The organism is Klebsiella ornithinolytica (assembly GCF_030505655.1).
GTDB classification, from domain to species: domain Bacteria; phylum Pseudomonadota; class Gammaproteobacteria; order Enterobacterales; family Enterobacteriaceae; genus Klebsiella; species Klebsiella ornithinolytica.
Genome location: NZ_CP130153.1, coordinates 1,484,633 through 1,541,455 on the forward strand (window position 1 = coordinate 1,484,633; position 56,823 = coordinate 1,541,455).

55 protein-coding genes and 1 pseudogene (2 of these 56 only partly in view) are annotated in these 56,823 nt (G+C 56.7%); 43 read left to right on the plus strand and 13 right to left on the minus strand.

The annotated features are described in order from the left end of the window. The 13 genes from truA to hisP all read left to right on the plus strand — a co-directional run. Positions 1-484, plus strand: the 3' portion of a protein-coding gene (gene truA, locus Q1L34_RS07065; protein WP_015583768.1) for a tRNA pseudouridine(38-40) synthase TruA. The gene continues 329 nt to the left of window position 1, outside the view; 484 of the gene's 813 nt are visible here — the last part of the coding sequence; its start codon lies beyond the left edge, outside the window; its stop codon occupies positions 482-484. 149 nt (positions 485-633) lie between these two features. Further along, positions 634-1,293, plus strand: a complete 660-nt coding sequence (locus Q1L34_RS07070; protein WP_015583769.1) for a DedA family protein — start codon at positions 634-636, stop codon at positions 1,291-1,293. A 200-nt stretch (positions 1,294-1,493) separates the two neighbouring features. Continuing rightward, on the plus strand, positions 1,494-2,408 hold the full coding sequence (gene accD, locus Q1L34_RS07075) for an acetyl-CoA carboxylase, carboxyltransferase subunit beta (protein WP_015583770.1): 915 nt from the start codon (positions 1,494-1,496) through the stop codon (positions 2,406-2,408). Between the two features lie 189 nt (positions 2,409-2,597). Next, positions 2,598-3,866: a bifunctional tetrahydrofolate synthase/dihydrofolate synthase gene (gene folC, locus Q1L34_RS07080; RefSeq protein WP_069475757.1), complete on the plus strand. Its 1,269-nt coding sequence runs from the start codon at positions 2,598-2,600 to the stop codon at positions 3,864-3,866. Next, entirely contained in the window at positions 3,856-4,554 is a 699-nt protein-coding gene (gene dedD, locus Q1L34_RS07085; RefSeq protein ID WP_044350107.1) for a cell division protein DedD, read from the plus strand. Before folC ends, dedD begins: the two co-directional genes overlap by 11 nt. A 198-nt stretch (positions 4,555-4,752) precedes the next feature. Continuing rightward, positions 4,753-5,241 (plus strand): colicin V production protein, encoded by a 489-nt coding sequence (cvpA, locus tag Q1L34_RS07090; RefSeq protein ID WP_004865201.1) that lies wholly within the window; start codon positions 4,753-4,755, stop codon positions 5,239-5,241. A gap of 33 nt (positions 5,242-5,274) precedes the next feature. Beyond that, the gene (gene purF, locus Q1L34_RS07095) at positions 5,275-6,792 is read left to right on the plus strand and encodes an amidophosphoribosyltransferase (RefSeq protein ID WP_015583773.1); all 1,518 of its coding nucleotides are present in this window, start codon (positions 5,275-5,277) and stop codon (positions 6,790-6,792) included. Positions 6,793-6,926: 134 nt separating this feature from the next. Next, complete coding sequence (locus Q1L34_RS07100; protein WP_015583774.1) at positions 6,927-7,511, plus strand: UbiX family flavin prenyltransferase; 585 nt, start codon at positions 6,927-6,929, stop codon at positions 7,509-7,511. A gap of 273 nt (positions 7,512-7,784) precedes the next feature. Beyond that, entirely contained in the window at positions 7,785-8,567 is a 783-nt protein-coding gene (gene argT, locus Q1L34_RS07105) for a lysine/arginine/ornithine ABC transporter substrate-binding protein ArgT (protein WP_004865192.1), read from the plus strand. A 267-nt stretch (positions 8,568-8,834) separates the two neighbouring features. Beyond that, positions 8,835-9,617, plus strand: a complete 783-nt coding sequence (hisJ, locus tag Q1L34_RS07110) for a histidine ABC transporter substrate-binding protein HisJ (protein ID WP_015583775.1) — start codon at positions 8,835-8,837, stop codon at positions 9,615-9,617. A gap of 66 nt (positions 9,618-9,683) precedes the next feature. After that, positions 9,684-10,370, plus strand: coding sequence for a histidine ABC transporter permease HisQ (locus Q1L34_RS07115; RefSeq protein WP_015583776.1), 687 nt, complete (start codon positions 9,684-9,686; stop codon positions 10,368-10,370). Continuing rightward, the gene (hisM, locus tag Q1L34_RS07120; RefSeq protein ID WP_004865184.1) at positions 10,367-11,083 is read left to right on the plus strand and encodes a histidine ABC transporter permease HisM; all 717 of its coding nucleotides are present in this window, start codon (positions 10,367-10,369) and stop codon (positions 11,081-11,083) included. The genes Q1L34_RS07115 and hisM overlap by 4 nt, the downstream gene beginning before the upstream one ends. Before the next feature lie 7 nt (positions 11,084-11,090). Further along, the gene (gene hisP / locus Q1L34_RS07125) at positions 11,091-11,864 is read left to right on the plus strand and encodes a histidine ABC transporter ATP-binding protein HisP (protein WP_015583777.1); all 774 of its coding nucleotides are present in this window, start codon (positions 11,091-11,093) and stop codon (positions 11,862-11,864) included. A 42-nt stretch (positions 11,865-11,906) separates the two neighbouring features. Here the strand turns inward: hisP and Q1L34_RS07130 are convergent, their stop codons facing one another. The 7 genes and pseudogenes from Q1L34_RS07130 to Q1L34_RS07155 all read right to left on the minus strand — a co-directional run bounded on the left by Q1L34_RS07130 (position 11,907) and on the right by Q1L34_RS07155 (position 16,470). Beyond that, entirely contained in the window at positions 11,907-12,404 is a 498-nt protein-coding gene (locus Q1L34_RS07130; RefSeq protein WP_032718027.1) for a GNAT family N-acetyltransferase, read from the minus strand. 67 nt (positions 12,405-12,471) lie between these two features. After that, the gene (locus Q1L34_RS07135) at positions 12,472-13,038 is read right to left on the minus strand and encodes a hypothetical protein (RefSeq protein WP_032718026.1); all 567 of its coding nucleotides are present in this window, start codon (positions 13,036-13,038) and stop codon (positions 12,472-12,474) included. Between the two features lie 6 nt (positions 13,039-13,044). Next, positions 13,045-13,296: pseudogene (locus tag Q1L34_RS28380) on the minus strand (DNA-binding protein); the annotation flags it as partial. 217 nt (positions 13,297-13,513) lie between these two features. Beyond that, positions 13,514-14,407 carry a TIGR01777 family oxidoreductase gene (locus Q1L34_RS07140; RefSeq protein WP_015583780.1) on the minus strand — a complete coding sequence of 298 codons (894 nt, stop codon included), beginning with the start codon at positions 14,405-14,407 and terminating at the stop codon, positions 13,514-13,516. Positions 14,408-14,425: 18 nt separating this feature from the next. Then, the gene (folX, locus tag Q1L34_RS07145) at positions 14,426-14,788 is read right to left on the minus strand and encodes a dihydroneopterin triphosphate 2'-epimerase (RefSeq protein ID WP_015583781.1); all 363 of its coding nucleotides are present in this window, start codon (positions 14,786-14,788) and stop codon (positions 14,426-14,428) included. A gap of 66 nt (positions 14,789-14,854) precedes the next feature. Further along, positions 14,855-15,484 (minus strand): GSH-dependent disulfide bond oxidoreductase, encoded by a 630-nt coding sequence (gene yfcG, locus Q1L34_RS07150; RefSeq protein WP_015583782.1) that lies wholly within the window; start codon positions 15,482-15,484, stop codon positions 14,855-14,857. Between the two features lie 71 nt (positions 15,485-15,555). Further along, positions 15,556-16,470: a LysR family transcriptional regulator gene (locus tag Q1L34_RS07155; RefSeq protein ID WP_015583783.1), complete on the minus strand. Its 915-nt coding sequence runs from the start codon at positions 16,468-16,470 to the stop codon at positions 15,556-15,558. 103 nt (positions 16,471-16,573) lie between these two features. Here Q1L34_RS07155 and Q1L34_RS07160 point away from each other — a divergent pair, with 103 nt between their 5' ends. The 4 genes from Q1L34_RS07160 to yfcD all read left to right on the plus strand — a co-directional run bounded on the left by Q1L34_RS07160 (position 16,574) and on the right by yfcD (position 19,951). Beyond that, positions 16,574-17,992 carry an aldehyde dehydrogenase family protein gene (locus tag Q1L34_RS07160; protein WP_327204424.1) on the plus strand — a complete coding sequence of 473 codons (1,419 nt, stop codon included), beginning with the start codon at positions 16,574-16,576 and terminating at the stop codon, positions 17,990-17,992. Between the two features lie 96 nt (positions 17,993-18,088). Further along, positions 18,089-18,733, plus strand: coding sequence for a glutathione transferase (yfcF, locus tag Q1L34_RS07165; RefSeq protein ID WP_015583785.1), 645 nt, complete (start codon positions 18,089-18,091; stop codon positions 18,731-18,733). Positions 18,734-18,789: 56 nt separating this feature from the next. Beyond that, complete coding sequence (yfcE, locus tag Q1L34_RS07170) at positions 18,790-19,341, plus strand: phosphodiesterase (RefSeq protein WP_048023234.1); 552 nt, start codon at positions 18,790-18,792, stop codon at positions 19,339-19,341. A 58-nt stretch (positions 19,342-19,399) separates the two neighbouring features. Then, positions 19,400-19,951: an NUDIX hydrolase YfcD gene (yfcD, locus tag Q1L34_RS07175; protein WP_015583787.1), complete on the plus strand. Its 552-nt coding sequence runs from the start codon at positions 19,400-19,402 to the stop codon at positions 19,949-19,951. Between the two features lie 109 nt (positions 19,952-20,060). Here yfcD and pta read toward each other — a convergent pair whose 3' ends face one another. Together pta and ackA are read right to left on the minus strand one after the other, a co-directional pair. Further along, positions 20,061-22,205, minus strand: a complete 2,145-nt coding sequence (gene pta / locus Q1L34_RS07180; protein WP_015583788.1) for a phosphate acetyltransferase — start codon at positions 22,203-22,205, stop codon at positions 20,061-20,063. 199 nt (positions 22,206-22,404) lie between these two features. Beyond that, the gene (gene ackA / locus Q1L34_RS07185) at positions 22,405-23,607 is read right to left on the minus strand and encodes an acetate kinase (RefSeq protein WP_004865128.1); all 1,203 of its coding nucleotides are present in this window, start codon (positions 23,605-23,607) and stop codon (positions 22,405-22,407) included. A 337-nt stretch (positions 23,608-23,944) separates the two neighbouring features. Here ackA and yfbV point away from each other — a divergent pair, with 337 nt between their 5' ends. From yfbV to Q1L34_RS07205, 4 genes are all read left to right on the plus strand, one after another. Next, positions 23,945-24,400, plus strand: a complete 456-nt coding sequence (gene yfbV / locus Q1L34_RS07190) for a terminus macrodomain insulation protein YfbV (RefSeq protein WP_015583789.1) — start codon at positions 23,945-23,947, stop codon at positions 24,398-24,400. A gap of 86 nt (positions 24,401-24,486) precedes the next feature. Next, positions 24,487-24,981, plus strand: coding sequence for a YfbU family protein (locus Q1L34_RS07195; RefSeq protein WP_004865120.1), 495 nt, complete (start codon positions 24,487-24,489; stop codon positions 24,979-24,981). A gap of 11 nt (positions 24,982-24,992) precedes the next feature. Then, a complete protein-coding gene (locus tag Q1L34_RS07200; RefSeq protein ID WP_015583790.1) occupies positions 24,993-25,652 on the plus strand; it encodes a sugar phosphatase in 660 nt (219 codons plus the stop codon). Positions 25,653-25,728: 76 nt separating this feature from the next. Beyond that, complete coding sequence (locus Q1L34_RS07205; protein ID WP_015583791.1) at positions 25,729-27,561, plus strand: SLC13 family permease; 1,833 nt, start codon at positions 25,729-25,731, stop codon at positions 27,559-27,561. Positions 27,562-27,617: 56 nt separating this feature from the next. Here Q1L34_RS07205 and yfbR read toward each other — a convergent pair whose 3' ends face one another. After that, positions 27,618-28,217 carry a 5'-deoxynucleotidase gene (gene yfbR, locus Q1L34_RS07210; protein WP_004865109.1) on the minus strand — a complete coding sequence of 200 codons (600 nt, stop codon included), beginning with the start codon at positions 28,215-28,217 and terminating at the stop codon, positions 27,618-27,620. Between the two features lie 84 nt (positions 28,218-28,301). Continuing rightward, complete coding sequence (gene alaA, locus Q1L34_RS07215; RefSeq protein ID WP_004865108.1) at positions 28,302-29,522, minus strand: alanine transaminase AlaA; 1,221 nt, start codon at positions 29,520-29,522, stop codon at positions 28,302-28,304. A gap of 891 nt (positions 29,523-30,413) precedes the next feature. Between alaA and Q1L34_RS07220 the strand changes: the two genes are divergently transcribed. The 14 genes from Q1L34_RS07220 to nuoN all read left to right on the plus strand — a co-directional run bounded on the left by Q1L34_RS07220 (position 30,414) and on the right by nuoN (position 47,140). Further along, the gene (locus Q1L34_RS07220; RefSeq protein WP_015583792.1) at positions 30,414-31,340 is read left to right on the plus strand and encodes a LysR family transcriptional regulator; all 927 of its coding nucleotides are present in this window, start codon (positions 30,414-30,416) and stop codon (positions 31,338-31,340) included. 650 nt (positions 31,341-31,990) lie between these two features. Next, complete coding sequence (gene nuoA, locus Q1L34_RS07225) at positions 31,991-32,437, plus strand: NADH-quinone oxidoreductase subunit NuoA (protein ID WP_004865103.1); 447 nt, start codon at positions 31,991-31,993, stop codon at positions 32,435-32,437. Between the two features lie 15 nt (positions 32,438-32,452). Further along, entirely contained in the window at positions 32,453-33,127 is a 675-nt protein-coding gene (nuoB, locus tag Q1L34_RS07230) for an NADH-quinone oxidoreductase subunit NuoB (RefSeq protein ID WP_002913178.1), read from the plus strand. Between the two features lie 89 nt (positions 33,128-33,216). After that, on the plus strand, positions 33,217-35,025 hold the full coding sequence (nuoC, locus tag Q1L34_RS07235) for an NADH-quinone oxidoreductase subunit C/D (RefSeq protein WP_015583793.1): 1,809 nt from the start codon (positions 33,217-33,219) through the stop codon (positions 35,023-35,025). A gap of 2 nt (positions 35,026-35,027) precedes the next feature. After that, positions 35,028-35,528, plus strand: coding sequence for an NADH-quinone oxidoreductase subunit NuoE (nuoE, locus tag Q1L34_RS07240; RefSeq protein WP_004865099.1), 501 nt, complete (start codon positions 35,028-35,030; stop codon positions 35,526-35,528). Next, positions 35,525-36,862 (plus strand): NADH-quinone oxidoreductase subunit NuoF, encoded by a 1,338-nt coding sequence (gene nuoF / locus Q1L34_RS07245; protein WP_044348161.1) that lies wholly within the window; start codon positions 35,525-35,527, stop codon positions 36,860-36,862. Before nuoE ends, nuoF begins: the two co-directional genes overlap by 4 nt. Before the next feature lie 85 nt (positions 36,863-36,947). Then, positions 36,948-39,674 carry an NADH-quinone oxidoreductase subunit NuoG gene (gene nuoG / locus Q1L34_RS07250; RefSeq protein WP_327204425.1) on the plus strand — a complete coding sequence of 909 codons (2,727 nt, stop codon included), beginning with the start codon at positions 36,948-36,950 and terminating at the stop codon, positions 39,672-39,674. Next, a complete protein-coding gene (gene nuoH, locus Q1L34_RS07255; protein ID WP_004865093.1) occupies positions 39,671-40,648 on the plus strand; it encodes an NADH-quinone oxidoreductase subunit NuoH in 978 nt (325 codons plus the stop codon). The genes nuoG and nuoH overlap by 4 nt, the downstream gene beginning before the upstream one ends. A gap of 14 nt (positions 40,649-40,662) precedes the next feature. After that, the gene (gene nuoI, locus Q1L34_RS07260; protein WP_004865092.1) at positions 40,663-41,205 is read left to right on the plus strand and encodes an NADH-quinone oxidoreductase subunit NuoI; all 543 of its coding nucleotides are present in this window, start codon (positions 40,663-40,665) and stop codon (positions 41,203-41,205) included. Positions 41,206-41,215: 10 nt separating this feature from the next. Further along, on the plus strand, positions 41,216-41,770 hold the full coding sequence (nuoJ, locus tag Q1L34_RS07265) for an NADH-quinone oxidoreductase subunit J (RefSeq protein WP_325958388.1): 555 nt from the start codon (positions 41,216-41,218) through the stop codon (positions 41,768-41,770). After that, entirely contained in the window at positions 41,767-42,069 is a 303-nt protein-coding gene (gene nuoK, locus Q1L34_RS07270) for an NADH-quinone oxidoreductase subunit NuoK (RefSeq protein WP_004865088.1), read from the plus strand. Before nuoJ ends, nuoK begins: the two co-directional genes overlap by 4 nt. Further along, positions 42,066-43,907, plus strand: coding sequence for an NADH-quinone oxidoreductase subunit L (nuoL, locus tag Q1L34_RS07275; RefSeq protein ID WP_015583797.1), 1,842 nt, complete (start codon positions 42,066-42,068; stop codon positions 43,905-43,907). The genes nuoK and nuoL overlap by 4 nt, the downstream gene beginning before the upstream one ends. A gap of 239 nt (positions 43,908-44,146) precedes the next feature. Beyond that, positions 44,147-45,676 carry an NADH-quinone oxidoreductase subunit M gene (gene nuoM, locus Q1L34_RS07280; RefSeq protein WP_015583798.1) on the plus strand — a complete coding sequence of 510 codons (1,530 nt, stop codon included), beginning with the start codon at positions 44,147-44,149 and terminating at the stop codon, positions 45,674-45,676. A gap of 6 nt (positions 45,677-45,682) precedes the next feature. Beyond that, entirely contained in the window at positions 45,683-47,140 is a 1,458-nt protein-coding gene (gene nuoN, locus Q1L34_RS07285) for an NADH-quinone oxidoreductase subunit NuoN (protein WP_015583799.1), read from the plus strand. A gap of 109 nt (positions 47,141-47,249) precedes the next feature. Here nuoN and rnz read toward each other — a convergent pair whose 3' ends face one another. Beyond that, a complete protein-coding gene (gene rnz / locus Q1L34_RS07290) occupies positions 47,250-48,170 on the minus strand; it encodes a ribonuclease Z (RefSeq protein ID WP_327204426.1) in 921 nt (306 codons plus the stop codon). A 54-nt stretch (positions 48,171-48,224) separates the two neighbouring features. Here rnz and Q1L34_RS07295 point away from each other — a divergent pair, with 54 nt between their 5' ends. The 7 genes from Q1L34_RS07295 (at position 48,225) to menE (ending at position 55,854) form a co-directional block, all read left to right on the plus strand. Then, positions 48,225-48,686, plus strand: coding sequence for a GNAT family N-acetyltransferase (locus Q1L34_RS07295; protein WP_015583801.1), 462 nt, complete (start codon positions 48,225-48,227; stop codon positions 48,684-48,686). 160 nt (positions 48,687-48,846) lie between these two features. After that, on the plus strand, positions 48,847-50,142 hold the full coding sequence (gene menF, locus Q1L34_RS07300) for an isochorismate synthase MenF (RefSeq protein ID WP_032717988.1): 1,296 nt from the start codon (positions 48,847-48,849) through the stop codon (positions 50,140-50,142). Positions 50,143-50,218: 76 nt separating this feature from the next. After that, the gene (gene menD, locus Q1L34_RS07305) at positions 50,219-51,889 is read left to right on the plus strand and encodes a 2-succinyl-5-enolpyruvyl-6-hydroxy-3-cyclohexene-1-carboxylic-acid synthase (RefSeq protein WP_327204427.1); all 1,671 of its coding nucleotides are present in this window, start codon (positions 50,219-50,221) and stop codon (positions 51,887-51,889) included. Beyond that, entirely contained in the window at positions 51,886-52,644 is a 759-nt protein-coding gene (gene menH, locus Q1L34_RS07310) for a 2-succinyl-6-hydroxy-2,4-cyclohexadiene-1-carboxylate synthase (protein WP_192226385.1), read from the plus strand. Before menD ends, menH begins: the two co-directional genes overlap by 4 nt. A 14-nt stretch (positions 52,645-52,658) precedes the next feature. Then, entirely contained in the window at positions 52,659-53,516 is an 858-nt protein-coding gene (menB, locus tag Q1L34_RS07315; protein ID WP_032686654.1) for a 1,4-dihydroxy-2-naphthoyl-CoA synthase, read from the plus strand. After that, positions 53,516-54,481 carry an o-succinylbenzoate synthase gene (menC, locus tag Q1L34_RS07320; RefSeq protein ID WP_048756673.1) on the plus strand — a complete coding sequence of 322 codons (966 nt, stop codon included), beginning with the start codon at positions 53,516-53,518 and terminating at the stop codon, positions 54,479-54,481. The genes menB and menC overlap by 1 nt, the downstream gene beginning before the upstream one ends. Next, the gene (gene menE / locus Q1L34_RS07325) at positions 54,478-55,854 is read left to right on the plus strand and encodes an o-succinylbenzoate--CoA ligase (protein WP_134936227.1); all 1,377 of its coding nucleotides are present in this window, start codon (positions 54,478-54,480) and stop codon (positions 55,852-55,854) included. Before menC ends, menE begins: the two co-directional genes overlap by 4 nt. Positions 55,855-55,886: 32 nt before the next feature. Here menE and nudI read toward each other — a convergent pair whose 3' ends face one another. Next, positions 55,887-56,312, minus strand: coding sequence for a nucleoside triphosphatase NudI (nudI, locus tag Q1L34_RS07330; RefSeq protein WP_015583808.1), 426 nt, complete (start codon positions 56,310-56,312; stop codon positions 55,887-55,889). A 229-nt stretch (positions 56,313-56,541) separates the two neighbouring features. Here nudI and Q1L34_RS07335 point away from each other — a divergent pair, with 229 nt between their 5' ends. Then, positions 56,542-56,823, plus strand: partial view of a YfaZ family outer membrane protein gene (locus tag Q1L34_RS07335; protein ID WP_015583809.1) — the 5' portion only. 261 nt of this gene lie beyond the right edge of the window; only the first 282 of its 543 coding nucleotides appear in the window; its start codon is at positions 56,542-56,544; the stop codon falls past the right edge of the window.

Here is a 56,823-nt window from a genome sequence, read left to right on the forward strand (position 1 = left end):
CTTCAGCGCCACCGCGCGTCGCTACCGTTACGTCATCTATAATCACCGTCTGCGTCCGGCGGTGTTAAGCCAGGGCGTCACCCATTATCATCAGCCTCTGGATGCGGAGCGGATGCAGCGCGCCGCCCAGTGTTTGCTGGGTGAAAATGATTTCACCTCATTTCGCGCGGTGCAGTGTCAGTCGCGCACGCCGTGGCGAAATATTAACCATATTAGCGTCACGCGGTATGGCGCGTATGTGGTGGTGGATATCAAAGCGAATGCCTTTGTACATCATATGGTAAGGAACATTGTCGGCAGCCTGATGGAAGTAGGGGCCGGGAACCAGCCAGAGAGCTGGATAGCAGAACTTCTGGCGGCGAAAGACAGGAAGCTGGCCGCCGCGACGGCAAAAGCAGAAGGGTTGTATCTGGTGTCGGTAGATTATCCGGCCCGCTACGATCTGCCGGTGATGCCGATGGGCCCGCTGTTTCTGGCGGACTAACATTAACGCTTTATCCTTCAGGCTGCCCGCTTGTTGGCCGCATCTGAGCGTTCCGGTCGGGGAATTATTTCTGCGACCGGAAACGAGCGGTTTGTTGTCGCACGGCATCCTGGCCGATTTTGTGTCGTGTCATTAAGGACTCATACAATATGGACCTGATTCGCTTTTTAATTGATTTCATCCTGCATATTGATGTTCATCTGGCTGAGCTGGTTGCCAGTTATGGCGTCTGGGTATACGCCATTCTGTTTTTGATTCTGTTCTGTGAAACGGGTCTGGTGGTGACGCCATTCCTGCCCGGCGATTCGCTGCTGTTCGTGGCCGGCGCGCTGTCGGCGCTGCCGACGAACGATCTGAACGTGCATCTGATGGTGGCATTGATGGTCATTGCGGCCATTGTCGGCGATGCGCTGAACTACACTATCGGACGGCTGTTTGGCGAAAAGCTCTTCAGTAATCCTGATTCGAAGATTTTCCGACGTAGCTACCTGGATAAAACCCATTCGTTCTATGAGCGTCACGGCGGCAAAACGATTATTCTTGCGCGTTTTGTGCCGATCGTCAGAACCTTCGCACCGTTTGTGGCGGGAATGGGCCATATGTCCTATCGTCATTTTGCCGCGTATAACGTGGTTGGCGCGCTGCTGTGGGTTCTGCTGTTTACCTATGCAGGCTACCTGTTCGGCGATTTGCCGATCGTTCAGGAAAACCTGAAGCTGCTGATTGTCGCCATTATTGTTCTGTCGGTGCTGCCTGGGGTCATTGAAATTATTCGCCACAAGCGCGCGGCGGCGAAGCAGACGAAATAACCCTCCTGCTTTTATCTGCGTCGGGCAGCAGCCTGCTGCCCGAAGAGGGAAGTGTGAGCGGTACGACCACTTTTTTATCCCATGTTACGGGATGTTATGATTTAATGTGCAACATTCATGGTCTGTAAGGGTCAAAAATGGCATTATGCGCCCCTTACGACAAAACTGGCATCGACCAGGTTCAGGCAGAAAGGTTATCAATGAGCTGGATTGAACGAATTAAAAGCAATATCACTCCCACCCGCAAGGCAAGCATTCCTGAGGGTGTATGGACTAAGTGCGACAGCTGCGGGCAGGTTCTGTACCGCGCAGAGCTGGAGCGCAACCTGGAGGTTTGCCCTAAGTGCGATCACCACATGCGTATGTCGGCGCGTAATCGCCTGCATAGCCTGTTGGACGAAGGTTCCCTGGTGGAGCTGGGAAGCGAGCTCGAGCCGAAAGATGTGCTGAAGTTCCGCGATTCGAAAAAATACAAAGACCGTCTGGCGTCCGCTCAAAAAGAGACCGGTGAAAAAGATGCGCTGGTGGTCATGAAGGGCACTCTGCACGAGATGCCGGTTGTCGCAGCAGCATTCGAATTCTCCTTTATGGGCGGCTCGATGGGCTCGGTGGTTGGCGCTCGCTTCGTGCGCGCGGTAGAACAGGCGCTGGAAGATAATTGCCCGCTGATTTGCTTCTCCGCTTCCGGCGGCGCGCGTATGCAGGAAGCGCTGATGTCGCTGATGCAGATGGCGAAAACCTCAGCCGCGCTGGCGAAAATGCAGGAGCGCGGTTTACCGTATATCTCCGTACTGACCGACCCGACCATGGGCGGCGTATCGGCGAGCTTCGCCATGCTGGGCGATCTCAATATCGCGGAACCGAAAGCGCTGATCGGCTTTGCGGGGCCTCGCGTTATCGAGCAGACCGTACGTGAGAAACTGCCGCCGGGCTTCCAGCGCAGTGAGTTCCTGATTGAAAAAGGGGCGATCGATATGATCGTTCGTCGCCCGGAAATGCGTCTGAAGCTGGCCAGCATTCTGGCGAAGCTGATGAATCTTCCGGCACCCAGCCAGGACGTCTCTCACGAAGGTGAGGTGGTGCCACCGGCACCGGATCAGGAACCAGAGGCCTGATAATTCGGAGGGCAGGCCTGACGGCGCTGCCCTTTTTTAATTCTATGCGCCATCATTCAAACTGCGGCGCGGCGGAAAGGCTAAAGCCCCGTCAGGGCCCGGTCCAATGGACAGCGCGGGTGACGAGCGCTGCCGGCAAGAGGCAGTTTGAAGGATGAAGCGTATTTACCGTTAACACTCGCGGACATCATGGAAAAAGAACCTATTCCTCAGGCCACGTCGCCCCTGGCTACGTGGCTTTCCTATCTGGAACATCTGCACAGTAAAACCATCGATCTGGGGCTGACCCGCGTGAGCGAAGTCGCCGAACGGATGGCGGTGTTAAAGCCTGCGCCGTTCGTCTTCACGGTGGCGGGAACCAACGGTAAAGGAACCACCTGCCGCACGCTGGAGTCTGTGCTGATCGCGGCGGGCTACAAGGTTGGGGTTTACAGTTCGCCGCATCTGGTGCGCTATACCGAGCGCGTACGCGTACAGGGCGCGGAGCTGCCGGAAGCGGCGCATACCGCCTCTTTTGCTGAAATTGAAGCGGCGCGCGGTGAGATTTCCCTGAGCTATTTCGAGTTTGGCACGCTCTCTGCTCTGTGGTTGTTTAAGCAGGCGCAGCTCGACGTGGTGATCCTTGAGGTTGGTCTCGGCGGGCGTCTTGATGCCACCAACATCGTCGATGCGGATGTGGCGGTGGTAACCAGCATCGCCCTGGATCATACTGACTGGCTGGGACCGGATCGGGAAAGCATTGGCCGTGAGAAGGCCGGTATTTTCCGTGCCGGCAAACCGGCCGTCGTTGGTGAACCGGAGATGCCCCATACCATCGCCGAGGTGGCCGCCGGGAAAGGGGCAACGCTTCTGCGTCGCGACGTCGACTGGCGCTATGTCGCCGGCGAGCAGACGTGGTCATTCAGTGACGGGGAGGGGACACTGGCGGATTTACCGTTGCCTCAGATTCCGCTGCCGAATGCCGCCACGGCGCTGGCGGCGCTGCGAGCCAGCCGACTTCAGGCGAGCGATCGGGCAATTCGCGACGGTATTAAACAGTCGATGCTGCCGGGGCGTTTTCAGATAATCAGCGAAACGCCGCGCGTGATTCTCGATGTGGCGCATAACCCCCATGCGGCAGCCTGGCTCGCCGGACGTCTCAAAAGCCTGTCGAAAACGGGGCGCGTGCTGGCGGTTGTTGGTATGCTGCATGATAAGGATATTGCCGGCACGCTGGCAAACCTGACGGCGGAAGTGGATAGCTGGTACTGTGCGCCTCTGGAAGGGCCGCGCGGTGCAACGGCGCAACAGCTGCAGGAGCATTTGCAGGCAGGAAAAGCTTACGCCAACGTGGCTCAGGCCTGGCATGCGGCGATGGCCGATGCCAGACCGGAAGATACGGTGCTGGTGTGTGGTTCATTCCATACGGTGGCGCATGTAATGGAAGAAATAGAGGCGGGGAGAATCGGTGGCGAGTAAGTTTCAGAACCGTTTAGTCGGGACGATTGTGCTGGTCGCGCTGGGGGTGATTATCCTCCCGGGGCTGCTTGATGGTCAGAAAAAGCATTATCAGGACGAGTTCGCGGCAATTCCACTGGTGCCAAAACCGGGCGATCGCGATGAGCCGGATATGCTGCCGGCGGCGACTCAGGCTCTTCCGGCTCAACCGCCGGAAGGGGCGGCGGAAGAGGTCAGAGCGGGAGACGCCGCGGCGCCGTCATTGGATCCGTCGCGTATCCCGGTTAACAGCAACAGTTTCGATGATGTGCAGGAGCCGGTGGTCGCACCGAAGCCGCAGCCCAAACCGCAGCCTCAACCGAAACCGCAGCCTCAGCCGTCGAAGCCGGTGGAGAAGCCGCAGCCGCAGCAACAAACCGTTGCCCAGACGCCGCCGGCGAAACCGGCCGAGATACCTGCTCCAACCGGCAAAGCCTATGTGGTGCAGCTCGGTGCGTTGAAGAATGCGGATAAGGTCAATGAAATCGTCGGTAAGCTGCGCTCCTCCGGGTTTAAGGTCTACACGTCGCCTTCGACGCCGGTTCAAGGTAAAATTACCCGTATTCTGGTCGGTCCCGATACCTCAAAAGATAAACTGAAAGGGCAGCTTGGCGACCTGAAACAGATCTCCGGCCTGAGCGGTGTGGTCATGGGATATAGCCCCAACTAATCTTGTCCCTCGCCGCGCTGGTGAGGGGCGAAGCTCCTGTCTGACGCGCTTTCAGGAGGCGCAAGACAGCATGGCGTTGAATGTTTTTTCAGCGCCATTTTTATTTCTGTAGGGCACGGAAATCCCTACGCAAACGTTTTCTTTTTCTGTTAGAATGCGCCCCGAACCGGATGACAGGGCGTAAATCGTGGGATGTTTATGGTCTGGATTGATTACGTCATTATAGCGGTGATTGGTTTTTCCTGTCTGGTAAGCCTGATCCGCGGCTTTGTTCGTGAAGCGTTATCGCTGGTAACCTGGGGATGTGCTTTCTTTGTCGCCAGTCATTACTACACTTACCTGGCTGTCTGGTTCACGGGCTTTGAAGACGAAATGGTCCGCAATGGGATTGCTATCGCGATACTGTTTATCGCAACGCTTATCGTTGGCGCCATCGTTAACTATGTGATTGGCGCACTGGTTGAGAAAACGGGCCTGTCGGGTACCGACAGGGTGTTAGGGATCTGTTTTGGCGCCCTGCGTGGCGTGCTGATTGTCTCTGCGATTCTGTTCTTTCTCGATAGTTTTACCGGTATGGCGAAAAGCGAAGACTGGCAAAAGTCAGAGCTTATCCCGCAGTTCAGTTTCGTTATCAGATGGTTTTTTGACTATCTGCAAAGCTCGTCAAGTTTCTTGCCCAAAGCATAAGCGTTGGGATGTGGCTGAACGAGGAAAAGACGTATGTGCGGTATTGTCGGTATCGCCGGTGTTATGCCGGTAAACCAGTCGATTTATGACGCGTTAACGGTGCTTCAGCATCGTGGCCAGGATGCCGCAGGCATCATCACTATTGATGCAAATAACTGTTTCCGTTTGCGTAAGGCGAACGGACTGGTGAGCGACGTTTTTGAAGCTCGCCACATGCAGCGTATGCAGGGCAATATGGGGATTGGCCATGTTCGCTATCCTACGGCGGGCAGTTCAAGTGCCTCCGAGGCGCAGCCTTTCTACGTCAACTCACCGTATGGTATTACGTTGGCGCATAACGGCAATCTGACCAACGCGCACGAGCTGCGTAAGAAGCTGTTTGAAGAAAAACGCCGTCATATCAACACCACTTCCGATTCTGAAATCCTGCTCAACATCTTCGCCAGCGAGCTGGATAACTTCCGTCATTATCCTCTGGAAGCAGATAACATTTTTGCCGCGATCGCTGCGACGAACCGTCAAATCCGCGGTGCCTACGCCTGCGTGGCGATGATCATTGGTCACGGTATGGTTGCCTTCCGCGATCCAAACGGCATCCGCCCTCTGGTGTTGGGGAAACGTGATGTTGGCGATGGTCGTACCGAGTATATGGTGGCCTCCGAGAGCGTGGCGCTGGATACCCTGGGCTTCGAATTCCTGCGCGATGTGGCGCCGGGTGAAGCGGTCTATATTACCGAGAAGGGCCAGCTGTTTACCCGTCAGTGCGCGGAGAATCCGGTCAGCAACCCGTGCCTCTTTGAGTATGTCTATTTTGCTCGCCCGGACTCGTTTATCGACAAGATTTCCGTCTACAGTGCGCGCGTCAATATGGGCACCAAACTGGGTGAGAAGATCGCTCGTGAATGGGAAGATCTGGACATTGACGTGGTCATTCCGATTCCGGAAACTTCCTGCGATATCGCGCTGGAAATTGCCCGTATCCTCGATAAGCCTTATCGCCAGGGCTTCGTGAAAAACCGTTACGTCGGCCGGACCTTCATCATGCCGGGCCAGCAGCTGCGCCGGAAGTCGGTGCGTCGTAAGCTTAATGCCAACCGCGCGGAGTTCCGGGATAAAAACGTGCTGCTGGTGGATGACTCCATCGTGCGTGGGACCACCTCGGAACAGATTATTGAGATGGCGCGCGAAGCCGGCGCGAAAAAGGTCTATCTGGCTTCCGCAGCGCCAGAGATTCGTTTCCCGAACGTTTACGGCATTGATATGCCGACGGCAACCGAGCTTATTGCCCACGGTCGCGAAGTGGACGAAATCCGCCAGATCATTGGCGCGGATGGCCTTATCTTCCAGGATCTGAACGATCTGATTGAGGCTGTACGTGTGGAAAATCCGGATATTCAGCAGTTTGAATGTTCGGTATTTAACGGCGTGTACGTCACTAAGGATGTGGACCAGCAGTACCTCGATTATCTTGACTCCTTACGTAATGACGATGCGAAAGCGGTGCAGCGTCTGAACGAAGTGGAAAATCTGGAGATGCACAACGAAGGCTAATTAACCCGAGCGTTGTGAAAAGCCCGCCGTCATCCGACCGCGGGCTTTTGTGTTTTTGCCGCGTGGCCGTAAGGCTTGCGTCCGGTGCTATAATCCGGCAAAGTCTGCCCCATTATGTGGAAGAGGCAATCATCGTGAAACGACTTATTATTGGTATCTCCGGCGCCAGCGGCGCCATTTACGGTGTGCGACTGCTTCAGATTTTACGCGATGTGCCTGATGTCGAAACGCATCTGATCATGAGCCAGGCAGCGCGGCAGACGCTGGCGCTGGAGACCGACTATTCTCTACGGGAAGTGCAGGCGCTGGCGGATGTGGTCCATGATGCGCGCGATATCGCCGCCAGTATCTCGTCGGGGTCGTTTAAGACCGCCGGCATGGCGATACTGCCTTGCTCGGTGAAAACGCTTTCCGGAATTGTTCACAGCTATACCGATGGTCTGCTGACCCGTGCGGCGGACGTGGTCCTCAAAGAGCGTCGTCCGCTGGTCCTGTGCGTGCGGGAAACGCCGTTCCATCTTGGTCATCTGCGCCTGCTGGTGCAGGCCGCAGAGATGGGCGCGGTGATTATGCCGCCGGTTCCGGCTTTCTACCATCGCCCGCAAACCCTCGACGATGTGATTAACCAGACGGTCAACCGGGTTATCGATCAGTTCGATATTACCCTTCCTCAGGATCTTTTTACCCGTTGGCAGGGACCTTCAGGCGCACTAAAGTAGTGCGTGCCGTGAACTTTTGCGCCTCCGCAGTGCAATTTTGTCGCCCCGATCAAATCCTCAACATTTAATTTGTTTTTTTGCGTTCGGCCACTGCGGTTTGTCCGTCAATGCTGTTATCTTCCCTCTTAAGACAATCCTGCAACTTTATATTAACAAATTTAACGCTGTTTCCAGCACGCACTGAGAAGATGGCATAAAACCTGCAGGATGAGTCGGCTACACATAACGAAGCAACGCACCATATAACAACATCACGACACTTAAGGGTATTGTATGAAGAAGACGATCCTGGCCCTCTCTTTAATCATGGGAATCAGCAGCGCTTCCAGCGTTTTTGCCGCGCTTCCGCAAAGCATTCGTATCGGTACCGATGCCACCTACGCGCCTTTCTCTTCGAAGGATGCGAAAGGGGATTTCGTTGGTTTTGATATCGATTTGGGCAACGAGCTGTGCTCGCGTATCAAAGTAAAATGTACCTGGGTGGGGAGCGACTTTGATTCATTGATTCCTTCGCTGAAGGCGAAGAAAATTGACGCCATTATCTCTTCCTTGTCGATTACTGAAAAACGTCAGCAGGAGATTGCCTTCTCTGACAAGCTGTATGCCGCTGACTCCCGTCTGATTGCGCCAAAAGGTTCATCAATCCAGCCGACGCTGGAATCCCTGAAGGGCAAACACGTCGGGGTACTGCAGGGTTCAACTCAGGAAGCGTACGGCAATGAACGCTGGCGTAGCCAGGGCGTGGATGTCGTTGCCTACCAGAACCAGGATCTGATCTACTCCGACCTTGCTGCCGGCCGTCTTGACGCTGCGCTGCAGGATGAAGTCGCCGCCAGCGAAGGCTTCCTCAAACAACCTGCCGGTAAAGATTTCGCCTTTGCCGGTCCCTCTGTCAAAGATAAAAAATTCTTCGGTGATGGTACCGGCATTGGCCTGCGTAAAACCGATGGCGAGCTGAAAGCCGCTTTCGACAGTGCGTTGGCTGAAATGCGTAAAGACGGGACCTACGACAAAATGGCGAAGAAATACTTCAACTTCAACGTCTACGGTGACTAAGCACGCCGCTGGCCCGGGAAACCGGGCCTGAGGGACTTCGCATGTCCACGATTGCACTAAATTGGTGCAAGTTTGCCTGCGGTGTTCCGATTTGGTGCATAAAAGGTGGTTTTGTCGGGCGCTTAATGCATAGTTAAGCGTTTATGGTGCGAAATAATTGGCTTCCGGGCGCAGAATGCTTTGCCTTACCGGGGCGAATAATGGCACGATAACTGCCGTAAGTACTTCTAATAAACTCGTTAGAATGACAGTCTGTTGAGGATAGTTATGAAAAAACTGGCGTTGTCTCTTTCTTTAGCGCTGGCCCTTTCCAGCGTTAGCACGGTATTCGCAGCCATTCCGCAAAAACTACGTATCGGTACCGATCCAACTTATGCCCCGTTCGAATCGAAAAATGCGCAGGGTCAGTTGATTGGTTTTGACATCGATTTGGCAAAAGAGCTGTGTAAGCGTATCAATACGCAATGTACCTTCGTTGAAAACCCGCTGGATGCGCTGATCCCCTCTTTAAAAGCGAAGAAAATCGATGCGATTATGTCTTCGTTGTCCATTACCGAAAAACGTCAGCAGGAAATTGCTTTCACCGACAAACTTTACGCTGCAGATTCCCGTCTGGTTGTGAAAAAAGGCAGTGATATCACGCCGGATCTCGCGAAACTGAAAGGCAAGCGTATCGGTGTGCTTCAGGGGACCACCCAGGAGACCTATGGTAATGAGCACTGGGCACCGAAAGGGATTGAAATTGTCTCTTATCAGGGCCAGGACAATATCTATTCCGACCTGACCGCCGGGCGCATCGACGCGGCGTTCCAGGATGAAGTCGCCGCGAGCGAAGGCTTCCTCAAACAGCCTGTTGGTAAAGATTACCAGTTTGGCGGTCCGTCGATTAAGGATGAAAAACTGTTTGGCGTCGGTACCGGCATGGGCCTGCGTAAAGAGGACAACGAGCTGCGCGAGGCGTTAAATAAAGCCTTCGCGGATATGCGCAAAGATGGCACCTACGACAAGCTGGCAAAAAAATATTTCGATTTTAACGTGTACGGTGACTAAGCATCATACGTACCCCATCGCGCGCATATTGGCGCGTGATGGTCGATGACAGACAGGGCAGACAGCATGCTGTACGGGTTTTCACAGGTTATTTTACAGGGCGCTCTTGTCACACTGGAGCTGGCTCTTAGTTCGGTTGTGCTGGCGGTCCTCATTGGTCTGGCGGGTGCCGGAGCTAAGCTATCGAGCAATCGACCGCTGGCGCTGGTATTTGAAGGCTACACCACGCTAATTCGTGGCGTGCCCGATCTGGTGCTGATGCTGCTGATTTTCTACGGTCTGCAGATTGCGCTGAATACGCTCACCGACGCACTGGGACTATCACAGTTTGATATTGACCCAATGGTCGCGGGGATTATTACGCTGGGCTTTATCTACGGTGCCTATTTTACTGAAACCTTCCGCGGCGCTTTCATGGCGGTTCCGAAAGGACACATCGAAGCGGCGACGGCCTTTGGCTTCAGCAACGGGCAGACCTTCCGGCGGATCCTCTTTCCGGCAATGATGCGCTATGCGTTACCGGGAATTGGCAACAACTGGCAGGTTATCCTCAAGGCAACGGCGCTGGTCTCTCTGCTGGGGCTGGAAGATGTGGTCAAAGCCACCCAGCTGGCGGGGAAAAGTACCTGGCAGCCGTTCTACTTTGCGATCGTCTGCGGTCTGGTTTATCTCGTGTTTACCACAGTTTCCAATGGTGTACTGCTGCTGCTTGAACGCCGTTACTCCGTGGGCGTGAAGAGGGCTGACCTGTGATTGAGATTATTCAGGAGTACTGGAAATCGCTGCTGTGGACCGACGGCTATCGCTTTACCGGGGTGGCTATCACGCTGTGGCTGCTGATCTCCTCGGTGGTGATGGGCGGCATACTGGCAGTATTTCTCGCTATCGGTCGTGTCTCTAGCAATAAATACATTCAGTTTCCGATCTGGCTGTTTACCTATGTGTTCCGCGGTACGCCGCTGTACGTACAGCTGCTGGTGTTTTACTCCGGGATGTATACGCTGGAAATCGTCAAAGGCACCGAGCTGCTGAACGCCTTTTTCCGCAGCGGCCTCAACTGTACGGTGCTGGCCTTAACGCTCAATACCTGCGCCTATACCACGGAGATTTTTGCCGGGGCGATCCGTTCCGTCCCTCCCGGGGAAATTGAAGCGGCGCGGGCCTATGGTTTCTCATCGGTCAAAATGTATCGCTGCATTATTTTGCCGTCTGCGCTGCGTATCGCGCTGCCAGCGTACAGCAACGAAGTGATTCTGATGCTGCACTCCACCGCGCTGGCTTTTACTGCCACCGTGCCGGATCTGCTGAAAATCGCCAGGGATATTAACTCGGCGACCTATCAGCCGTTCACCGCCTTCGGGATTGCCGCGGTGCTCTATTTAATTATTTCGTATGTGCTGATTAGCTTGTTCCGCAAGGCGGAAAAGCGCTGGTTGCAGCATATAAAACCTTCTTCGACGCATTGAGACCGCCATGTCCGACAATAAATTAAATGTTATCGATCTCCATAAACGTTACGGCGAGCATGAGGTGCTGAAAGGCGTCTCGTTACGGGCGCAAGCCGGAGACGTTATCAGCATTATCGGTTCATCGGGTTCCGGTAAAAGTACCTTTTTGCGCTGCATTAACTTCCTGGAAAAGCCCAGCGAAGGCACCATAGTGGTTAACGGGCAGAATATTGGTCTGGTTCGCGACAAAGACGGCCAGCTGAAGGTCGCGGATAAAAACCAGCTGCGTCTGCTGCGTACGCGCCTGACGATGGTGTTCCAGCATTTCAATCTGTGGAGCCATATGACGGTGCTGGAAAACGTCATGGAAGCGCCGATTCAGGTTCTCGGGCTGAGCAAGCAGGAAGCGCGCGAGCGGGCGGTGAAATATCTGGCGAAAGTGGGTATCGATGAGCGCCAGCAGATCAAATACCCGGTGCATCTCTCCGGCGGTCAGCAGCAGCGCGTCTCCATTGCGCGTGCGCTGGCGATGGAGCCCGATGTGCTGCTGTTTGACGAACCGACTTCCGCGCTTGATCCTGAACTGGTCGGGGAAGTGCTGCGTATCATGCAGAAGCTGGCGGAGGAGGGCAAAACCATGGTGGTAGTGACCCATGAAATGGGCTTTGCGCGCCATGTCTCTTCGCACGTCATTTTCCTGCATCAGGGCAAGATTGAAGAAGAAGGCCATCCGGATGAGCTGTTCGGCAATCCGAAAAGCCCACGCCTGCAGCAGTTCCTGAAAGGCTCCTTGAAGTAAGCCTTGCTGTCTCTCCCGGCGAAACCGCTCGCCGGGAGCAGATTACCGCTCCAGCCGATATACCCAGTCATCGTAATCGACGCCGTTCAGGTGGTAGGCTTTTTCCAGCACCTGAATCCGCACAAAACCGTGTTTTTCCAGCAGACGCGCCGACCCGATATTGTCACCCAGTACCCAGGCGTTGATGGCATTGACGCCGAGCTGGCTAAAGCCGTAATCACATATCGCCCGCAGCGCTTCACTGGCATATCCCTGACCCTGCGCCTCCGGGATGAGGGCATATCCGACATCGGCTTCATGCGGATTTTTACTGCTGATGCGCAGGCCGATATCACCGATGGCCACACCTTTTTTATCGCGCAGCACAAACACGCCGGGATCCGCGCAGCGCGCGGCAAACAGGGTACGCAGCGCGGGTTCATCGAGCATTTCACCCATAAAGCGCATGACCTGACGATCGCGACGCAGACGGAGGAAAAAAGGCCAGTCGGATAAGCTAAACGGCGAGAGGCGCAGGCGCGGGGTAGTGAGTATTGTCATAAAGCAGTCCATAAAGGTGAATGACTCCGCCACCTTAACACCATAAAGCGCCGGAATGTTTACGCGTCTAACCGACCGTCGGCGAAGCCTGGCGCTGATTTTCGAGCCCGCGAAGGTAGCGCAGCACGGTTTTGCTCTCTGGCGTAGCCCTCAATTGTAACGCCAGGTTGAGGTTATCCAGTACTGCCGCGTGGGCGACCAGCGGTGAGTCTTCGGCAAGACGTCCCTCCATAACCAGCCATCTGACGACGGTTTTCCAGCGCCACAGCGGCGAATTGCCCTTAACGCGCTGTACCGGTCCCGGAAACTGGCCCGAACCTCTCGCGCCATCTTTCAGCAGGGCAATGGCCTGTCGCGTCAGGCCGGCGAGTTCGGCAATATCGCTTAATCCTACCAGCGCGGAATCGACGGATTCGACCCGCGCGTTCAGAGCCGGTGCGGATTCGATATCGGCAATGGCTGACAGAATGGCCCGCTCGAGAGAGTCGCTTTCGCGAGCGAACTCCAGATAGACCGCGGTTCCGTAAAAACAGACCAGCGCATCAGCGCAGCCTGCCGTATGCAGCGCATCCTCAAGCCCCTCGGTATGAACAGTGACGCCGGAGAGGGTGAGCGTAAAATTATACAGCGCCATGGCTAAATCCTTCTGGTGGTGAATTTTATTCGCTGTAGGCGGCTGGCAGCGGTCGACCATTCTGATGAGTTGCCGGGCGTGGTTAATGGGTACCGCAGGTGTACTCCAGATGCTCATCATATGCTCCGGATGATGGGCCATACCGCATATTAATCGGCCAAAACAGTGGGCGCTTTTGCCGCCAGGGTGAAAAATCCAGACCTGCGCCAGCGCGTAGTCAATGGCTGCTCTGATATGTTTATCCGGATGTTCCTTCATCGCTGGGTCCTGGTCATCCTGAATGAGGTGTTGACGATTGTCAACGGTTGGGGGTGTTGAGTTGTAGAGCGGGGGTTATGACAGAGTGAGAGGAGATTCACCGGAAGCGAATTCACAATTAAGGCGGGGCTAAACGGGCTCGTTTTACGCGCTGCGAGGTGGGTTCCACAAGATAATCGTCCAGGGAGACCGATGCGATCTCCCTGAGCGAAATGAACTAGCGCAGCATGTCGGCCAGCGCTTCTTCCAGATCGTACCAGCGGAAGCCAAAACCGGCATCCTCCAGGCGCCGGGGCAACGCCCGCTGCCCGCCGAGCACCAGTACCGACGACTCTCCCATCAGCAGGCGAATCGCCGTTGCCGGTACGCGGAAAATTGCCGGACGATTCAGCGCATGCCCGAGAGAATGGGCAAACTGTTCATTGCGGACCGGATAAGGGGAAACCATATTGAAAGGCCCGCTGAGATCGTTATCCAGCAGCCACAGAATGCCGTTGACCATATCATCGATATGAATCCAGGCCAGATACTGCCTGCCGTTACCAATAGGGCCGCCGAGTCCAAGCCTGAAGAGCGGCATCAGTTTGGCCAGGATCCCGCCCGTCGGCGCCAGCACCGCGCCGGTGCGCAGCAGGCAGACGCGGGTGCGATCGCTTTGCGCCTCGCAGGCCAGCTGCTCCCAGCGGGCGCAGAGTTTGTGGGTAAATTCATTGTGCGGCGGCTCATCTTCGGTCACCACAACTTCCCCGAGATCGCCGTAAAAGCCTACGGCAGAGCCGCTGATCAGCACGGCGGGTGGCGTATCGCTGGCGTTGAACAGATTCACCAGCTTTTGAGTGATATCCCAGCGGCTGTGACACAGACGCTGCTTTTGCTCCGCCGTCCAGCGTTTGTCGGCGATAGGTTCGCCTGCCAGATTGATGACGGCATCAATCTCATTGAGGTGATGATGGCCTTCGAAGCCGCGCCACAAGGTGACGCGGGCATCCAGCCGGGTTTGCGCTTTTTCCGGGCTGCGCGTTGATACCGTTACGTGATGCCCAAGCTCCAGCAGCCGGGGGATCAGATGCCGGCCAATCAGGCCGGTACCGCCAGTAAGCAGAATCCTCATAGCGCCTCCCTAAGAAGCTTAGCGCCGCCAGCTCATGGTCATTGAGACGGAGTCGGCGTAGCGCAGTGCATAAAGTTTATCGATCTCAACTTCAGCATAAGTGACCCAGTGATGTTCGCATGCGATATCGAGCACATCCTGAGTTAATTTTTCCAGCAGCGAGAAGCGGTTATTCTCAATGTGGCTGATGATACGCTTGGTAATCGTGCGGTAATTCAGCGCATCGTTGATATCTTCACTGTTGCGTGACCGCTCCGCCGGGTAGTGAATCGCAACATTGACCACCACATCCTGGCGGTTAGCGATTTCTTCTTCTTTGATTCCGATAAAAGTACGTAAGCGTAGGTTCTTTATACGAATAATGGCGTCTGGCTGGGACATTGCAGGCTTCCTCCGTGTTGTCATTTCCGCAATCATACATGAAAGCAAGCCATGCGAGCAGGGGGGTTATTGGTGTTGTATTTTTATCAGCGCCTGCCCGGTGGCCGGACGCTGACGAATGCGTTCAAACCAGTTATGAATCGCCGGAAAATGCGCGAGATCAATACGCTGGCGAGGGTGGGCGCGAATCCACGGCCAGCAGGCAATATCGGCAATACTGTAATGTTCGCCGCCGAGCCATGGGCTGACCTCCAGACGACGGTTCAGTACGTTGTACAACCGCTGGGTCTCGACCTGATAACGCTCGATGGCATAGGGCACCGCCTGCGGCGCGCTGTGATTGAAATGGTGATTCTGCCCCAGCATAGGGCCTAATCCGCTGACCTGCCAGAACAGCCACTGTAGCGTGGTATGGCGCTCGCGCAGCTCACCGCTAAGCAGTTTTCCTGATTTTTCCGCCAGATAGAGCAGGATTTCCCCGGACTCAAACAGGCCGAGCGGCGCTCCGCCGTCGACGGGGAGGTGGTCGACGATAGCGGGAATTTTATTATTCGGCGAGAGAGCGAGAAACTGCGGGCGAAACTGTTCCCCTTTATTGATATCGACCCGAATCAGGCGATAGGCCAGCTGCGCCTCTTCGAGAAAGAGAATGATTTTCTGGCCGTTAGGGGTGGGTGCGTAGTAAAGGTCGATCATGGTGACTCCCGCCGTCGTAGGTCGCACGTGTTCGAGTATAGGCGACCTGCCGCTATCCGGGAGGAGGGGCGCTAAATTTTGCCGGCAGGATCGGGACGGTCGCGTAACTCGTGCACCAGGCTGATAAAAGCCTTCAGCCCGGGCGGAACGTGGCGGCGGCCGGGATAATAGAGGCGTAGGCCGGCAAACGACGGACACCACTCATCCATCACGCTGACGAGCCTGCCGCAGGCCAGATCTTCTTTGATAAACCAGTCCGAGATAAAGGCCAGGCCGAGGCCGGCAAGTACCGCACGGTGGATGGCGCCCATTTCACTGAGGGTAATACGCGGCGGGACGTTAACCGTCAGCTTTTGTTGCTGGCGCTCCAGCTCCCAGTGATAGAGACCGCCGTGCGACATACGCATCCCGATGCTCTGATGATGCAGCAGATCTTCCGGGCTGTGCGGAATGCCGCAGCGGGCAAAATATTCCGCCGTACCGACGATACGCATCCGCACATCGGGCGTCAGCGTAACGGCAATCATATCCTGCGGCAGCGACTCTGCCAGGCGGATGCCGGCGTCGTAACCCTCGGCGACAATATCGACCAGCCGGGACTCGGTGGTGATGTCGAGACGCATGTCCGGGTAGCGCTTGAGGAAGGCATCGAACAGCCCGAACAGCAGGGCAACGCTCTCGCGTGGCGCATTGATGCGCAGTGTACCGGTCGGCATTTCCGGTTGAGTGGCAATCTCTTCCGATGCGCGCTGAATTTCTGCCAGCGCAGGCGCCACGCGCTCGACGTAGCGTCGCCCGGCCTCCGTCAACGCAACGCTGCGGGTGGTACGGTTAAACAGACGTACGTTGAGCCGCGCCTCCAGTCCGGCGACGGCGTTGCTGATAGCGGTGGCCGACATGCCCAGCTCCCGGGCGGCCGCTCGGAAGCTCTGGCGGTGGGCTACGGCAAGGAGGACTTCCAGTTCAGTCAGACCGCTACGGTGCATAATTATCCCGATTTTCGTGACAGGCTGTGTTGATTATACCCTCTTATCGGGGCAATACGTCGACTCTATACTTCCCTTCATCAAATCAATGAGGAAGACGAATATGCTGCACATCGATAAAATTTATATCAACGGTGAATTTGTCACCCCGCACGGCAGCGAAACCTTTGCGCTGTTCAACCCGGCGACGGAAGAGGTGATTGGCCAGGCACGGCTGGCGGATGAAGAGGATGCCCGGCGCGCGATTGCCGCAGCAAAAGCAGCGTTTCCTTGCTGGTCACGGACGACGAAACAGCAGCGTCTGGATGTCCTTGAGCGGATGTACCAGGCCGTCCGGGCGAGAGAGGCGGATTTACGTGAGGCGATTGTGACCGAATATGGCGCCCCGGCTTCGCGCTCGCAATGGATGGCGGCATGGCCGGCGCAAACCATTAAACAGGCGATGGAGACGCTGGCGAGCTTCGAATTTGTTGAACCGGCGGGGCGTGCGCAGGTTGTGATGACGCCGGTCGGCGTGGCGGGGTTGATTACGCCGTGGAACAGCGATGCTGGTTTTATCTGTAGCAAGCTGGCGACGGCGATGGCGGCAGGCTGTACGGCGGTGATTAAACCCAGCGAGATGAGCGCCTGGCAGACGCAGATCGTCACCGAAGCGCTGCACGCGGCGCAGATCCCCGCCGGAGTCGTTAACATCGTGACCGGACGGGGCGAAGTGGTGGGGGATATTATTAACTATCATCCCGATATTGCTAAAATTTCTTTCACCGGTTCTACCGCCGTAGGGAAACATATTATCGCCAGCGGTGCGCAAACCTTGAAACGCGTCACGCTGGAACTTGGTGGTAAATCACCGACCCTCATTCTGGATGATGCCGATATGCAGCAGGCGGTTTCGCTGGCGCTGGCGGCCGGATTTATGAATAGCGGGCAGGCCTGCATCGCCGGGACGCGAATTCTGGTGCCCGCCGGGCGTCTGGCGGAGTTTGAACAGGCTATTGTGCAGGCGATGGCGGACTATATCTCCGGCGATCCGCACGACGCGCAGACGACAATTGGCCCGATGGTCAGCCGGAAACAGTGGCAACGGGTGCAGGATTATATTCGCCTGGGGCAGCAGGAGGGGGCAAGATTGCTTATCGGCGGTGAAGGGCGACCGCAGGGAATGGAAAAAGGCTGGTGCGTGAAACCGACCGTATTCAGCGATGTCCACAACCAGATGCGCATTGCGCGAGAAGAGATCTTTGGCCCGGTGCTGGTACTGATTCCCTATCAGGATCAGGCGCAAGCCATCGCGATAGCCAACGATACGACCTATGGCCTGAGCGCCCTGGTATTAAGCGGCGATCGGCAGCGTGGTCAGGAGGTTGCGCTGGCGATAGAGTCCGGGCGCGTGCTGGTCAATACCCTTGAACATGAACCGCAGGCGCCGTTCGGTGGCTTCAAGCAATCCGGGCTGGGACGTGAAATGGGCAAATGGGGAATGCAGGCTTATCTGGAGCCGAAAACGATGATCATCGGCTAGCCGTCAGGGGATGCAAAATCCTCATGGTGCGGTAAGTGACATCCCTTAAAAGACAGGATATGTTGACTTATCGCCCCATAATTTATTGAGGATGCCATGAGCCAGCCCGTCATTACCCTGTGGTCCGATTCGCGTTTTTTCTCGCCGTACGTGATGTCCGTCTACGTTGCCCTGCAGGAAAAAAGCCTGCCATTTGCTCTCAAAACCATCGATCTCGATAGCGGCGAAAACCAGCAGCCTGGCTGGAAAGGTTATACCGTGACCCGCCGCGTGCCGTTGTTAGAAGTGGAGGAGTTCGCGCTTAGCGAATCGTCCGCGATTAGCGAGTATCTGGATGAACGTTTCGCACCGCCGGAGTGGGAGCGGCTCTATCCCCACGATCTGCAAAAGCGGGCCCGGGCGCGGCAGGTGCAAGCCTGGCTGCGCAGCGATCTGATGCCCATTCGCGAGGAGCGATCTACCGACGTGGTATTCGCGGGGCAAAAGAAACCGGAGCTTAGCGCCGCGGGCCGTAAAAGCGCGGACAAATTATTCGAAACCGCGTCTGAACTGCTGGCCCACGGCGGCAATAATCTGTTCGGGGAGTGGTCGATTGCCGATACCGATCTTGCCCTGATGATCAACCGGCTGGTGCTTAACGGTGATGCGGTCCCGGAGCCGCTGGCGGACTATGCGACATTCCAGTGGCAGCGGGCGTCGGTTCAGCGTTTTGTCGCACTGTCAGCTAAACGCGCGGGCTGATTCGAGGCAGCGGTTCCGCTATCATAGGCGCATCGAAATGCGTGGAGACGGAAGAAATGAAGCTGATGTTTGCATCGGATATTCATGGTTCCCTGCCCGCTACTGAACGCGTTCTGGAACGGTTCGCGCAAAGTGGGGCGCAGTGGCTGATTATTCTTGGCGATGTGCTGAACCATGGGCCGCGGAATGCGTTACCCGAAGGCTATGCGCCGGCGGACGTTGCTGTGAAGCTCAACGGCGTCGCGCAACGGGTGATCGCCGTTCGCGGTAACTGCGACAGCGAAGTCGATCAGATGCTGCTGGACTTCCCCATCACTGCGCCCTGGCAGCAGGTGCTGAGCGAACGCACCCGCCTGTTTCTGACCCACGGGCATCTGTACAGCCCCGAAAAAATGCCTCCTCTCGCCGCTGGCGATGTCCTGGTTTATGGTCATACTCATATTCCGGTAGCCGAGAATCGCGGCGATATTTTTCTCTTCAATCCCGGCTCGGTCAGCATTCCCAAAGGGGGATTTTCCGCCAGCTACGGCCTCCTGGAAGGGGACCGACTACAGGTTTTAGCACTTGATGATCATCAGGTTATTGCAGAGGTTGCAATTAACCCGTAATTTACCCCCCAACCGTAAAGACGCGCCGCGAGAGCGCTTTCAAAAGTAAGGTTTCCTGATGGCGGAACAGAACGATTTGGCAAGCACAGAATGGGTAGACATTGTTAATGAAAACAATGAGGTGATAGCACAGTCCAGCCGCGAGCAAATGCGCGCGCAGTGCCTGCGTCATCGGGCAACCTATATTGTTGTTCATGATGGGATGGGCAAAATCCTGGTGCAACGTCGTACCGAGACCAAAGATTTCCAGCCGGGCATGCTGGATGCTACCGCCGGCGGCGTGGTGCAGGCCGATGAGCAGCTGCTGGATTCGGCTCGCCGGGAAGCGGAAGAAGAGCTGGGGATTGCCGGCGTGCCGTTCGCCGATCATGGCCAGTTCTATTACGAAGATAAGCATTGTCGCGTCTGGGGAAGCCTGTTTAGCTGTGTGTCGCACGGCCCCTTTGCCTTGCAGGAAGAGGAGGTGAGCGAAGTGTGCTGGCTGACGCCGGAAGAGATTACCGCTCGCTGCGATGAATTCACCCCGGATTCATTAAAAGCGCTGGCGCTGTGGATGACGCGCAATGCCGGGAATGACTACGCGGACTCTGACGATGAGGGTAAAGAGTAGCTTTTGCCAGGCATCGGGAAGTCGTCACCGCTCAGATGTCGATTCGGCACGGAAGTCGAGCAAAAGAAAAGGCAGCCATCGGGCTGCCTTTTTTGATCTCAGTGCTAAATTACTGCTGCTGCTGAGAAGACTGAATCGCGGTCAGGGCGATGGTGTAGACGATATCGTCTACCAGCGCGCCACGAGACAGGTCGTTTACCGGCTTACGCATACCCTGCAGCATTGGCCCGATGGAGATCAGGTCAGCAGAACGCTGTACGGCTTTGTAAGTGGTGTTACCGGTGTTCAGATCCGGGAAGATGAACACGGTCGCACGTCCGGCAACCGGCGAGTTTGGCGCTTTGGATTTCGCCACGTCAGCCATCACCGCCGCGTCATACTGCAGCGGGCCGTCGATCATCAGGTCAGGACGTTTTTCCTGTGCCAGACGGGTCGCTTCACGAACTTTTTCGACGTCGCTACCGGCACCAGAATTACCGGTGGAGTAGGAGAGCATCGCTACGCGCGGCTCAATGCCGAAAGCGATGGCGGAATCGGCGGACTGAATAGCGATTTCAGCCAGCTGTTCTGCGGTCGGATCCGGGTTGATGGCGCAGTCGCCGTAAACGTAAACCTGTTCCGGCAGCAGCATGAAGAACACGGAAGAGACCAGAGAGCTGCCCGGTGCCGTTTTGATCAGCTGCAGCGGCGGACGGATGGTGTTGGCGGTAGTGTGAACTGCGCCGGAAACCAGGCCGTCGACTTCGTCTTGTTCCAGCATCAGCGTGCCGAGAACGACGTTGTCTTCCAGCTGCTCGCGGGCAACCGCTTCGGTCATCCCCTTGCTCTTACGCAGTTCGACCAGACGAGCGACGTAGCTTTCGCGAACCACATCCGGATCGACGATTTCGATACCAGCGCCCAGCTCGACGCCCTGAGCGGCAGCAACGCGGTTGATCTCATCCGGGTTACCCAGCAGGACACAGGTCGCAATACCGCGTTCTGCGCAGATTGCTGCGGCTTTAACGGTACGCGGCTCGTTACCTTCCGGCAGAACGACGCGTTTACCCGCTTTGCGCGCCAGCTCGGTCAGCTGGTAGCGGAAGGCCGGCGGAGACAGGCGGCGGCTACGTTCGGAGGTCGCGGTCAGAGACTCGATCCAGTCAGCGTTAATGTAGTTGGCAACGTATTCCTGAACTTTCTCAATGCGCTCGTGATCGTCAACCGGAACTTCGAGGTTGAAGCTCTGCAGGCTCAGGGAGGTCTGCCAGGTGTTGGTGTTCACCATAAAGACCGGCAGGCCGGTCGCGAATGCACGTTCGCACAGCTTACTGACGCGCGCGTCCATTTCGTAAGCACCGGTCAGCAGCAGCGCGCCGATTTCAACGCCGTTCATGGCGGCGAGGCAGGCGGCGACCAGAACATCAGGACGGTCTGCGGAAGTCACCAGCAGAGAACCGGCACGGAAGTGTTCGAGCATGTGCGGGATGCTGCGCGCGCAGAAGGTGACAGACTTCACGCGGCGGGTGTTGATGTCACCTTCGTTGACGATGGTGGCATTCAGGTGGCGAGCCATATCGATCGCACGCGTTGCGATCAGATCGAAGCTCCACGGTACCGCGCCCAGAACCGGCAGCGCGCTGCCAGACTGCAGCTGAGCCGGATCGATCTTCACGACTTTCGCTTTGGAAGAGTCATCGAAGATTTCCGACAGATCGGGACGGGTACGACCCTGTTCGTCAACCGGTGCGTTCAGCTTGTTGACGATAACACCGGTAATGTTGGTGTTTTTCGCGCCGCCGAAGCTGTTGCGGGTCAGCTCGATACGTTCGTTCAGCTGTTCCTGGGTGTCGGTACCCTGAGACATCACGAAGACGATTTCCGCGTTCAGCGTTTTGGCGATTTCGAAGTTCAGAGACTGAGCAAACTGATGTTTACGGGTCGGGACCAGACCTTCAACCAGCACCACTTCTGCATCCTGAGTCGCGGCGTGATAGTTGGCGATGATCTCTTCCATCAGCACATCTTTCTGGTTGCCGGACAGCAGCGACTCGACGTGGCTCATCTTCAGCGGCTCGGCGGCCGGAAGGCTTGAATTAGCACGAACGATGGTGGTCGTCTGGTCTGGCGCATCGCCGCCAGCGCGCGGTTGGGCGATAGGTTTAAAGACGCTCAGACGAACGCCTTTGCGTTCCATTGCACGGATAACACCGAGGCTGACGCTGGTCAGGCCAACGCTGGTTCCGGTCGGGATCAGCATGATTATACGGGACACGATATATCCTCTTTCGTTACCGCCAGTATCAGGCGGGATACAAAACTGCACCACCAGCTTCCCGTTATATTTCAAGTTGCATGTGCGTTGGCTTTCCTGGTTCACCCCGGTCACGTACTACCTGTACGTGACCGGAGATTCTGTGGGTCGCCGCCTTCCAGCAACTCGAATTATTTAGGGTTTCGCTGGCGGTGTGGAATCAGGCAGTCAGACGATTGGCGTCTTGCGCGATAACCAGCTCTTCGTTGGTCGGGATGACCAGAGCCGGGCGGGTGCCTTCTTTGTTGATGAAGCCAGACTTGCCGAAACGGGCAGCCAGGTTACGCTCGTGATCAACTTCGAAGCCCAGAACGCCCAGTTTGCCCAGAGACAGTTCACGAACCATTGCTGCGTTTTCACCGATACCACCGGTGAAGATAACGGCATCCAGACGACCGTCCATCAGCGCGGTGTAGGAACCGATGTACTTGGCCAGACGATGGCAGTAAACGTCCATTGCACGTTTAGCATCGGCTTTATCGGTGTAGTTGTCTTCAACATAACGGCAGTCGCTGGTGACTTCGGTCAGACCCAGCAGGCCAGACTCTTTGGTCAGCATTTTGTTGATAGCATCAACGCTCATGCCCAGGGAGTCGTGCAGGTGGAAGATGATAGCCGGGTCGATGTCGCCAGAGCGGGTACCCATGACCAGACCTTCCAGCGGGGTCAGACCCATAGAGGTGTCAACGCATTTACCGTTGCGGATAGCGGATACAGAACCACCGTTGCCCAGATGGCAGGTGATAATGTTCAGCTCTTCAACCGGCTTGTTCAGGACTTTAGCCGCTTCCTGAGTCACGTAGAAGTGGCTGGTGCCGTGCGCGCCGTAGCGACGTACGCCGTGCTCTTTGTACAGGCTGTACGGCAGAGCATACAGATAGGATTCTTCCGGCATAGTCTGATGGAACGCGGTGTCGAACACGGCAACGTTCTTCTCTTTCAGATGCGGGAATGATTTCAGCGCTTCAGCAATACCGATCAGGTGAGCCGGGTTGTGCAGCGGAGCGAAAGAGGCGGAATCTTTGATGCCCTGGATAACGGAATCATCAATGACCACGGAACTGGTGTATTTTTCACCACCGTGAACAATACGGTGGCCGATTGCGGTCAGCTGAGCAGACAGTTCTGGTTTTTGTGCCAGAATAGTGTTAACGATAAAGTTAAGCGCTTCACTGTGAGCGGCGCCAGCGCCTAAATCTGCTTCGTGTTTGCTGCCGTCCATTTTCCACTTAATACGTGCTTCAGGAAGATGGAAACATTCGGCTAAACCAGACAGATATTCGTCACCGTTTACGGCATCAAGGATAGCAAATTTCAGTGAGGAGCTACCGCAGTTCAGAACCAGTACTAACTTACTCGACATGGAAGTACCTTTTATGATACGTGGCTAAAAAAACGTCAGTGTGTCACAAAGCGTAGCGCAGGATGACAACGACATTTATGATTAACATCATGCCTTGTTCTGTTTTCGGGCACGATGGGAGAAGTACATTTGATTTTATGCCATTTTGGATAATTTTCAGCCAATGGCAGAATGTGCGATAATTTGACTAACCTGGTCAAAGGGTCTATCGCCCTTTCAGGCGGGCACAGGATACCTGATTGCCGCAGCCATTGCCAAAATGTTTTGAACGTTGTCATGCACAGTTGGTGTTTTGCACGAATTTTTTAAGTTTTATATGTAAAGTTGAGGTAAAGCCATGTCGACCCCCGATAATCGTCCCGTCAGCTTCTTTAGCTTGTTCCGCCGCGGGCAGCACTACGCAAAGACCTGGCCTTTGGACAAACGCCTCGCCCCGGTATTTATTGAAAACCGCATTATTCGCGCAACCCGTTACGCTATCCGCATCATGCCGCCGATCGCGGTCTTTACGCTGTGCTGGCAAATCGCGCTGGGTGGGCAGCTGGGTCCGGCGGTGGCGACGGCGCTGTTTGCCCTGAGTTTGCCGATGCAGGGATTATGGTGGCTGGGTAAGCGTTCGGTGACGCCGCTGCCGCCGTCGGTACTGAACTGGTTTTATGAAGTGCGTGGCAAATTGCAGGACGCAGGACAGGCGCTGGCGCCGGTCGAGGGTAAGCCAGATTATCAGGCATTAGCTGACACGCTTAAGCGCGCCTTCAAACAACTGGATAAAACTTTCCTTGATGATTTGTAATTCACTAAGGAAAACGCATATAAAAGAAGGCGCATGATTAATGCGCCTTCTTTTTTCACGCCGTAAAGTGCTACAGGAGTCAAAAAATGGAAATGACCAATGCGCAGCGTCTGATTTTATCTAATCAGTACAAGATGATGACGATGCTCGACCCGGACAACGCTGAACGTTACCGCCGTCTACAGACCATCATCGAGCGTGGATACGGATTGCAAATGCGCGAACTGGATCGCGAGTTTGGCCAACTGACGGAAGAAACCTGCCGTACCATCATCGATATTATGGAAATGTATCATGCGCTGCATGTCTCCTGGACGAACCTGAAGGACGCAAGTGAAATCGACGAACGCCGGGTCACCTTCCTCGGATTTGATGTTGCAACCGAAGCGCGCTTCCTCGGCTATGTTCGCTTTATCGTCAACGTTGAGGGGCGCTACAGCCACTTTGACGCCGGCACCCATGGCTTTAACTCACAGACGCCGATGTGGGATAAATACCAGCGCATGCTCAACGCCTGGCACGCTTGCCCGCGTCAGTACCATTTAAGCAGCAACGAAATTAATCAAATTATTAATGCCTGATGGAGGTTTCCGTGCAGTGTAAAGGTTTCCTGTTTGATCTTGACGGGACGTTAGTCGATTCATTACCTGTAGTGGAGCGCTCGTGGTGCAAATGGGCGGATCGTTTCGACATCCCGCACGATGAGGTGCTGAACTTCATTCATGGCAAGCAGGCGATAACCTCTTTACGCCATTTTCTACCGGGGCGCAGCGAAGAGGAAGTGCAGGCGGAGTTCCGCTGGCTTGAAGCGGTTGAAGCGGCGGATACCGATGGAATCACTGCCCTGCCGGGTGCGGTGGCGCTGCTGACTACTCTCGATGAAGCCGCGATCCCATGGGCTATCGTCACTTCCGGTTCGGTACCTGTTGCCCATGCGCGCCATCGCGCGGCGGGCCTGCCAAATGCCCGCGTTTTTGTGACGGCTGAGCAGGTGAAACAGGGTAAACCGGCCCCGGATGCCTATCTGCTCGGGGCGGAACGCTTAGCGCTGGCGCCGCAAGAGTGCGTCGTGGTCGAGGACGCGCCCGCCGGTTTGCTTTCCGGCCTGACGGCAGGCTGCCGGACAATCGCGGTGAACGTACCGGCAGATGCGCCGCGTCTGAACGAGGCGGATCTGGTCTTAACCTCCCTCGAAAACCTGGCTGTCGTCCGCACGTCGGACGGGAAGGTGAATGTGACGGTTAAAGACTAATCTCATGACGTAGCCCCGCATGGCCGGGGCTTTTTTATGCAAAAATTCCAGCTCCATCTTCAGACAAGGATAGGTTGTGAACGGTGAACTGATTTGGGTGTTGTCTCTTCTTGCCGTCGCGGTTGTGCTCTTTGCCAGTGGGAAAGTGCGCATGGATGCGATTGCGCTGCTGGTGATTGTCGCCTTTGTCCTCAGCGATACGCTGACGCTCAGCGAAGCGTTCTCGGGTTTTAGCGATCCGAACGTGATCCTTATTGCGGCGCTGTTTATTATCGGCGATGGTTTGGTCCGTACCGGGGTGGCGACCAAAGTCGGCAGCTGGCTGGTGAGCGTGGCCGGCAACAGCGAAACGAAAATGCTGGTCTTTCTGATGCTGACCGTCGCCGGGCTTGGCGCGTTTATGAGCTCGACCGGCGTGGTCGCTATTTTTATTCCGGTGGTTCTCAGCGTCTCCATGCGGATGAATACCTCGCCATCGCGCCTGATGATGCCGCTAAGCTTTGCTGGCCTAATCAGCGGGATGATGACGCTGGTGGCTACGCCGCCTAACCTGGTTGTGAACAGCGAGCTGTTACGTGAAGGGCTGCATGGATTCAGCTTTTTTAGCGTCACGCCGATTGGCCTGGTGGTGCTGCTGCTGGGCGTCGTCTATATGCTGGCGGTGCGCTTTATGCTCAGAGGCGGGGAGAGCGACCACGCGCGGGACGGGCGGAAAAGGAGCACCTTTCGCGATTTAATCAAAGAGTACCACCTGACCGGCCGGGCCCGCCGTCTGGCCATTCGTCCGGGGTCTCCCATGATTGGCCAGCGGCTTGATGACCTCAAGCTGCGTGAACGCTACTGCGCCAACGTGATCGGCGTAGAGCGCTGGCGCCGTTTTCGTCGGGTTATCGTCAATGTGAACGGTGTATCCGAGTTTCGTGCCCGCGACGTGCTGCTGATCGACATGTCCGCGTCAGACGTTGATTTACGCCAGTTCTGCGGCGAGCAAATGCTTGAACCGATGGTACTGCGCGGCGAATACTTTTCAGATCAGGCGCTGGATGTGGGGATGGCCGAAGTCGCGCTGATTCCGGATTCGGAACTGATCGGTAAAACGGTCCGCGAGATCGGTTTTCGCACCCGCTTTGGGCTCAATATTGTCGGCCTGAAGCGCGACGGTAAAGCCATGGATGGGTCGGTCGTCGACGAGTCTTTGCAGCTTGGCGATATTGTGCTGGTGGTCGGAAACTGGCGCCAGATAGCCCTGCTGGCGAAACGCGGTCGCGATTTCGTCGTATTGAATATGCCCGTGGAGGTGAACGATGCCTCGCCCGCGCACAGCCAGGCTCCGCACGCTATCTTTTGCCTGGTCCTGATGGTCGCCCTGATGCTCACCGACGAGATCCCCAACCCGATAGCGGCGATTATTTCCTGCCTGCTGATGGGTAAATTCCGCTGTATTAATGCTGAGAGCGCTTATAAAGCGATTCACTGGCCAAGCATTATATTAATCGTCGGGATGATGCCCTTTGCGCTGGCGTTGCAAAAAACCGGCGGCGTCGATTTGGTGGTGGAAGGGTTGATGGATGTTGCCGGCAGCAAAGGCCCTTACGTGATGCTGGGCTGTCTGTTCGTGATGTGCGCCACTATTGGTCTGTTTATTTCCAACACTGCCACGGCGGTGCTGATGGCGCCGATAGCCCTGGCGGCGGCGAAATCCATGGACGTCTCGCCTTATCCTTTTGCCATGGTGGTGGCGATGGCGGCTTCGGCTGCCTTTATGACGCCGGTCTCTTCACCGGTAAATACGCTGGTGCTGGGGCCGGGAAAATATACCTTCAGCGATTTTGTGAAGATTGGCGTGCCGTTCACCGTCCTGGTGATGGTGGTTTGCGTGCTGCTCGTTCCGATGCTGTTTCCGTTTTAACCGCTTCGGCACAGCCCCGGTCTGATGCGCATAGCGCAGACCGGGGCACGGTATAGTTACAGCGGGGAATCCTGGCTGATTTCATCCAGCGACAGCTGGAAGCTCGGGACGAAGACCTGCATAAAGTAGTCCATCTCCTCGCTGCGCCGGGATTCCAGCGTTTTCTCAAGCCGGCCCTTGGCCAGTAGAAACTCGTTGTTGCCGGCGGACAGCTCCTCCAGACATTTCAGGTAGGCGCAGAGCGCGTCGGCCTGCTTGACGATCGATTGCTCATCTTCGCTATAGCGATGCTCGTCGATCAGCGGTTCAAAGATATCGCGCAGTTCGTCAGGAACCATGTCGATAAGCTTCTGCTGGGCAATCTTCTCGATGGCTTTATATTCTTGCGCAATCTGCGAGTTGAAATATTTGACTGGAGTCGGCAGATCGCCGGTTAACACTTCCGATGCATCGTGGTACATCGCCAGCAGGGCGATTCGCTCGGCGTTAACCTTGCCACCAAACATCCGGTTTTTGATCGCGGCCAGCGCGTGGGCAACCATCGCCACCTGCAGACTGTGCTCGGAGACGTTTTCTGTCCGTACATTACGCATCAGCGGCCAGCGGTTAATTAACTTCAGGCGAGAGAGGTGGGCAAAGAAATGACTCTGACTCATAGCAACCCTTAATCAGTGACAACATCGGGTCCTATTGTGCGCAGGGATTGCCGCCGGATGCAAATACCGGCGGCCGGGCAAGGGTTATCCGAGCTGGTGATAGCCGGAGAGGAAGCGGCCAAAGCGAGAAATCGCCATTTCCAGATCGTCCTCACGCGGGAGGGTGACAATACGCACATGATCCGGCCACGGCCAGTTAAAGGCGCTTCCCTGAACCAGCAGGACTTTCTCCTGCAGCAGGAAGTCGAGCACCATCTTCTGATCGTCGTGAATGTTAAAACGCTTTGCGTCGATCTTCGGGAACATGTAGAGCGCGCCTTTCGGCTTCACGCAGGAGACGCCGGGGATCTCGTTGATCAACTCCCAGGCGCGGTTGCGCTGTTCGTACAGTCTGCCGCCGGGAACGATAAACTCGCTGATGCTTTGATAGCCGCCTAATGCGGTTTGAATCGCGTGCTGTGCCGGTACGTTAGCGCACAGACGCATAGAGGCCAGCATCTCCAGGCCTTCGATATAGCCTTTCGCGTGTTTCTTCGGTCCGTTCAGTACCATCCAGCCCTGGCGAAAACCGGCAACGCGGTAGGTTTTGGACAGGCCGTTAAAAGTCACCGTCAGCAGGTCGGGAGCCAGCGCGGCGATCGAATGGTGCTGGGCTTCGTCGTAGAGGATCTTGTCGTAGATCTCATCGGCGAAGATGATCAGGTTGTGCTGGCGGGCAATCTCCACGATCTCCATCAGCAGCTCTTTCGAGTACACCGCACCGGTCGGGTTATTCGGGTTAATAATCACGATGCCGCGCGTACGCGGGGTGATTTTGGCGCGAATATCGTCGAGGTCAGGGAACCAGTCGGCAGATTCATCGCACAGATAGTGCACCGCCTTGCCGCTGGAGAGCGAGACGGCGGCAGTCCACAGCGGATAATCTGGTGCCGGAACCAGCATTTCATCGCCGCTGTTCAGCAGCGCCTGCATGGCCTGAACAATCAGTTCTGAGACGCCGTTACCGATATAAATATCTTCGACCGTCACATCGCGCATACCGCGCGCCTGATAGTGCTGCATGATAGCCTTACGCGCCGAGTACAGGCCTTTCGAGTCACAATAACCCTGGGCGGTAGGCAGATTGCGAATAACATCAACAAGGATCTCGTCGGGGGCGTCAAAGCCGAACGGCGCCGGGTTGCCGATGTTCAGTTTCAGGACTTTATTGCCTTCTTCTTCAAGGCGTTTTGCCTCTTTCAGAACCGGGCCACGGATGTCGTAACAGACGTTATCTAACTTGCTGGATTTTTCGATAGGGGACATGAATCTTTGACCTTTTAGCTGTTATCGCCACTCCCTGCCGTGGAAGTCAGCACGGAACAATGTACTCTTCATCCCCGAGGTTTTGAAGGGTTAGCAGGAGAAGATTTTGCTTATGTGATTTTTTTGGTTTAATTGATTTGTCTGGTGATTGCCGTTGTCTTTTATAGAATATGCCTTTAAGTGGTGTTTTAGTGGTTAATAATTGTGTTGAATTCGCTTTTTTGTGAACATTTATATGGTTTGTCGTCCAGAGTGTAGCGCCGGAGGTTATTTTTTGCGCATGGTACGCAGGCGCGTATGAAAAGGCGTATAACGGGTAAAAGGTGGTGGCTGTAACGGTAATGTTAAATATGCTTAATAAGAATATTTAATTAATTAAAAAGCTTTTATTTTTTCGCAATCTGGAATTTTCTTTTTGTTAATTAAATTAAAGTCATGAAAAAAAGTTTAAAATTGGCTTTAATAATAATGATTAGACCTTATAAATAATTCAGTTTTCGGTTAGGATACCGGCGTTAATATCGATTAAGAACCTGTTTTTTTGCAGGTTAGGTTATTAATATATTGTTATTGCAGGCTTTTTTTGTTTGGTTTTTTCGCTTTTTACAATGGATGTGCTGGGATGCTGATGACATCATCCTTTGCCGTAGGCGCCTTTTTTTGAAGGTCGTCACAGAAATCAAAACGGTGTAATAGAAAGCGTAGAACTACGAACAATATATGACTCAGACGTTTCGCGCACTTGTCGCGGGCGAGTACTTTCACATGCAATAACGTTCATCCAGCTGCACATTCCGTTTGTGAATTGCACAAGGCTCAAGGATTAGCCGGAAACCTGGAGCACAGCATCAACAAGGCAGGTCCGCATTCGCCACCTGTAAGTGAAGAAATATGATAAATGCAAATCGTCCGATACTGAATCTCGACCTCGATCTGCTGAGAACATTCGTTGCCGTCGCCGATCTGAGTACTTTTGCCGCTGCCGCAGCAGCGGTATGCCGGACTCAGTCAGCCGTAAGTCAACAGATGCAACGTCTGGAACAGCTGGTCGGAAAAGAGCTCTTTGCCCGCCATGGGCGGAATAAATTGCTGACCGAGCAGGGTATTCAACTGCTGGGCTACGCACGCAAAATCCTGCGTTTTAATGACGAAGCCTGTATGTCGCTGATGTTCAGTAGCCTGCAAGGGATCTTAACGATTGGCGCATCTGATGAAACAGCCGAGACTATTTTACCGTTTTTGTTGAACCGGATCGGCAGTTTTTACCCGAAACTGACGCTGGAAATTAAGGTTCTTAATCATACTGAAGCGGTGGATATGCTGGCGAGCGGGGAGATTGATCTCGCGCTGACGACTCACCAGGCAACGGATTTTGATACGCTGATCCTGCGCACCTCGCCAACGCTATGGTACTGCGCTGCCGATTATGTATTGCCGCGGGAAGAGTCGATCCCGCTGATCCTGCTTGAAGCGCCAGGCCCGTTCCGTGAGGACATCATTGCCGCGTTGAATGCCGCCAGCGCGCCGTGGCATCTGGCCCATTCCGCCTCGACGCTTGCGGGTGTCAAAGCGGCGGTAAAAGCAGGGCTTGGTGTTACCGCTCGTCCGGTAGAAATGATGAGTCCCGAGCTACGGGTTGTCGGCAAGAATGAGGGGCTTCCTGCGCTGCCGGATACGCAATATGTGCTGAGCTGTAACGCGCACAGGATAAGCGAGTCGGCGCAGGCTATTTTCCAGTCGCTGACCCAGGATTATAACCCCTGGTCGTCTGAGCCTGCGCTTACCCCGGAAGGGGGAGATAATTCCCTCATTTCCTGAGTGGAATTAGTTACACAGATCACAAAAAGCTGGTAACAAATTGTAAGTGTAAAAATGAGCCGCTAAGGTCTGAATTATACCTTGCGGTTCTTTTTTTTCTTATTTTACAGGGATTTTTAATATTTTGTCGTTTTATTGATATATTTATCAATGGCTTACATTCAATGTGGCGTTCGTTCTCTGACTTTTCCCTGCACTTTCAATACTTCATGCTAATGTTAAAAAACCGGCCGGATTGTTGCTGTTTTATAGGTTTAATTAACAAAACCGTGTCACAGATCAAAAAAATACCCCTCCTTAGGGGGAGGAATCGAGGCTAAATCCTGTCAAAATAGACGGGTAATTTTGATTTACACCAGAAACGGACACGATTCAACAACACTAAATCCGGTTTGTATGCAAGGTTATTCCGCATGAAAGGGCATTTAATGTTAATGAAAAAAATCTAATGTAAATTAATGTTGTTAAAACTTTTGTTGAAGTTGACAAAAGGTTAAAGAAAGGGGTAAAAAGCCACCGCATACAGCCTTCTACGATAAGTAGGGACGCTTTTTTGCAAGGTTATTTTTTTATTCCTCCCCGTGAAACGCTGTGGCGTTCATCTGCCAGCAAGAGCAGAGGGTTTAGCGCTACACTTTTTTGGTTAAGCAATGCGTATGTCAACATCCACTGAAGTCATCGCTCATCATTGGGCATTCGCTATATTTCTCATCATTGCCATCGGCCTGTGCTGCCTGATGCTTGTCGGGGGCTGGTACCTCGGCGGTCGCGCGCGCGCGCGTAGCAAGAACACGCCGTTTGAATCGGGGATCGACTCCGTTGGTTCGGCTCGCTTACGTCTTTCTGCGAAGTTTTATCTGGTTGCCATGTTCTTCGTTATCTTCGACGTGGAAGCTCTGTATCTCTACGCATGGTCGACTTCTATCCGCGAAAGCGGCTGGGTCGGCTTTGTGGAAGCCGCAATTTTCATTTTAGTGCTACTGGCAGGTCTGGTTTACCTCGTTCGTATCGGCGCACTGGACTGGACGCCTGCGCGTTCCCGTCGCACGCTGGTTAATTCAGAAACAGACAGTCCCACTAACCGTCATATGCAGTAAAAGCGAGGCAATAAGATGGATTATACGCTCACCCGCATAGATCCTAACGGTGAGAACGACCGTTACCCCCTGCAGAAACAGGAGATCGTAACCGACCCCCTGGAGCAAGAAGTCAATAAAAGCGTGTATATGGGGAAACTCGAACATGCGCTGCATGACATGGTGAACTGGGGCCGCAAGAACTCAATCTGGCCCTACAACTTCGGCCTGTCATGCTGCTACGTTGAAATGGTAACGTCATTCACTGCGGTGCATGACGTTGCGCGTTTTGGCGCCGAGGTACTGCGTGCTTCTCCTCGTCAGGCGGACCTGATGGTTGTCGCCGGCACCTGCTTCACCAAAATGGCGCCGGTCATTCAGCGTCTGTATGACCAGATGCTGGAGCCTAAGTGGGTTATCTCCATGGGCGCCTGTGCCAACTCCGGCGGGATGTACGATATTTATTCTGTCGTCCAGGGCGTGGACAAGTTTATTCCGGTTGATGTTTACATCCCGGGCTGTCCGCCGCGTCCGGAAGCTTATATGCAGGCGCTGATGCTGCTGCAGGAGTCCATTGGTAAAGAACGTCGCCCGCTCTCGTGGGTGGTTGGCGATCAGGGCGTGTACCGCGCCAACATGCAGTCGGAACGCGAGCGTAAACGTGGTGAACGCATTGCAGTGACCAATCTGCGGACACCGGACGAGATTTAACTTGCGCCTGCGGGCGGCGGAATAACACTTCGCAAATCAATCTACAACAGCGCGAAGCCTCGCCCGGCAGTCACCACGGACCTTTTGCAATGGTGAACAATATGACCGATTTACATGCGCATGACGCCGCACCAGCCTGGCAAACCCGCGATCACCTTGATGACCCGGTGATCGGCGAACTGCGCAATCGTTTTGGGCCGGATGCCTTTACCGTTCAACCTACCCGCACCGGCGTTCCGGTGGTCTGGGTCAAGCGCGAACAGCTACTGGAGGTGGGTGATTTCCTGAAGAAATTGCCGAAACCTTACGTTATGCTGTTCGATCTGCACGGGATGGACGAACGTCTGCGCACCCACCGTGACGGACTTCCCGCCGCGGATTTTTCCGTTTTCTATCACCTGATTTCCATTGAACGCAATCGTGACATTATGCTCAAGGTAGCATTGTCCGAAAACGATCTGCGCGTGCCGACTTTTACCAAACTGTTCCCGAACGCCAACTGGTATGAGCGCGAAACGTGGGAAATGTTCGGGATTGATATCGAAGGCCACCCGCACCTGACGCGCATCATGATGCCGCCGACCTGGGAAGGCCATCCGCTGCGCAAAGACTATCCGGCGCGCGCCACCGAATTCGATCCGTTTGAGCTGACTAAAGCCAAGCAGGATCTGGAAATGGAAGCGCTGACCTTCAAACCGGAAGAGTGGGGCATGAAGCGCGGAACCGAAAACGAGGACTTTATGTTCCTCAACCTCGGCCCGAACCACCCGTCTGCCCACGGTGCTTTCCGTATCGTTCTGCAGCTTGATGGCGAAGAGATCGTCGACTGCGTACCGGATATCGGCTACCACCACCGTGGCGCTGAGAAGATGGGCGAACGTCAGTCCTGGCACAGCTACATTCCGTATACCGACCGTATCGAATACCTCGGCGGCTGCGTCAATGAGATGCCGTACGTGCTGGCGGTCGAAAAGCTGGCGGGGATCACCGTACCGGATCGCGTGAATGTGATTCGCGTGATGCTCTCCGAGCTGTTCCGCATTAACAGCCACCTGCTGTACATTTCGACCTTTATTCAGGACGTCGGTGCGATGACGCCGGTGTTCTTTGCCTTTACCGACCGTCAGAAGATCTACGATCTGGTGGAAGCCATTACCGGTTTCCGTATGCACCCGGCGTGGTTCCGCATCGGCGGCGTCGCGCACGACCTGCCGCGCGGCTGGGATCGCCTGCTGCGCGAGTTCCTTGAGTGGATGCCAAAGCGTCTGGATTCTTACGAGAAAGCCGCGCTGCGCAACAGCATTCTGATTGGCCGTTCAAAAGGCGTTGCCGCCTATAACGCCAAAGAAGCGCTGGAGTGGGGCACGACCGGTGCGGGCCTGCGCGCAACGGGGATTGGCTTCGACGTGCGGAAATGGCGTCCATATTCTGGCTATGAAAACTTTGACTTTGAAGTGCCAACCGGTGGCGGTATCTCTGACTGCTATACCCGCGTGATGCTGAAAGTCGAAGAACTGCGCCAGAGCCTGCGCATTCTTCAGCAGTGTCTCGATAACATGCCGGAAGGCCCGTTCAAAGCGGATCACCCGCTGACGACGCCGCCGCCGAAAGAGCGCACGCTGCAGCATATCGAAACCCTGATTACGCACTTCCTGCAGGTTTCCTGGGGCCCGGTCATGCCGGCCAACGAATCCTTCCAGATGATTGAAGCGACGAAGGGTATTAACAGTTACTACCTGACCAGCGACGGCAGCACCATGAGCTATCGTACCCGTATCCGCACGCCGAGCTATGCGCACCTGCAGCAGATCCCGTCGGCGATTCGCGGCAGCCTGGTATCCGACCTGATCGTTTATCTGGGTAGTATCGATTTTGTTATGTCAGACGTGGACCGCTAATTATGCACGAGAATCAACAACCACAAACCGAGGCTTTTGAGCTGAGTGCGGCAGAGCGTGAGGCCATTGAGCACGAGAAGCACCACTACGAAGACCCGCGTGCGGCGTCCATCGAAGCGCTGAAGATCGTTCAGAAACAGCGCGGCTGGGTGCCGGATGGCGCGATCTACGCGATCGCTGACGTACTGGGTATCCCGGCAAGCGATGTGGAAGGGGTCGCCACTTTCTACAGCCAGATCTTCCGCCAGCCGGTTGGCCGTCACGTGATCCGCTATTGCGATAGCGTGGTTTGCCATATCACTGGCTTCCAGGGCATTCAGTCAGCTATCGAGAAAAAGCTCGACATCAAACCGGGTCAAACCACCTTTGATGGCCGCTTTACTCTGCTGCCGACCTGCTGCCTGGGCAACTGCGACAAGGGACCGACGATGATGATTGATGAGGATACTCATAGTTATCTGACGCCGGAGGCGATTCCTGACCTGTTGGAGCAGTATAAATGAAGACAGTGATCCGCACTCCCGAAACGCATCCTTTAACCTGGCGTCTGCGCGATGATAAACAGCCGGTATGGCTGGAAGAGTATCAGAGCAAAAACGGCTACGAGGGCGCGCGTAAAGCGCTGCTGGGCCTGGCGCCGGATGAGATCGTCAATCAGGTGAAAGACGCCGGTCTGAAAGGACGCGGCGGCGCGGGCTTTTCCACCGGTCTGAAGTGGAGCCTGATGCCGAAAGACGAATCCATGAACATCCGTTACCTGCTGTGTAACGCCGATGAGATGGAGCCGGGCACCTATAAAGACCGTCTGCTGATGGAGCAGCTGCCGCACCTGCTGGTGGAAGGCATGCTGATCTCCGCGTTTGCGCTGAAAGCGTACCGCGGCTACATCTTCCTGCGCGGCGAGTATATTGAAGCGGCGGTCCATTTACGCCGCGCGATTGCCGAAGCGACCGAAGCCGGTCTGCTGGGCAAAAACATTCTCGGCACCGGTTTCGATTTCGAACTGTTCGTGCACACCGGAGCAGGGCGTTATATCTGCGGCGAAGAAACCGCGTTGATTAACTCCCTCGAAGGTCGTCGCGCCAACCCGCGTTCCAAGCCGCCGTTCCCGGCGAGCTCCGGCGTGTGGGGTAAACCGACCTGCGTGAACAACGTTGAAACCCTGTGTAACGTCCCGGCGATTCTGGCCAACGGCGTTGAGTGGTATCAGAACATTTCAACCAGCAAAGATGCCGGTACCAAGCTGATGGGCTTCTCTGGCCGGGTGAAAAATCCGGGCGTCTGGGAACTGCCGTTCGGCACTACCGCGCGCGAAATTCTGGAAGATTATGCCGGCGGCATGCGTGATGGCCTGAAGTTTAAGGCCTGGCAGCCGGGCGGCGCGGGCACCGACTTCCTGACCGAAGCGCATCTTGACCTGCCGATGGAGTTCGAAAGTATTGGTAAAGCGGGGAGCCGTCTGGGTACCGCGCTGGCGATGGCCGTTGACCATGAGATTGGTATGGTGTCGCTGGTGCGCAATCTGGAAGAGTTCTTTGCCCGCGAATCCTGCGGCTGGTGTACGCCGTGCCGCGACGGTCTGCCGTGGAGCGTGAAAATTCTGCGCGCTCTGGAGCGCGGTGAAGGCCAGCCGGGAGATATCGAGACACTTGAGCAACTGTGTCGGTTCCTTGGTCCGGGCAAAACCTTCTGTGCGCATGCGCCAGGTGCGGTAGAACCGCTGCAGAGCGCCATTAAATATTTCCGCGACGAATTCGAAGCAGGCATTAAGCAGCAGTTCAGTAATACCCATGCTATCAACGGGATTCAGCCGAACCTGCTTAAGACGCGCTGGTAATGTCTCCACAAGCTCGTTCAGCCTGCGCCAACGCGGCGGCCTGAACGACAAAGTGGTAACGATTTTTTAATTTGGAAGCATGCTAATGGCTACGATTCATGTAGACGGCAAAGAATACGAGGTCAACGGAGCGGACAACCTGTTAGAGGCTTGTCTCTCTCTTGGTCTTGATATTCCATACTTTTGCTGGCATCCGGCGCTTGGGAGCGTCGGTGCTTGCCGCCAGTGTGCGGTGAAGCAATATCAAAACGCGGAAGACACGCGTGGTCGCCTGGTGATGTCCTGTATGACACCGGCATCCGACGGCACCTTTATCTCTATCGACGACGGCGAAGCGAAGCAGTTCCGCGAGAGCGTAGTGGAGTGGCTGATGACCAACCACCCGCACGACTGCCCGGTCTGTGAAGAAGGGGGCAACTGCCACCTGCAGGATATGACCGTCATGACCGGTCACAGCTTCCGTCGCTACCGTTTCACCAAGCGTACCCACCGTAACCAGGACCTGGGGCCGTTCATCTCTCATGAAATGAACCGCTGCATCGCCTGCTATCGCTGCGTGCGTTACTACAAAGATTACGCTGACGGTACCGACCTGGGCGTTTACGGTGCGCATGACAACGTCTACTTCGGTCGTCCGGAAGATGGCGTGCTGGAAAGCGAATTTTCAGGCAACCTGGTTGAGGTCTGCCCGACCGGCGTATTCACCGATAAAACGCACTCCGAGCGCTATAACCGTAAATGGGATATGCAGTTTGCACCCAGCATCTGCCAGCAGTGTTCCATCGGCTGTAACATCAGCCCGGGCGAGCGCTATGGCGAACTGCGCCGTATCGAAAACCGTTACAACGGTACCGTTAACCGCTACTTCCTCTGCGACCGCGGCCGTTTTGGCTATGGCTATGTGAACCTGAAAGACCGCCCGCGTCAGCCGGTTCAGCGCCGTGGCGACGATCTGATTACCCTTAACGCCGAGCAGGCCATGCAGGGCGCGGCGGATATTCTGCGTCAGTCGAAAAAAGTGATTGGTATCGGCTCGCCGCGCGCCAGCATTGAAAGCAACTTTGCGTTGCGTGAGCTGGTGGGCGCGGAGAACTTCTATACCGGCATTGCGAAGGCTGAGCAGGAACGTCTGCAGATGATGCTGACCGTGCTGCGTGACGGCGGTATTCATACCCCGACGCTGCGCGACATTGAATCCTACGATGCGGTTCTGGTACTCGGGGAAGATATTACCCAGACCGGCGCCCGCGTTGCCCTGGCCGTGCGCCAGGCGGTGAAAGGAAAAGCGCGTGAAATGGCCGCGGCGCAGAAAGTCGCCGACTGGCAGATCGCCGCGATCCTCAACATCGGTCAGCGCGCGAAGCATCCGCTGTTTGTCACCAATATCGATGACACCCGTCTTGACGATGTCGCCGCGTGGACCTATCGTGCGCCGGTTGAAGATCAGGCGCGTCTGGGCTTCGCCATTGCGCATGCGCTGGATGAAAGCGCACCGGCGGTGGAAGGCCTGAGCAGAGATCTGCAGGGCAAAATCGACGTGATCGTCCAGGCGCTGGCCGGGGCGAAGAAACCGCTGATCGTCTCCGGAACCAACGCCGGCAGCGTCGAAATTATTCAGGCGGCGGCCAACGTGGCTAAAGCGCTGAAGGGCCGCGGCGTAGACGTCGGCGTCACTATGGTTGCCCGGGCGGTGAACAGCGTTGGCCTTGGCATGATTGGCGGCGGCTCTCTGGAAGAGGCGCTGAGCGAGCTGGAAACCGGCGCTGCCGATGCGGTTGTGGTGCTGGAAAACGATCTGCATCGCCATGCTTCTGCCGCGCGCGTTGACGCCGCGCTGGCCAAAGCGCCGCTGGTGATGGTCGTTGACCATCAGCGCACCGCCATTATGGACAAAGCGCACCTCGTGCTTTCTGCGGCGAGCTTCGCCGAAAGCGACGGAACCGTGGTCAATAACGAAGGGCGCGCGCAGCGTTTCTTCCAGGTCTACGACCCGTCCTACTACGATGCGAATACCGTGATGCTGGAAAGCTGGCGCTGGCTGCACTCGCTACACAGCACCGTCGACAACCGTCAGGTTGACTGGACGCAGCTGGATCATGTGATTGATGCCGCCATTGCTAAGCTGCCGCAGCTGGCGGGTATTAAAGATGCCGCGCCGGACGCGACCTTCCGCATTCGCGGGCAGAAACTGGCTCGTGAACCGCATCGTTATAGCGGTCGTACGGCGATGCGCGCCAATATCAGCGTGCATGAACCCCGCCAGCCGCAGGATAAAGACACCATGTTTGCCTTCTCGATGGAAGGGAACAACCAGCCGTCTGCACCGCGTTCGCAAATCCCGTTCGCTTGGGCTCCAGGCTGGAACTCCCCGCAGGCGTGGAACAAGTTCCAGGATGAAGTGGGTGGCAAACTGCGCCATGGCGATCCGGGCGTACGTCTGATCGAAGCTTCCGCCAGCGGTCTTGAGTACTTTACCGCGGTGCCGGCAGGCTTCCTGGCTGAAGAAGGTCAGTGGCGTATCGCGCCGTACTACCATCTGTTCGGCAGCGATGAACTGTCGCAGCGTTCTCCGGTCTTCCAGAGCCGCATGCCGCAGCCGTACATCAAGCTGAACCCGGCCGATGCTGCGAAGCTGGGCGTCAATGAGGGGGCGATGATTTCGTTCCGCGTTGATGGCCAGACGCTCAGCCTCCCGCTGGTGATTTCTGCGGGTCTGACGGCAGGGCAGGTGGGTTTACCGATGGGCATGCCGGGTATTGCGCCGGTACTGACCGGAGCACGTATTGACACTCTGCAGGAGGCGAAAGCATGAGTTGGTTAACACCGGATCTCATCGACATTCTGTTAAGCATCCTTAAGGCAGTGGTGATTCTGCTGGTGGTGGTGACCTGCGGCGCGTTCATGAGCTTTGGCGAACGTCGTCTGCTGGGGCTGTTCCAGAACCGCTACGGACCTAACCGTGTGGGCTGGGGCGGCTCGCTGCAGCTCGTCGCCGACATGATCAAGATGTTCTTTAAAGAGGACTGGGTTCCGCGCTTTACGGACCGCGTGATCTTTACTCTGGCGCCGGTTATCGCCTTTACCTCCCTGCTGCTGGCTTTTGCTATCGTGCCGGTCAGCCCGACGTGGGTGGTCGCCGACCTGAACATCGGCATCCTGTTCTTCCTGATGATGGCCGGTCTGGCGGTTTACGCCGTGCTGTTCGCCGGCTGGTCGAGTAACAACAAATACTCGCTGCTGGGTGCAATGCGTGCCTCCGCGCAGACCCTGAGCTACGAAGTGTTCCTCGGTCTGTCGCTGATGGGCGTGGTGGCACAGGCGGGGTCGTTCAACATGAGCGATATCGTCAACAACCAGGCGCATCTGTGGAACGTGATTCCGCAGTTCTTCGGCTTCGTGACTTTCGCGATCGCCGGCGTTGCGGTTTGTCACCGTCACCCGTTTGACCAGCCGGAAGCCGAGCAGGAACTGGCCGATGGTTACCACATCGAATATTCCGGCATGAAGTTCGGTCTGTTCTTTGTCGGTGAATACATCGGGATTGTCACCGTTTCAGCGCTGATCGTCACGCTGTTCTTCGGCGGCTGGAATGGCCCATGGTTACCTCCGTTCATCTGGTTCGCGCTGAAAACCGCGTTCTTCATGATGATGTTCATTTTGATCCGCGCATCATTACCGCGTCCGCGCTATGACCAGGTAATGTCCTTTGGCTGGAAGGTATGCCTGCCGTTAACGCTGATCAACTTGTTGGTAACGGCGGCTGTCATTCTCTGGCAGGCGCAATAAGGGGTGAATTGACCATGACCTTAAAAGAATTATTGGTGGGGTTTGGCACCCAGGTCCGCAGTATCTGGATGATCGGGATGCATGCCTTCGCCAAACGTGAGACCCAGATGTATCCGGAAGAACCGGTATATCTGCCGCCGCGCTACCGTGGCCGTATCGTGCTGACGCGCGACCCGGACGGTGAGGAGCGCTGCGTTGCCTGTAACCTGTGTGCGGTAGCGTGTCCGGTAGGCTGTATCTCTTTGCAAAAAGCAGAGACCAAAGATGGCCGCTGGTACCCGGAGTTTTTCCGTATCAACTTCTCACGCTGCATTTTCTGCGGTTTGTGTGAAGAAGCGTGCCCGACCACGGCGATTCAGTTGACCCCGGACTTCGAACTGGGCGAATACAAGCGTCAGGATCTGGTGTACGAAAAAGAGGATCTGCTGATTTCCGGTCCGGGCAAATACCCGGAATATAACTTCTACCGGATGGCGGGTATGGCAATCGACGGCAAAGATAAGGGCGAAGCAGAGAACGAAGCTAAGCCTATCGACGTCAAGAGCCTGTTACCGTAAGGAGAGGGCAATGGAATTCGCTTTTTATATCTGTGGCCTCATCGCCATCCTCGCAACCCTGCGGGTGATCACCCACACCAATCCGGTGCATGCGCTGCTGTACCTGATTATTTCGCTGTTGGCGATTGCTGGGGTGTTCTTCTCGCTGGGCGCCTATTTCGCCGGGGCGCTGGAAATCATCGTCTACGCCGGGGCCATCATGGTGCTGTTCGTCTTCGTGGTGATGATGCTCAACCTGGGCGGCAGCGAAATCGAGCAGGAGCGCAAGTGGCTGCAGCCAGGGATCTGGATTGGCCCGGCTATCCTGTCCGCGGTACTGCTGGTGGTTATCGTGTATGCCATCCTCGGTCTTAACGATCAGGGCATTGAAGGCAACGCGATAAGCGCGAAAGAGGTCGGTATTACGCTGTTTGGGCCGTATGTACTGGCGGTGGAGCTGGCCTCCATGCTGCTGCTGGCCGGTCTGGTTGTTGCCTTCCACATTGGCCGCGAAGAGCGCGCCGGTGAAGTGCTGAGCAACCGTCAGGGCGATAGCGACAAAAGAAAAATGGAGGAACACGCATGATTCCCTTAACACATGGGCTGATCCTCGCCGCGATCCTGTTTGTGCTCGGCCTGACGGGTCTGGTTATCCGCCGCAATCTGCTGTTTATGCTGATTAGCCTGGAAATCATGATCAACGCCGCGGCGCTGGCTTTCGTGGTGGCAGGCAGCTACTGGGGTCAGACCGACGGTCAGATAATGTATATCCTCGCCATCAGCCTTGCGGCTGCGGAAGCGAGTATCGGCCTGGCGCTGTTGCTGCAGCTCCATCGTCGCCGCCAGAACCTGAACATCGATTCAGTAAGTGAGTTGCGTGGATGAACATGCTTGCCTTAACCATTCTTCTGCCATTGATTGGCTTTGTTCTGCTGTCATTCTCCCGTGGCCGCTGGTCGGAAAACCTCTCCGCCACCGTGGGAATGGGGTCAGTCGGCCTGGCGGCGCTGGTGACCGCGTTTGTCGGCGTCGACTTCTTTGCTAACGGCAAACAGGCGGTCAGCGTACCGCTGTGGACCTGGATGTCGGTGGGTGATTTCAACATCGGTTTTAACCTGGTGCTGGACGGTCTCTCGCTGACCATGCTTTCCGTGGTGACCGGCGTTGGCTTCCTGATCCACATGTTCGCCTCCTGGTATATGCGCGGGGAAGAGGGCTACTCCCGCTTTTTCGCCTACACCAACCTGTTTATCGCGAGCATGGTGGTGCTGGTACTGGCCGATAACCTGCTGCTGATGTACCTCGGCTGGGAAGGCGTGGGCCTGTGCTCCTATCTGCTGATCGGTTTCTACTATACCGATCCGAAGAACGGTGCCGCCGCAATGAAAGCCTTCGTGGTGACCCGTGTCGGTGACGTCTTCCTCGCGTTCGCACTGTTCATTCTCTACAACGAGCTGGGCACCCTGAACTTCCGCGAAATGGTCGAACTGGCGCCTGCGCACTTTGAAGCCGGCAACAATATGTTGTGGTGGGCAACCCTGATGCTGCTGGGCGGTGCGGTCGGTAAATCGGCACAGCTGCCGTTGCAGACCTGGCTTGCGGACGCTATGGCCGGCCCGACGCCGGTTTCTGCCCTGATCCACGCCGCCACCATGGTTACCGCGGGCGTTTACCTGATTGCCCGTACCCATGGCCTGTTCCTGATGACCCCGGAAATTCTCCATCTGGTCGGTATCGTCGGAGCGGTGACTCTGGTGCTGGCAGGCTTTGCCGCGCTGGTTCAGACGGACATCAAACGCGTACTCGCTTACTCCACTATGAGCCAGATTGGCTACATGTTCCTGGCGCTGGGCGTCCAGGCATGGGATGCGGCGATTTTCCACCTGATGACCCACGCGTTCTTTAAAGCGCTGCTGTTCCTCTCGTCCGGCTCGGTCATTCTGGCCTGCCACCACGAGCAGAACATCTTCAAAATGGGCGGCCTGCGTAAGTCGATTCCGCTGGTGTATGTCTGCTTCCTGGTGGGGGGCGCGGCGCTGTCCGCACTGCCGCTCATCACCGCAGGCTTCTTCAGTAAGGACGAAATCCTCGCCGGCGCGATGGCGAATGGTCATATCAACCTGATGGTTGCGGGTCTGGTCGGCGCATTTATGACCTCGCTCTACACCTTCCGGATGATCTTCATCGTCTTCCACGGCAAAGAGCAAATCCATGCGCACGCAGGGAAGGGGATTACCCACCACCTGCCGCTGATTGTGCTGCTGATTCTGTCGACCTTCGTTGGCGCGCTGATTGTTCCGCCGCTGCAGGGCGTACTGCCGCAGACAACCGAACTTGAGCACGGCCGTGTGATGACGCTGGAGATTGCCTCCGGGATTATCGCCATTGCCGGTATTCTGATCGCCGCCTGGCTGTGGCTGGGTAAACGCACGCTGGTGACCTCTGTCGCCAACAGCGCGCCGGGCCGTCTGCTGGGTACCTGGTGGTACAACGCATGGGGCTTCGACTGGTTGTACGACAAAGTGTTCGTGAAACCATTCCTCGGCATCGCCTGGCTGCTGAAGAGCGATCCGCTGAACGCCATGATGAACATTCCGGCCATCCTCTCCCGCTTTGCAGGTAAAGGCCTGCTGCTAAGCGAGAACGGTTATCTACGCTGGTATGTGGCGTCTATGAGCATCGGCGCGGTTGTCGTGCTGGCGTTGCTGATGGTATTGCGTTGAGTTTGTTGGCTGGGTGAGCGATTGCCTGCTTATCCGGCCGACAAACCCTAAAAGAATTTTAGAATTCGTTGAAAATCTGTTCCTGAGGTACAGGCGTCATCGGCGAAGTCAGATCGGAGACCGCCAGCGCAGAGCAACCGCAGCGTACTAAAGTACGTGAGGAGTGCGAGCACTGCCGGAATTCGGGCTGACGAGCGAGATAGCCTGAGCAGGAGTAAATATAAGGGACATACTCAGCTATGTTATTACCCTGGTTAATACTCATCCCCTTTATCGGCGGGTTTCTGTGCTGGCAGACTGAACGCTTTGGCGTGAAGATGCCGCGCTGGATTGCGCTGATTACCATGGGACTGACGCTGGTGCTCTCCCTGCAGCTGTGGCTACAGGGCGGTTATTCGCTGACGCAATCCGCGGGTATTCCGCAGTGGCAGTCAGAATTCGTGATGCCGTGGATCCCACGCTTCGGTATTAGCATTCATCTGGCTATCGACGGTCTGTCGCTGCTGATGGTGGTGCTGACCGGTCTGCTCGGCGTGCTGGCCGTGCTCTGTTCGTGGCGCGAAATCGAAAAATACCAGGGCTTCTTCCACCTCAACCTGATGTGGATCCTGGGCGGCGTTATCGGCGTGTTCCTTGCCATCGACATGTTCCTGTTCTTCTTCTTCTGGGAAATGATGCTGGTGCCGATGTACTTCCTGATCGCGCTGTGGGGCCATAAGGCTTCCGACGGTAAAACGCGTATCACGGCGGCAACCAAGTTCTTCATCTATACCCAGGCGAGCGGCCTGGTGATGCTGATTGCCATCCTGGCGCTGGCCTTCGTTCACTTTAACGCGACCGGCGTGTGGACCTTCAACTATGAAGACCTGCTGAAAACCCCGATGTCCCATGGCGTCGAATACATGCTGATGCTCGGCTTCTTCATCGCCTTTGCGGTGAAAATGCCGGTGGTTCCGCTGCACGGCTGGCTGCCGGATGCCCACTCTCAGGCACCGACCGCTGGTTCCGTTGACCTCGCCGGTATTTTGCTGAAAACGGCGGCCTACGGTCTGCTGCGTTTTGCGCTGCCGCTGTTCCCGAATGCCTCCGCCGAGTTTGCTCCCATCGCCATGTGGCTGGGCGTTATCGGTATCTTCTACGGCGCGTGGATGGCTTTCTGCCAGTACGATATCAAACGCCTGATTGCTTACACCTCCGTTTCCCACATGGGCTTCGTGCTGATTGCTATCTACACCGGCAGCCAGCTGGCGTACCAGGGGGCGGTGATTCAGATGATTGCCCACGGTCTGTCCGCGGCGGGCCTGTTTATTCTGTGCGGCCAGCTGTATGAACGCCTGCACACCCGCGATATGCGTCTGATGGGCGGTCTGTGGAGCAAAATTAAGTGGCTGCCGGCGCTGTCGATGTTCTTCGCCGTGGCAACGCTGGGGATGCCGGGTACCGGTAACTTCGTCGGCGAATTCATGATTTTGTTCGGCAGCTACAAAGTGGTGCCGGTGATTACCGTGATCTCCACCTTTGGACTGGTCTTCGCTTCCGTCTACTCGCTCTCAATGCTGCATCGCGCGTACTTCGGTAAAGCGAAGAGCGAGATCGCGGCGCAGGAGATGCGGGGAATGTCTCTGCGTGAACTGTCGATTGTTCTGCTGTTGGTGGTTCTGCTGGTGCTGCTGGGCTTCTTCCCGCAGCCGATTCTGGACACCTCACACGCTGCGATGAGCAACATTCAGCAGTGGTTTGTTAATTCCGTTTCTACTACAAGGCCGTAATTCGCCATGACAATAACTCCACAACAACTGATCGCACTGCTACCGCTGCTGATCGTCGGCTTGACGGTGGTGGTTGTGATGCTCTCCATTGCGTGGCGACGCAATCATTTCCTTAATGCCACGCTGTCGGTTCTTGGTCTGAACGCTGCGCTGATCTCACTCTGGTTCGTGGGTCAGAACGGCGCGATGGACGTGACGCCGCTGATTCGCGTTGACGGCTACGCCATGCTCTATACCGGGCTGGTCCTGCTGGCAAGCCTGGCCACCTGTACCTTCGCGTACCCGTGGCTTGAGGGATACAAGGACAACAAAGAAGAGTTCTACCTGCTGGTGCTTATCGCCGCGCTGGGTGGCATTCTGCTGGCGGGCGCCAACCATCTGGCGGCGCTGTTCCTCGGTATCGAATTGATTTCGCTGCCGCTGTTCGGCCTTATCGGTTATGCCTTCCGCCAGAAGCGTTCGCTGGAAGCGAGTATTAAATACACCATTTTGTCTGCCGCAGCCTCTTCATTCCTGCTGTTCGGTATGGCGCTGGTCTATGCGAACTCGGGCAACCTGTCCTTCCTGGCGCTGGGTAAAAGCCTGGCTGATAACACCCTGCACGAACCGCTGCTGCTGGCGGGTCTGGGCCTGATGATCGTCGGCCTCGGCTTTAAGCTGTCTCTGGTTCCGTTCCACCTGTGGACGCCGGACGTTTACCAGGGCGCGCCGGCGCCGGTATCAACCTTCCTGGCAACCGCCAGCAAGATTGCTATCTTCGGCGTGGTGATGCGTCTGTTCCTGTACATGCCGGTGGGCAACAGCGAAGCGGTACGCGTGGTGCTGGGCCTGATTGCCTTTGCCTCTATCATCTTCGGTAACCTGATGGCGCTGAGTCAGACCAATATTAAACGTCTGCTCGGCTACTCCTCCATCTCGCATCTTGGCTATCTGCTGGTGGCGCTGATTGCCCTGCAGAGCGGTGAAATGTCGATGGAAGCCGTGGGTGTCTATCTGGCCGGCTATCTGTTCAGCAGCCTCGGCGCGTTCGGCGTAGTGAGCCTGATGTCCAGCCCATACCGTGGTCCGGATGCCGACTCGCTGTACTCCTATCGTGGCCTGTTCTGGCATCGTCCGATTCTGTCGGCGGTCATGACGGTGATGATGCTGTCGCTGGCGGGTATCCCGATGACGCTGGGCTTTATCGGTAAATTCTACGTGCTGGCCGTCGGTGTACATGCGCACCTGTGGTGGCTGGTTGCCGCCGTGGTGATCGGTTCGGCGATTGGTCTGTACTACTACCTGCGCGTGGCGGTGAGTCTGTACCTGAGCGCGCCGGATAAACTGAATCGCGATGCGCCGTCGAACTGGCAGTACAGCGCCGGCGGTATCGTGGTGCTGATCTCCGCGCTGCTGGTCCTCGTGCTTGGCGTGTGGCCGCAGCCGCTGATTAGCATTGTGCAGCTGGCAACACCGCTGATGTAATCGCCAGGGCCGGGGTTAACACTACCGGTCCTGTAACTCTGCCTGCCCGTTGTGATACGGGCAGGCATTTTTTTTGCCGCCTTTCGCTGTTTTCTCCCCTCCAGATCGACTAGCTCAGGCTGTACACCATAAAGTCTTCGGCCAGCAGCGTCCGGGGAAAAACGTCCCGACACTCCGCCAGCAGGCGCAGACAGCCTTCAGCGTCATAGCGCGAACTAAAATGGGTCGCGATAAACATGCTGACGCCGGCATCGCGGGCCAGCGCCGCTGCCTGCTGACTCGACGAATGACCGCGGCTATTGGCTTTTTCCGCCATCGCCTGCTCCAGCGTCGTTTCATGAACCATCAGGTCAACGCCGCGTGCCAGCTCAAGCGCCGTCTCGCAGGGGGCGGTATCGCCAAAAATCGCCAGCGTTTTGCCGGGCATCGCCGGACCGAGATAGTGCCGACCATCGATCTTCCGCCCGTCTTCCAGCTCCACCGTCTCCCCCTGTTTCAGACGTTGAAACAGTGGACCCGGGCGGACGCCGTCGGCAACCAGTCGCGCAGCATCGAGAGTGCCGGGGCGGGCATGCTCTTCGATACGATAGCCGTAGCATTCAACCGGATGATTCAGCGGATAAGCGCTGACCCGATAGCCCCCTTCATCAAAGACCAGGCCGGGCCCCACTTCCACTATGGTGAGCGGATAATCGGTCCATGAGCCGCTTAAGCGCAGCGCGGTTTCAATAAACTCCCTGAGTCCCGTCGGGCCGTACAGCGTCAGCGGCAGCGAGTTGCCCTGCATGGAGCGGCTGCACAGCAGGCCGGGAAGGCCGAACAGATGATCGCCGTGGAGGTGGGTAATAAAAATCTTATTCAGTTTTCCTGGGTGGTACGGGGTATGTAAAAACTGATGCTGGGTACCTTCTCCGCAGTCGAACAACCACATCTCCGCTGCCGTCGGCTGTTGCAAATTCAGCACGATAGACGTCATATTACGTGTACGGGTCGGCACGCCTGCGGATGTCCCCAAAAATGTCAATTCCATCGTCCAGTGTCCTCAGGGCGTGGGTGAAAAAACTCAAGTATACAGGAGCAGTCAATGATTACATGGCAGGATCTTCACCACGCAGAGCTGACCGTCCCGCAGCTGTACGCTTTGCTACAGCTGCGTTGCGCGGTATTTGTCGTCGAACAAACCTGCCCCTATCAGGATGTTGACGGTGATGACCTGATCGGTGAAAACCGCCATCTGCTCGGCTGGCGAGGGGATGAACTGGTGGCCTACGCGCGTATTTTGAAAAGCGACGATGATATTGAGCCGGTGGTGATTGGACGGGTCATTGTCAGCCCGGCGGTGCGCGGCGAAAAGCTGGGTTATCAGCTGATGGAGCGAGCGCTGGCCAGCTGTCGTCGTCACTGGCCGCACAAGGCCATTTATCTCGGCGCCCAGGCGCATCTGCAGCGTTTTTACGCCAGCTTCGGTTTTCAGCCGGTGACCGACATTTACGATGAGGACGGGATTGCGCATATCGGTATGGCCCGCGAGGCGGTCACCGGTTAAGCGCCGTTAGCGTAACCGCGTAAAGGCTCAATACTTTTTCCCCTCAGCCTGCTCCGGCTGGCGGCAGCCACCTGCGGAAAGTCCGCTCCCTCATTATGGGTACTGCAATTTCACGCCAGTACCCCGTATAATCTGTGGTTTTTATTCTCTGGAGGTTTGCGTGCTGTCTGTTTCCACTGCGCTGGAACGCTTACGTGACTGCCTGTCTGACGATTTTCCGCCGTCGTCCGGTACGCGAATTTTCGATATTCCTTTCCCTCTTCATGACGCTTTTGACCCTCTTCTGTGGTGCGGTCATCAAGCGCAGTGGCCACAGTTTTACTGGCTGCAGCGCAATGGCGATGAAGAGCTTGCCGCGCTCGGCGCGGTTAAAACCTTCCCGTCTTTGGCCGGGGCTCACGACTTCTTGCAGCGTCAGGGGTTGGCTGATTTACGTATTTGTGGCCTGAATGCGTTTAATCCGCAGGAAGGGAGGCTCTTTCTGCCGCGGCTGGAGTGGCGTCGGGTCGGGGGAAAAGCCACTCTGCGTCTGCTGCTGAATAGCGAGACGTCACTGCGCGAAGATGCCATTGCGGCCCGGGCGTTTCTTCAGGCGCTAACGCCTGACCAGGCGCAGCCCGCCGCTCTGCCGCCGGTGCTCAGCGAACAACACTCCCCGGACTATCCGCAATGGCATGCGCTGATTGAACAGGCAACTCAGGCGATTGCCGCAGGGGAGATGGATAAAGTGGTGCTGGCGCGGGCCACGGATGTTCAGTTTGCGGCGCCACCGGATCCGCTGGCCATCGTGGCCGCCAGCCGGCGCAGTAATCACCGCTGTTTTCATTTCATGATGGCCTTTAACGCGCAGCGGACATTCTTTGGTTCAACGCCGGAGCGGCTTTGGCGCCGGCGCGGGACGCTGCTGCGCACCGAAGCACTGGCCGGGACCGTTGCCAGCCATCCTGACGATCGCCAGGCGCAATTGTTGGCCGACTGGCTGATGAAAGATGATAAAAATCAGCGCGAGAATATGCTGGTGGTGGAGGATATCTGCCAGCGTATGCAGGATGAGGTCCGTTCGCTGGATGTCCTGCCGCCGCAGGTGGTGCGACTGCGTAAAGTGCAGCATCTGCGCCGCTGCATCTGGGCTGAACTCTCTCAGCCTGACGATACCCGCTGCCTGCATCAGCTGCAGCCGACCGCCGCGGTCGCCGGATTACCGCGCCGGGCGGCGCTGGCATTTATTACCCGCCATGAACCTTTTACCCGGGAATGGTACGCCGGCTCCGCTGGCTACCTGTCGCTGGCGCAAAGCGAATTCTGCGTGGCCCTGCGTTCGGCGCAAGTCGAAAACGCCACGCTCAGGCTGTATGCCGGAGCCGGGATTGTCAGCGGCTCCGATCCTGAGCAGGAGTGGCAGGAGATAGAAAATAAGGCGGCGGGGCTGCGTTCCTTGTTATTGACAAAAACGTAGATAAACGATGCATATCAATACTCCATTGCTTTGTATTACCTATACTTAGCCTCAATATTTGATACCGGACAATTTCATGTCAGTAAGCGCATTTAACCGACGCTGGGCGGCGGTGATCCTCGAAGCATTAACTCGCCACGGCGTGCAGCATATTTGCATTGCGCCGGGTTCGCGCTCGACACCTCTTACGCTGGCAGCGGCGGAAAACCGCGCGTTTATTCCCCATACCCATTTCGATGAACGCGGTCTTGGCCATCTGGCGCTGGGGCTGGCAAAAGCCAGCCGGCAGCCGGTGGCGGTGATTGTCACGTCCGGAACGGCGACGGCTAACCTCTATCCGGCCTTAATTGAGGCGGGGCTGACCGGTGAAAAGCTGATACTGCTTACCGCCGATCGTCCCCCGGAGCTGATTGACTGCGGTGCGAACCAGGCGATCCGCCAGCCGGGCATGTTTGCTTCTCATCCCTCGCAGACGCTGTCGTTGCCGCGTCCGTCGCAGGATGTGCCCGCGCGCTGGCTGGTGTCGACGATTGACCAGGCGCTGGGCGCCCTGCATTCCGGCGGTATCCATATTAACTGTCCGTTCGCCGAGCCGCTGTACGGCGAGATGGATGACTCCGGCGTGGAGTGGCAGCAGCAGCTCGGCGCGTGGTGGCAAAGCGATAAACCCTGGCTGCGTCAGTCCCTGCACCTGGAAAGCGAAAAGCAGCGCGACTGGTTTTTCTGGCGGCAAAAGCGGGGCGTGGTCGTCGCGGGCCGCATGAGCGCCGCCGAAGGTAAAAAAGTCGCCGAGTGGGCAAAAACGCTCGGCTGGCCGCTGATTGGTGACGTCCTTTCCCAGACCGGGCAGCCGCTGCCGTGCGCCGACCTGTGGCTGGCGAACGGCAAAGCGGTGAGCGAACTGCAGCAGGCGCAAATCGTTGTGCAGCTGGGCAGCAGCCTCACCGGTAAACGCGTACTGCAGTGGCAGGCCACCTGTGAACCGGAAGAGTACTGGGTCGTGGATAATCTCCCCGGCCGCCTCGACCCGGCTCATCACCGCGGTCGTCGGCTGGTCTGCCCGGTGGGGCAGTGGCTGGATCTGCATCCGGCGGAAAGCCGCCAGCCGTGGGCGACGACGATCCCTGTGCTGTCGCGGCAGGCCTGGCAGGCGGCGGCCGACCGCAGCGAGGCATTTGGCGAAGCCCAGCTGGCTCACCGAATCCACCGCTATCTTCCGGATCAGGGGCAGCTGTTTGTCGGTAACAGCCTGGTGGTTCGGTTGATTGATGCCCTGGCGCAGCTTCCGGCGGGATACCCGGTTTATAGCAACCGCGGCGCCAGCGGTATTGATGGTCTGCTGGCGACGGCGGCAGGGGTTCAGCGCGCCAGCGCCCGCCCGACGCTGGCGATCGTCGGCGATCTCTCCGCGCTCTACGATCTGAACTCGCTGGCGTTGCTGCGTCAGGCCTCTGCGCCGCTGGTGCTGATCGTGGTCAACAACAACGGCGGGCAGATCTTCTCTTTGCTGCCGACGCCGCAGGATCAACGGCGCCAGTTTTATCTGATGCCGCAGGATGTCAATTTCGGCCATGCGGCGGCGATGTTTGGTCTTCATTATCACCGCCCGGGCACCTGGGAGGCTCTGGAAGCGGCGCTGGCCGGGGCCTGGCGTCTTCCTGGCGCCACGCTGATTGAGCTGGTGGTGAATGAGACGGAAGGCACCCATACTCTGCAACAGCTGCTGGCGCAGGTCAGCCGGCTATGAGTCTGCACGCCCGGTGCGAAAAGGGGCTGTCGGGCTATCCCTGGCTGGTCTTTTTACACGGTTTTTCCGGCGACAGCCGGGAGTGGCAAACGGTAGGCGCCGCGTTCAGCGCTTATCCGCAGCTGTATATCGATCTGCCGGGTCACGGTGGTTCGCGCGAGGTCAGGGTCAGTGGTTTCGCCGAGGTTAGCCTGCGGCTGGAGAAAACGCTGGCGCACTATCATGTTCAGGACTACTGGCTGATTGGCTATTCGCTGGGCGGGCGTATTGCGATGTTTTTTGCCAGCCAGCCGCGGCGCGGGCTGTGCGGGCTGGTCGTAGAGGGCGGCCATCCCGGTCTCCAGGATGCGCACCAACGCCGCCAGCGTGCTTGTAGCGATGCCGCCTGGGCGGAGCGTTTTCGTCGCGAGCCGCTGGCGCAGGTTTTTGCCGACTGGTACCAGCAGCCGGTTTTCGCCGGCTTAAGTACGGCGCAGCGGGAAGCGCTTGTGGCGCTGCGCAGCCACAACTGCGGCACCAGTCTTGCCGCGATGCTGGAGGCAACTTCCCTCGCCGTACAGCCCGACCTGCGTGCGCAGCTCCGCGCCCGGCGCTACCCTTTTCATTATCTTTGCGGCGAGCGCGATGCGAAGTTTCGCGCCATTGCGCGCGACGTCGCCGCCACGACACATATTATTCATCATGCCGGGCATAACGCGCATCGGGAAAATCCCGCGGCGGTGGTGTCATGTCTGGCCCAGTTTTTAGCGAGTTAACCAAAGGACATTCTATGATCTCTCTTGATGAAGCAATGCTCTACGCCCCTGTGGAATGGCACGATTGCTCCGAAGGCTATACCGACATTCGTTACCAGAAGTCGACGGACGGGATTGCTAAAATCACCATTAACCGTCCGCAGGTGCGCAATGCGTTCCGCCCGCTGACCGTGAAAGAGATGATTCAGGCGCTGTCCGATGCCCGATATGACGATAATATCGGCGTCATTATCCTCACCGGCGAAGGCGACAAAGCATTCTGCGCCGGCGGCGACCAGAAGGTCCGCGGCGATTACGGCGGCTACCAGGATGATTCCGGCGTTCACCACCTGAACGTGCTCGATTTTCAGCGCCAGATCCGCACCTGTCCGAAGCCGATTGTGGCGATGGTGGCGGGATATTCCATCGGCGGCGGTCACGTTCTGCATATGATGTGCGATCTGACGATTGCCGCAGAAAATGCCATCTTCGGTCAGACCGGTCCGAAAGTCGGCTCATTTGACGGCGGCTGGGGCGCATCCTACATGGCGCGGATCGTCGGCCAGAAAAAAGCGCGCGAAATCTGGTTCCTGTGCCGTCAGTACGATGCGCAGCAGGCGCTGGACATGGGGCTGGTCAACACCGTCGTCCCGCTGGCGGATCTGGAAAAAGAGACCGTACGCTGGTGTCGCGAAATGCTGCAAAACAGTCCGATGGCGCTGCGCTGCCTGAAGGCGGCGCTGAATGCCGATTGCGATGGTCAGGCGGGGCTGCAGGAGCTGGCAGGGAACGCCACCATGCTGTTCTACATGACCGAAGAGGGGCAGGAAGGGCGTAACGCGTTCAACCAGAAACGTCAGCCGGACTTCAGCAAATTTAAACGGAATCCATAATGCGTCAGGCGCAGGTTTACCGCTGGCAGGTACCGATGGACGCGGGCGTGGTACTGCGTGAACGGCGGTTAAAAACTCGCGATGGGCTGTTCATCCACCTGCAGGACGGTGAACGTCAGGGATGGGGTGAAATTGCGCCTCTGCCGGGCTTTAGCGTGGAAACGCTGGAGGAGGCGCAGTCCGCGCTGGTGGCGTGGTCGCTTGCCTGGCGGCAGGGCGAGAACCCGCCCGAGCCGTCTCTGCCTTCCGTGGCCTTCGGCGTCAGCTGTGCGCTGGCGGAGCTGAACGATGAACTGCCGCTGGAGGCGGAGTATCGCGCGGTGCCGCTGTGCACCGGCGACCCGGACGAACTGTTTGCCAGGCTGGCGGCACTGCCCGGTGAAAAGGTCGCGAAGGTCAAGATCGGGCTGTATGAAGCGGTGCGTGACGGCATGGTGGTTAACCTGCTGCTGGAAGCGATTCCCGATCTGCAGCTACGTCTGGACGCCAACCGCGCCTGGACACCGCTCAAAGCGCAGCAGTTTGCGAAATATGTCCACCCGCAGTACCGCGACCGTATTGCCTTCCTTGAAGAACCGTGTAAAACCCGCGACGACTCACGGGCTTTTGCCCGGGAAACCGGCATCGCGATTGCCTGGGATGAAAGCCTGCGTGAGGCGGATTTTCGTTTTCAGGCAGAGCCGGGTTTGCGTGCGCTGGTGATCAAGCCGACGCTCACCGGTAGCCTGCGTAAAGTGCGGGAGCAGGTTGCCACGGCTCATGCGCTGGGGCTGACGGCGGTGATCAGCTCATCGATCGAATCAAGCCTTGGACTCACGCAGCTGGCGCGGATTGCCGCCTGGCTGACGCCGCAGACCCTTCCCGGCCTGGATACGCTGGCATTGATGCGCGCGCAGCTGATTCGCCCCTGGCCTGACAGCCCGTTACCCTGCCTGAGTCGTGATGAGCTGGAGCCGCTGCTGTGACCTTTAGCGACTGGCCATGGCGCCACTGGTGCCGGCTGCGTGGCGATGCGCCGGCGGTACGTCTGAACGACGTTGTCCTGAGCTGGCGGCAGCTGTGCGCTGAGGTTAACGCGCTGGCCGCGGGATTCCGCGCTCAAGGGGTCAACGAAGGGGAGGGCGTGCTGCTGCGGGCCTATAACCAGCCGTCGGCATTGCTGGCATGGCTGGCGCTGCTTCAGTGCGGCGCCCGGGTGCTTCCTCTGAATCCTCAGCTACCGCCTTCGCTGCTGGCGGTATTGTTACCCTCCCTCGATCTGCGTTATGCGCTGGTGCTGAACGGCGATCCGCTCGCCCTCGACTTTACGCCGCTGACGCTGCAACGGGCGGCGGGGGATTCGACGTTGCCCTGGCGCGAAGAACGTCTGGCGTCGATGACGCTCACCTCCGGTTCTACGGGGCTGCCGAAGGCCGCCGTGCACAGCTGTCGGGCGCATCTTGCCAGCGCTGAAGGCGTGCTGGCGATGATTCCGCTGGCGTCGGATGACGACTGGCTGCTGTCGCTGCCGCTGTTTCATGTTTCCGGCCAGGGCATTCTCTGGCGCTGGCTGCTGGCGGGGGCTCGCCTGACGGTAGGAGAAAGACAACCGCTGGAACAGGCGCTGCGAGGCTGTACGCATGCCTCGCTGGTGCCCACTCAGCTCTGGCGATTGCTCAATAGCGAGGCTGATGTGTCGTTGAAGGCGGTGCTGCTGGGCGGCGCGGCGATTCCCGTCGCGCTGACCGAACAGGCGCGCGCCCGGGGCATTCGCTGCTGGTGTGGTTATGGCCTGACGGAGTTCGCCTCGACGGTTTGTGGTAAAGAGGCGGATGGCGCGCCGGACGTCGGCCAGCCGCTGCCGGGGCGCGCGCTGAAAATTGTTGCCGGCGAAGTCTGGCTGCGGGCCGATAGCATGGCCGCTGGCTACTGGCGCGAAGGCGGGGTGCAGCCGCTGGTCAACGAACAGGGCTGGTTTGCCACGCGCGATCGCGGCGAGATCAGGGAGGGCAAACTGACTCTGCTTGGGCGGATGGATAACCTCTTTTTCAGCGGAGGGGAAGGGATTCAGCCTGAAGAGGTGGAAAGAGTACTCCTGGCTCATCCGCAGATTCAGCAGGCGTTTATCGTGCCGTTAGACGATGCGGAGTTTGGCCAGCGTCCGGTGGCGGTGGTGGAGTGCGATGCGCAGTGCGATGTCGCCGCGCTGGCGGCCTGGGCACAGGATAAGCTGGCACGTTTTCAGCAGCCGGTACGCTGGTTGACGTTACCTGAGTCGTTGAAAACCGGCGGGATTAAAATCTCCCGCCGGGCATTACGTGACTGGGTTAATGCGTTGCCAGGCAGCCAGACCAGTTAACCGGGGTTGGCCTCGGCACGGTGCCGGGGCGCTCAGAGCAGGCCTTTCAGGGTTAATGTTTTGCGGGTCGCCACATTCAGATCGTAGCGGGGCAAATCTTCCGGTTTCACCCAGGCATACGCCTGAAACTCGTCGTTGAGGGTGATTTCGCGGTTGGCGCTAAGGCAATCAAAAATCAGGTAAATCATATAAATCTCTTCCTGACGGCCGTCAGCATAGGTTTTGACCCGAATATCATCGCTGAAGGTCCACGGCGTAATCTGCGTCAGCTGCAGCGCCTCGCCAAGCTCCTCAGCAACTTCCCGGCGTAGCGCCTCTTCAATGCGTTCGCCCGGTTCAACGCCGCCACCGGAAAGCGCCCACTGTCCGGGAAAAACGCCGCGATCGTCAGCCATTTTGCAGAGCAAATAGTGTCCCTCATTCTGAATCAGCGGGCAGACGATGGTCCTTTGGCGCATGGTGATCTCCTTGACTAAACGGTAGGGAAAAGATGTTTGAGCACCAGTTTGCGAGCCGTCTCGCTAAACCGCAAGCTGCATTGTCCGTATTTAGCCGACATTATCCGTAGCAACTGGTTACAATCACGAGAGTAAAGGTCGTTTTAGTGCATTGATTCCTCAGCGTTCGGCAGTACAATTCTGCGGTTTTTGGGACTTTTTTGATTCTTGTTTTCTGGATAGAGTAAAAATGAAAAAGAGCATTTTATTAGGTCTTGCCGGCATGATGTTCGTCTCTACGGCGGCCCATGCAATCAGCGTAACCGGGCAGGCTGGCGAGCACTACACCAACCTTGGCGTCGGTTTCGGGACTGAGTCATCTGGTCTGGCAGTGACCGGCAACTGGATGCACAGCGACAACGACGGCGACGCGGCGGGGTTAGGCCTTGGTCTGAATATTCCGCTGGGGCCGTTCCTCGCGACGGTTGGCGGCAAGGGCGTTTATACCAACCCGAAGAGCGGCGATGAAGGG

Bases quoted from the DNA above. Each gene is read 5' to 3' on its own strand.
- alaA (WP_004865108.1), bottom strand. From the start codon at position 29,522: ATGTCCCCTATCGAAAAATCCAGCAAGTTAGATAACGTCTGTTACGAC.
- menC (WP_048756673.1), top strand. From the start codon at position 53,516: ATGCGTCAGGCGCAGGTTTACCGCTGGCAGGTACCGATGGACGCGGGC.
- nuoK (WP_004865088.1), top strand. From the start codon at position 41,767: ATGATTCCCTTAACACATGGGCTGATCCTCGCCGCGATCCTGTTTGTG.
- Q1L34_RS07160 (WP_327204424.1), top strand. From the start codon at position 16,574: ATGCTGCACATCGATAAAATTTATATCAACGGTGAATTTGTCACCCCG.
- accD (WP_015583770.1), top strand. From the start codon at position 1,494: ATGAGCTGGATTGAACGAATTAAAAGCAATATCACTCCCACCCGCAAG.
- nuoL (WP_015583797.1), top strand. From the start codon at position 42,066: ATGAACATGCTTGCCTTAACCATTCTTCTGCCATTGATTGGCTTTGTT.
- rnz (WP_327204426.1), bottom strand. From the start codon at position 48,170: ATGGAATTGACATTTTTGGGGACATCCGCAGGCGTGCCGACCCGTACA.
- nuoB (WP_002913178.1), top strand. From the start codon at position 32,453: ATGGATTATACGCTCACCCGCATAGATCCTAACGGTGAGAACGACCGT.
- yfcD (WP_015583787.1), top strand. From the start codon at position 19,400: ATGGCGGAACAGAACGATTTGGCAAGCACAGAATGGGTAGACATTGTT.
- ackA (WP_004865128.1), bottom strand. From the start codon at position 23,607: ATGTCGAGTAAGTTAGTACTGGTTCTGAACTGCGGTAGCTCCTCACTG.
- nuoG (WP_327204425.1), top strand. From the start codon at position 36,948: ATGGCTACGATTCATGTAGACGGCAAAGAATACGAGGTCAACGGAGCG.
- nuoN (WP_015583799.1), top strand. From the start codon at position 45,683: ATGACAATAACTCCACAACAACTGATCGCACTGCTACCGCTGCTGATC.
- yfbR (WP_004865109.1), bottom strand. From the start codon at position 28,217: ATGAGTCAGAGTCATTTCTTTGCCCACCTCTCTCGCCTGAAGTTAATT.
- Q1L34_RS07155 (WP_015583783.1), bottom strand. From the start codon at position 16,470: ATGCACCGTAGCGGTCTGACTGAACTGGAAGTCCTCCTTGCCGTAGCC.
- hisP (WP_015583777.1), top strand. From the start codon at position 11,091: ATGTCCGACAATAAATTAAATGTTATCGATCTCCATAAACGTTACGGC.
- Q1L34_RS07115 (WP_015583776.1), top strand. From the start codon at position 9,684: ATGCTGTACGGGTTTTCACAGGTTATTTTACAGGGCGCTCTTGTCACA.
- yfbV (WP_015583789.1), top strand. From the start codon at position 23,945: ATGTCGACCCCCGATAATCGTCCCGTCAGCTTCTTTAGCTTGTTCCGC.
- hisJ (WP_015583775.1), top strand. From the start codon at position 8,835: ATGAAAAAACTGGCGTTGTCTCTTTCTTTAGCGCTGGCCCTTTCCAGC.
- Q1L34_RS07195 (WP_004865120.1), top strand. From the start codon at position 24,487: ATGGAAATGACCAATGCGCAGCGTCTGATTTTATCTAATCAGTACAAG.
- argT (WP_004865192.1), top strand. From the start codon at position 7,785: ATGAAGAAGACGATCCTGGCCCTCTCTTTAATCATGGGAATCAGCAGC.
- nuoM (WP_015583798.1), top strand. From the start codon at position 44,147: ATGTTATTACCCTGGTTAATACTCATCCCCTTTATCGGCGGGTTTCTG.
- purF (WP_015583773.1), top strand. From the start codon at position 5,275: ATGTGCGGTATTGTCGGTATCGCCGGTGTTATGCCGGTAAACCAGTCG.
- nuoF (WP_044348161.1), top strand. From the start codon at position 35,525: ATGAAGACAGTGATCCGCACTCCCGAAACGCATCCTTTAACCTGGCGT.
- nuoC (WP_015583793.1), top strand. From the start codon at position 33,217: ATGGTGAACAATATGACCGATTTACATGCGCATGACGCCGCACCAGCC.
- menB (WP_032686654.1), top strand. From the start codon at position 52,659: ATGATCTCTCTTGATGAAGCAATGCTCTACGCCCCTGTGGAATGGCAC.
- nuoI (WP_004865092.1), top strand. From the start codon at position 40,663: ATGACCTTAAAAGAATTATTGGTGGGGTTTGGCACCCAGGTCCGCAGT.
- folX (WP_015583781.1), bottom strand. From the start codon at position 14,788: ATGTCCCAGCCAGACGCCATTATTCGTATAAAGAACCTACGCTTACGT.
- Q1L34_RS07130 (WP_032718027.1), bottom strand. From the start codon at position 12,404: ATGACAATACTCACTACCCCGCGCCTGCGCCTCTCGCCGTTTAGCTTA.
- Q1L34_RS07295 (WP_015583801.1), top strand. From the start codon at position 48,225: ATGATTACATGGCAGGATCTTCACCACGCAGAGCTGACCGTCCCGCAG.
- menH (WP_192226385.1), top strand. From the start codon at position 51,886: ATGAGTCTGCACGCCCGGTGCGAAAAGGGGCTGTCGGGCTATCCCTGG.
- nuoH (WP_004865093.1), top strand. From the start codon at position 39,671: ATGAGTTGGTTAACACCGGATCTCATCGACATTCTGTTAAGCATCCTT.
- nudI (WP_015583808.1), bottom strand. From the start codon at position 56,312: ATGCGCCAAAGGACCATCGTCTGCCCGCTGATTCAGAATGAGGGACAC.
- cvpA (WP_004865201.1), top strand. From the start codon at position 4,753: ATGGTCTGGATTGATTACGTCATTATAGCGGTGATTGGTTTTTCCTGT.
- menD (WP_327204427.1), top strand. From the start codon at position 50,219: ATGTCAGTAAGCGCATTTAACCGACGCTGGGCGGCGGTGATCCTCGAA.
- yfcF (WP_015583785.1), top strand. From the start codon at position 18,089: ATGAGCCAGCCCGTCATTACCCTGTGGTCCGATTCGCGTTTTTTCTCG.
- Q1L34_RS07070 (WP_015583769.1), top strand. From the start codon at position 634: ATGGACCTGATTCGCTTTTTAATTGATTTCATCCTGCATATTGATGTT.
- folC (WP_069475757.1), top strand. From the start codon at position 2,598: ATGGAAAAAGAACCTATTCCTCAGGCCACGTCGCCCCTGGCTACGTGG.
- nuoE (WP_004865099.1), top strand. From the start codon at position 35,028: ATGCACGAGAATCAACAACCACAAACCGAGGCTTTTGAGCTGAGTGCG.
- Q1L34_RS07135 (WP_032718026.1), bottom strand. From the start codon at position 13,038: ATGGCGCTGTATAATTTTACGCTCACCCTCTCCGGCGTCACTGTTCAT.
- nuoA (WP_004865103.1), top strand. From the start codon at position 31,991: ATGCGTATGTCAACATCCACTGAAGTCATCGCTCATCATTGGGCATTC.
- yfcE (WP_048023234.1), top strand. From the start codon at position 18,790: ATGAAGCTGATGTTTGCATCGGATATTCATGGTTCCCTGCCCGCTACT.
- Q1L34_RS07140 (WP_015583780.1), bottom strand. From the start codon at position 14,407: ATGAGGATTCTGCTTACTGGCGGTACCGGCCTGATTGGCCGGCATCTG.
- yfcG (WP_015583782.1), bottom strand. From the start codon at position 15,484: ATGATCGACCTTTACTACGCACCCACCCCTAACGGCCAGAAAATCATT.
- Q1L34_RS07220 (WP_015583792.1), top strand. From the start codon at position 30,414: ATGATAAATGCAAATCGTCCGATACTGAATCTCGACCTCGATCTGCTG.
- nuoJ (WP_325958388.1), top strand. From the start codon at position 41,216: ATGGAATTCGCTTTTTATATCTGTGGCCTCATCGCCATCCTCGCAACC.